Origin of the sequence: Candidatus Nitrospira allomarina, from assembly GCF_032050975.1 — a bacterium.
GTDB classification, from domain to species: Bacteria; Nitrospirota; Nitrospiria; order Nitrospirales; family UBA8639; genus Nitrospira_E; species Nitrospira_E allomarina.
The window spans coordinates 865,001-922,671 of the sequence record NZ_CP116967.1 but is presented as its reverse complement, the minus strand read 5'-3'; the positions used below and the strand labels follow the sequence as shown (position 1 = coordinate 922,671).

The following is a 57,671-nucleotide window of genomic DNA, read 5'->3' as shown; positions in this document are numbered from 1 at the left end:
AAAGCGGAAATCGAAAAAGAACGCGAGGCGCGTGCGAGCATCCAGGCTGAGCATAAAGAAACCGACGCCAATAACCGGACGCTCAATTTGCAGGTGCAATCCCTCTCGAAAGAACTCGCGGAACTGAAACGTATATCGGGCGATTCCATCAACGAGCATGCACGGAACATCGAACTTGTTCAGCAGAATACACTTTTAGCTGGCCAGGTTGAAGAGTTATCCGCTAAAGCCAGGCAGCTTGAAGAAAACTTACAACTAAAATGGCTCCTCTATGGGGGCGCTCTGGTGCTCATCGGTCTGTTAATCGGAGTAATCCTCAAAGCACGGCCCCGGCAGACGACAAGTTTTACCCGCTATTCGTAAGGAACAATCACAGAAAATCCCTGCCCAAGAGTCTGTGTTCTATTAGGTCCCTCTCTCGCCCACACTTGTTCAGGCCTATCGGGTCAATCCACGCCGTCCGATTATTTCAATGTCTCAAGGGTCGCACGGAGTTCTTGGACCTCCGTCTTAAATAAGGCGAGGTGTTCATCCCGGTGGGGTTGCGTATCCTTGAACTTCCATAGCCGTTTAAAGATAGCCCACAATTCCTTATTATGGGTCACCGCGAGAGCGTAGGCCGGTGTTTCCCGTTTGGCCTCGTCCACACAACACAAAGAATTGTCGAAGGCATGAAATTGATTGTGCAGATCGTCCAATGGCTGATCGGACCCTGTTCCCCCTTTCGCGGCTTCCGCACTGGCTTCCATCATAGTGGTCAGGTTCAGTACGGTTTCGAGATTGGTGGTCCCTTTAGCTTTTTGGGCAAATTCATCCGCACGAGGATAGAACACATAACTGCATCCGCTCAGCCCGGTTATCAGAGCTGCTATCGCGAAAATGGCGGCAATCTTTTGCATAAGTCCCTCCAGGGTAAATGTGGATAGGTCGGGTAAATTGTCTGATCTCTAGCCTGGAATAGATTGATTTTTAATTTGTGTGATGTGAATGTGAGCGCATCCGTCAATATAGAGTTATTTTACCTATCTCAATTCTCGAGCGGAATTGATTTCGTAAGACATTTTTTCTGTTTTTTGTCTCCCAAGATTCAAGGCGCAAACTTAACTTAGTTTTCAGGTCACGTTGGTCCATCTCCTTAAACTTCCATTTCGAATTCAACATCCTTATTATTTACTGTAAAATGGCATGAACTTTCTGGACGGAATTTTAAACCATTTGAGAACGAATGAGGGCTAATCTTTCCAGACGATTAAAGACGATTGTCGAGGACAATCATTTTGATGTAGCGGGGAGGCTCGCCATGCCACACACTTTGGCTTCACCCGGATCATTCATCGTGCAGATGCTTCCGCTATGCCCGGTGACGAGCGGGTGGTCGGGGTGATGAAGTCATACAGATTAATCGGAATTTCTTCTGCATTCCCGTTCCCGGCCATACCGTAGGAAGCATGGCCTTGCTCTACCAACATGGCACCCCAGAACCCGCCAAGCCGGGCCATATTCCATAGAAAATGGCATCTTTTGGTATGCCTAATATGGTGAAAAAGATGGTAATCCATTTTTAGCATTGCGATATGTATATGAAGTTGGTTAAAGATGTGCGATACGAGGTGAGATTCGGATACTAGATCTTTTACCGGGATGTGAAAAGAGGCCGTGAATGTCTGCGCTGATCTCTCTAAGCGAACCACCGCAGGTCATACTGAAATTTGTGAGAGCGGTGGATAGCGACCACTCTGCAAAAATAAATTCCTTAGGCGATTGGTTTATTAATACCGGAGCCGATCCGGCAGATCTTTTTCTCGCGATGTCTTGTGAATGCTTTTTGGAGAATCCAAAAGTAGCGGGACGATCATTAGGTAGACCGTTGTGATTCTTTATTTTGACGACCCATTTCTTACCAAATGATGGCATAGGAAAAGTACATGCATAACCAATAATGATTTATCACACAGGGAGGAGGTTATGAACATTCAAGGAAACTGGAAGTTGGTGGTTGCGGCAACAATGATGGCACTCATGGTCGGGTGCGCATTCAGTCCGCCAAGCAAAATGGTGAAACAAAATGACCATGCGCGTTTGGCGGACTGGTATCAGAAGGAAGCGACTGATCTTCATGCACGGGCAGAAGAAATGCGGCAAATTGAGAAAGAGTATGAGTTCTTGGGGACTCCGAAGGAAGGGCATGAATCAAGCCTTGTGGAGCACGCCAAGAATTTAAAGGATCATTACACTAAAGCTGCGGAAGTTGCGGAAACGATGGCGAAGGCTCATGCTAAGGAGGCAAAAAATCCGTAAGGACGGTAACGGGGATCTTTCAGGCTTTCATGGGGAAGCCGGATCACTAGATTGTGCATTTGGTCAATACTCATCCCGGGATGGGCCAATGAACCTCTATTCAAGTTGACGTCCAGAATCTTTCGATCCGTTTCCTGGCTGGGCGATAAAACTTTGGTTTTTATCCTCCGGTGATCATCTGTGATGGAATCGGAAACTTGGGGTGTAAATCTCTCACCCGCGATCCACCGAGGAACCGGATAAACCTTTTCCAGAACCTGGAATGTTTGCAATCAGTCCGGACGGTAAGGTCCAGTTGATCGATATTTCCAACACATCCTCTAAAAGTAAAAGGTCCGATCCCGACGAGTTGATCGAAACCTTGAAAGGGATTCAGGAAACTAAATATCCTATCCGGGGAACTTATGGATAACTTTGAAGTCTCGGTACTTTCATTTTTTATTCTTCTTCTATGCCTTCATTTTGGAAGTAATCGTTTGACGCTTTGGTCCTCGCTTTAGGTCGGGTTGGGGGTTTGTTCTCAGCCCAAATCCAACCCATGGCGATTAACGTGATCACAATGGTGAGACTGATGGTTATTGCCAATGACCATGTCATGTCAGTGCCTCACTTGATTGGATGTGTAAATATTATCTTTTGCCTTGGTGAGGTATATGAGCAATCATGATGCCACTTGGCAAAAGAACCCTTCCCCAACAATTCGGAGTTTAAGCGCTTGAATTCTTAGGAGAAATGAAAATGATGCAACCGATGGAAGGAGATCGACAAGTGGTTACATCGTGGACAGGTGTCTAAAAAGAATTTTCGTAATAACCAGTTTTATCTGTTTTTCCTTCTGTCCTATCACTTGATGGAAAAAAACCGTGCGATAGTTTCTATATGGGGTTGCCGCCTTGATCCCTGTGACGCCATTTTGGTCAGGGGTCTTTTGTGAACCTGTTCTTTCCGGGGCAGTACTTATCCTCATTTTCATCCATGCTATGCTTGGGATGCTCTGTCAGGGTGAGTCGAAGGTCCAAATGACAGAGAAAATCAATAAGTTCTGGGAAGGCGTCAGACTGTTTTGCCCACCCTTGAAGAACCCGCCACCGGAACCCGTAGAGTTGTCATGCCGGTATTCGATCCGGAAGATGGAATTGGTCCATTCATAGGGAAGCCGGTATTCCGAAGTGGCGGTGACCGCCCAGATGAATTGGTCAAAGCCGGTTATGAGACCATTCGGGTCCGAATAAAGCTCCGGTCGAAGCGCGACAAACCATGGTTTGGTGATTTGCCAGCGCGTATGGAGCGCCGCTCCCATATAGATTAATCGGGGATTGCCCGGAACCGAGGCATTCTTTTGGGTTCCCATCTGATACTGGCCCGCAATTGTAACCTCCTTGCCTTTCCATTCAACGATGGTGTCTGAAAAGAATCGCCAGAATTCCAGTGAGGTGTTCGATTGATCAGGCCCATAATAGATGGTTTCTTTTATCGTCCAGGAGCGACCGGGTGTGTATGTCGCCTGGGCTCCATAACTCGGCAAATCGTTGGCGTTTTGTAGATGGAAATATTCATTGATGACAAAGACCGCACCGGTCCACCGGTCGTTGATTGGATAGACCGCATTCGCCCCGAACATGAGGTACGGTGAATAGTCGCCCATCCAGGAGCGCGTATAGTTAAAATTATCCTTGGCGTACAGGGATTCATAACCGATGAGGCTGTTAAAGAGTCCGGCCTGAATCGTCAAGCCGTTGCCGACCGGAGCCAGGTAGGAGAGATTCGCGCGACCGAAGTGACGCCAGACATCGGACCCGGGAACATGAGGAAGGTTAGTCCCGAACCCGAAATCTTTGGAGTCCTGTCCGCCATGCCCTAATAGCTCCACACCCCATCGGGACTGCTCGGACGCACTCTTCCTAATATAAGCACCGCCCATGTTAAGTTCGAGCTCGTTGACTCTGGGCGTGGTGGCGCGATTGCGAAAAAGGTGGTTGTCGGGAGAACTAAAGTCATGTGAATATCCCACATCCACAAACCCGCCGTAGTGCCATTGTGGCGACTGGGCTTTCGGTACCTGGGCCGCAACATCCTGCGAAAGTTTCTTTTTCCGAAGCAGACGCTCAGGTTCTTCTGCAAGGGCTTGAGTCATCGTGATCGAACATGTCACCAATGTGATCATGCCCATCCACGAGGTAATCGATATCATGATCAAATTGTTCTCCGTCTTCAGTTGCTTCCAATCGGGCAAGCTGGTTTTGATGTTTCTCCCATCTTGGGATGACCGGATTGAGAGGAACTCGCATCTGCTGAGGTGTTCTGTCATGTAAAGTTATGTGTTTGACCATAGTGGTGATCTTTACCTATAGCAGCAGGACCGTTTCAGGATAAAGGCTCATGTGACCGGTGTCATCCAGAACTCTTTTGTACTGTATTTTTGTGGGGGGGAAAGGTCCTGGTTTGGAATCTGCCAACTATGGACAAGGTCCAGGTCGGTGCTTTAGGGCATTTTTCCAACGAAATAAATGAAATCGGTGGGGTCGCCTGCGCCACCGGATTTCATCGACAGGTTCGTGTTCGCGAACCCGGTTTGTCTGGGGTATGACCTGGATTCGAGGCAAGAATCGACTCCTTTAAATGCGCGAAAAAGAGTTGCGGGCTTCCTTCTCGGGCTAAGAAGTCAAACACGAAAGTCATATATTCTTAAGATCTGAACCTTATGGCCGAAAATAAGAGAAGACCTTGGTCGTCCGGGCTACGGACACCATGCTTAAACCTTTGTCAATCATGAGCACGCTCGTGGCATTTCCTTATCAACCTTGCTTCCCTTTGAGGATCCAATCTTATGGCTACGGAAAAATTTCGATTAGTGACCCGCAGTGATTTTGACGGACTGGTCTGTGCGGTTCTGCTGAAGAAAGTGGGGATTATTGAGGACATCAAGTTTGTCCACCCAAAAGATATGCAGGATGGCAAAGTGGCGATCTCCGACAAGGATATCACCACCAATCTTCCGTATGTTGAGGGTGTCCACCTCGCGTTTGATCACCACCTGAGTGAGACTATTCGAAATAAGGGTGAGCGAAGTAACCATATCATCGATCCGAAGGCCCCATCGGCCTCGCGGGTGGTTTATCGGTATTACGGTGGTGAAAAGACATTTCCGGCCGCATGGAATGAGATGATGGCCGCAGTCGATAAAGGCGATTCGGCCAAATATGATATCAACGAAATCCTCAACCCGAGCGGCTGGGCCTTAATGAATTTCATTATGGATGCGCGTACCGGACTAGGACGCTTTAAGGAATTTCGCATCTCCAATTACCAGTTGATGATGGAACTCATCGAAAAATGTATTAGCCTCAGTATCGATGAAATCATTGCCCTGCCGGACGTGCAAGAACGGGTGCAGCTCTTCCATAAACATGCCGAGTTGGCGAAAGAACAGATACAACGATGCTCGACCGTCCATGATAATCTGGTTGTGCTGGATCTGCGGGATGAGGAGACTATCTATGCCGTTAACCGGTTTATGATTTATGCCCTGTATCCGGACTGCAATCTGTCCATCCATGTGATGTGGGGATTGAAACAACAAAACACCGTGTTCGCAATTGGAGCGTCGATCGTCAACCGGAGCTCCACGGTCAATATCGGCGAACTCTGTCTGGCGTATGGCGGCGGTGGGCACCGGAATGCGGGCACCTGTCAGGTCGCGAATGAAGTGGCCGGTAAAACACTCAAAGAAATCATCGGGATGATCCGCATGCGAAGCATGAATCGGATAGAGGCAGGAAAGCCAGCCTGTGCGACGGTTTAACAGGCAATAGATCCAGAAGGTAATGGTGTAACCGGTACCGAGGCCACTTCTCCCGAGCGTTCCCTAGCGCCAAAGCTCCTTAGCGACATTATTCCAAAAAGCAAGACAAGGAAACCCACCTAGAGGTGATAATTTCTGGAATCTCAGCGGATTTTCCTTCTGGATATTTACCAATAGTGACCAATTTAATCACGGAAATGAATATATAAAAACAGACTAAGTCCCACAATATCTCCCCGACAAAAAATACGACATGCCGAAAAACCACCCCCAAAAACGCTTCTTCAATTTCATCAGCTGGCATTATTTGCACGGCCTCCTCATTCTCCTGAACTAGCACTCCTCCTTATCTATCCTGAGGAAGAATTAAAGGCATTTTAATTCTTTTTCTAGACTCGAAAATGTAATCCCCATATTTTTAATACGGAAAATGGCCGGTTTGAGGCCGAGGAGATCGGGAGCCCCGCCGGTGCCGGAACCACATTGATTCGATACTAGAAATCTTATCTCAATCGCGAAGCTTTCGTTCCCTGAGACAATGTCGGGCTGGTGGCCGGCATGCTGATGCAATTTAAATTTCGTAGTGGATTGTATGTCTTCTCCAAGAGGATTTCTTTAATTTCATCCACAAAAACTGTGCAACAAGGGATCGATTGGAACGATCCGGTCTTTCTTGCGAATTTGATCGCAGGTTCAATCTGTATGCATAGCGCTTTTATAGTTACGATGCTTCACCTCTAGGAAAGATTCGGAGAGCGATCTCTTGCATGAGAACCGTTCAAGCGAGAATGATATGGTTATCCAGCCGGCTCCCATCATTGTCAGCATATAAAACCCACTTGCCAGGAAGTGCTCAGTCCAAAATGACCAAACAAAAAATGCCGTTGCATATATACACATGAGGACTGTTCCGACAATATAGCCAGGCAGGGGAGCTTTTGGTGGAACCAGATATTTATGAGATTTTGGTGTTACGTCCCAACTCTGAACATTTCCGAGACCTTCGAGAGTGCTCTGGGTTTGGGCCCACATCATTCCAAGATTCACAATAAACCCAATCGGGATAAATGAAGAGAGCCGGAATTTCCGTACAGGAATTTTAGAATCGATGTTCCCTGTAACATAGTGTCCTTCAGCCAATCGTATACAAAGAGAGCAAATGAGTAGCAGTGAGAATTCCATATAGACGAACCATTGAAGACCATACTGAGCACCTATCAGGAATGCCGGAAGTGCACCTAGGGTGAAGGGCAGAGAAAGTGCCGGGCCAAAACTACCGAACAAGCGCACCAAAAAATCGAGACGAATTGAGAGAGGGAAATCACTTTTCCAGATATCCCCCGCATAATACTTTAATACTCTTAACCACCCTCTCTTCCAACGCATCTGTTGAACAATGAATCCGGTGATGGTTTCCGGAAGCTCCGATGGCACCTTGAACTGGTCAAGGTAAACAAGTTTCCACTTTTTGATATTGGCGCGGATACTGAACTCGACATCTTCAACTTCGGAAAGACAATTCCACCCACCTGCATCCTCAACCGCTGCTTTGCGAATGATCCCTGCGCTTCCGTGGAAATGAATCCATAGCCCGGCGCGAGCCCGTGCGGCCTGCTCGAACATCTGGTGTGTGTCCAGTTTTGTGGCTTGAAATTCCGTGAAACAGGACTTTCCTCGATTCATGTAAGACCATCGGGTTTGGACAATCCCGACCAGGGGGTCCGTGAAAAAATGAACGGTTCGCCGAAGAAAATCTGTCGGTATGAGAAAATCGGCATCAAATATGGCCAACATTTCCCCTTTTGCCAGGGGAAAGCCGTTCTTGAGGTTACCGGCCTTGAATCCTTCCCGTGTTGTTCGTCTAATTACATTGATATCCAGCTCTGCCTGCTGCTGACGCAAGCGGTCCACTTCCCGCTGAATAATTGTTGATGTCTCATCATCGGAATCGTCAAGGACTTGGATTTCAAGACGGTCACTTGGATAATCCAGTGCCACCGCATGGCGGATGACGCGCACAGCCAGTTGGCCCTCATTTCGAATAGGAAGCTGTATTGTGACACATGGGAGTGCGCTCTCTTCAAAACGGCACGGGGGTACAGGGTCCAATCCGTAATTTCGTGTGTACAATACGATCAGGGATAAATAATAGAGGGTCAGCCCCAATAGGAAGACTCCGCAGACAACCGGGACCAAAAAGGCCAACGTGGCTGCTATGCTAAGAATAAGTGACCCCCCTAATGATTCACCCCGTAAAGGGGGTGAAATGTCTGAGAATTAGGAATTCCTTCTGACAAAAAAACCTGCATTGAGCAGTGACAGATTTTTTAAATCGCCTGTTGTGAAAATGTTACTCCCGCTTTAGGTTCAGATCGATTTTCTATCCACACAAATGCCTTGTTTTAACTTGTAAGGCTAAAAAGGCAAATAAGTACCTACCAATTTCCTTCCTTTCGCTCATAAATTTTGAGAGGCATTAAGACCAATAAATGGAATAGGGCGATCCTACCGACTGGGTCCTTCCCCATTACTTTACGGCAATGGGTGACATTTATAGACAAAACCTCAATGGTTTTGATGAGCGCTCCTTCCGGGATTAACCGGTTCCCGGTCACTTGGCAGGGGCAGCTTGACTGCTAAAAGCACCAGTCTTGTAAGGGCCCGAGTAAATATAGAGCGCTGCATTGACAACTCGAATTCGCCTGCCAATATGCATTAAGGGTGTTATGTTTATGGGAAATCTCTTCACAGCTGAAATTCTGTGCTTCCTTATGTTGTGCCAATAATTTGACAATGGAACTTCCCTCATTCCTAGATCAACAAAATTAATGTTGTCTGGATCCATGCCATTGCAATTGAGGTTGCTGTCAATCACGATCAGTGCGGGTGGAATTCTCTTTTTCCTCGTGGAAAAGGAAGGGGTGTTCTCATTAATTTTTGGTCTAGGAACTCTCGTCGCAGGGATACTGGTTGCCTGGGTTCGACAGCCACGTTGGAAAAATGTGACCCTCATCTTGTTGAGTGTCTTTGCGTGTTTGGCCATTTCAGAAATTCTTTGTCTTCTCCTTAATCGGACAGAAGAGTCCTATTCTGGAGAGTACACGACCTCCTACTTTCGGAGTGACGGGGAAGATGGTGATTTAGGGTATGAACCAAATCCGGGAAATTTTACTGTTCAGAAATACCACCGAGAACATCTCGTGTATAGCCAATCATATGCCATTACCCCGCAGAGAATTCGGGAAACGCCCCAAAAAAAGCGTGCCGAAAGTTGTAATGTGGTCTTTTTTGGTGGGTCCTACACCTTTGGAGAAGGCGTAGGCGATCATGAAACCATGCCATATTTTTTTGCAAAAGGAGGAGACGGGAAATTCAACGTCTATAATTTAGGGTTTCATGGCTATGGACCCCATCAAATGTTGCGAGCGTTGGAAACTGAACGACTCAAGACGATTGTGGATGGTCGTGTGCATCTCGTGATTTATCAAGGGATCCAAAGCCATGTCGACCGCGTGGCAGGAAATACATTTTGGGATCACTATGGCCCTCGCTATACTCTCATGCCAGATGGATCAGTGAGGTACCAAGGTCCGTTCCATGGGAAATATTACAAAATTTTCTACGACCTTGTTTGTCATAGTGCACTGTATGGTTTTATTCAGGAACGTGTCATTCAAATGCATGCATTTGATCACAGAAATATTCCTCTCTATCTTGGTGTGGTCGAACAAAGCCGTCGGGCGATTGAAGGTAACCTTCACGCACCGTTTTATGTTCTGTTTTGGGATAAGGGAAGCGGGGATATTCTGGCCGATCAGATTGTTGAAAAATTTGAAGACCACCGGTTTCGACTCATTAACATTTCCCAGGTCATACCGGATATTCAAGTGAATCACGAATTGTATACCCTTTCCCCTTTTGATCCACATCCGAATGCCAGAGCCCATTACTTGATCGGGAAATATCTCGCCGAGGGTTTTAAGGATGCTCCCTGCGATTCCTTGACATTCAATCAAGCGAAGCCCACGCGGTAATCCTTTGGCCAATCTTCTGAAATTCACTCACTGCGATGAGGATTCTTCAATGCCGTCAACCGGTTTATGATTTATGCCCTGTATCCGGCCTGCAATCTGTCCATCCATGTGCTGTGGGGATTGAAACAACAAAACACCGTGTTCGCAATTGGAGCGTCGATCGTCAACCGGAGCTCAAGGGTCAATATCGGCGAACTCTGTCTGGCGTATGGCGACGGCGGACACCGGAATGCGGGCACCTGTCAGGTCGCGAATGAAGTGGCCGGTAAAACACTCAAAGAAATCATCGGGATGATACGTATCCGAAGCATGACCCAGGTAGATACAGGAAAGCCAGCCTGCGCGACGGTTTAACAGGCAATAGATCCAGAAGGTAATGGTATAACCGTTACCGAAATTGAGCAGACTATTTCTCGACCACGTTTTTGACAACCCCCCATCTTTAAAAAGATGCGGATGGTTTCCAACTTGCGGTCCTATTATAGTGATAGTCCATAGAGCCTGCTATTAGTCTTGTTTCATAGCTAAAGCCACGAAATCCCCTTCGAATTTCCCGACCTGAACTTCATTGCAACTCAGTGTTGCGGCGACGCTGATCCTCGCCAGATTTTTCCGTGTAAATGTTCGTAGAAACTTTTCCCAGGGCAGTGAGTCTTGAATGGTGGAAGAGGCCTCAAAGGTACTCACAATAGGACGCTCATAGGTTACCGTATTGCGCTGAATCACCAGACGACAAGCCACGTGTTTTTGTTGTAGCCGAACATACAGAATGGCCCAGGCTGCCAGGATGGCCACGGCCGAGGCGCTTCCACCAAACACGGTTTCCCGATGATTGATATTGGGAGCAAGAGGAGCTCGCAAGGTGACGCCATTCCAGTCTGCTTCAATGACTTCAACGCCCATGGCGCGTGAGAGTGGAATATGCTCGTGTAGATAATGCTCTAAGTCACATCGATTCATGGGAGAGCTCCTACCCATTGAGAGCCATGAAAAAAGATTGAAATCTAAAGGAAATCACGGGAAAATTGACGAACCGAGGGACCGGGTTTAGCCGTCCTGGTTTTGGCACCATAACTTTTCCCGAAGAACGCGAGGAATTTCGTCTGTTTGGTTCTCCAGAAGCTTCTTGAATATTTCTTTTTCCTTCGCCTGTCCTACCAATGCCATCGTCCCCATGGTTTTATTGTAATCGGTTCAATGCCACAGCTCGACCACGGAGAATGTCCTCCAGAATGTTTTATGGCCGGCGTTCGACGCCAAGATGACAGGAAAGGCTCTGGTAGCTTAAATATTCGGGATTGGCTTCCCGGCGGAATTGCTTCCTAATCTCGCTGCGGTCACTCTTTCACATTTTATTTCATCGGGCTGTTGCATGAGGCGCAACTTGGTCCCTCCTCGCCAATGTCCATAGTTGGCGGTTGAGGCGGAGTTGATCCGGGAGCCGGACCCGAGGCCTCTCCTCGCAAGAGTTTGACCCAACGTGAGTCGGGAAAACGAAGGACAAGTTTAGGGATGAGAAGGAGCAGCGCGACCATGGCAAATCCAAGAACAACTGTGAGCCATGTTCCTCCGGTGGCATAACTTCCGGCGTAGGTAAGCGCAAGAGTTGGTGGGATCATGCCCAGAAAGGTGACCAGTGCAAACATACGAAGAGACATGTTGGTGAGCCCGGCCCCATAGCTGATCAAGTCGAATGAAAAGATCGGCAGTAAACGGGACAGAAACACAAAAATCGCCAGGTGGTGGTCGGAACATTTCTCGCAGAAGGCGATGTTCATACGCAGGAGCCTGGTCAGTACTTCCCGTCCTACGGCTCGTCCAATGAGAAAACTAACGATGGCTCCTAATTCCGCTCCCAGCACCGCATAGGCGGCCCCAAGAAACGGTCCGAACGCCGCCCTTGCGGCAATGTCCAACGGCAGGCTAGGAATAGGGCTGATGATTACGGCGAGAGCCATCAATCCCATAAACAGGAATGGGGCCCAGGGTCCCGCCTGGGAAAGCCATTGCGTGATCCGGTCGGGATTGAATACTTCGCCGATGTCGATTTGCTGCATGAGCAAATACGCCGCTACCGGCAAGATGAGCAACGCTGCCGCTTTAACCCAGAATAAAGACGTCGGACGTCCAAGGGAAAAGCGGGAAAACGGGGATGGATTGAGCAAGCTCAGGAGGCCTTCCTGAATACGAGCCTTTTTGAATGACTGCTCTCAAGCATGTAAGTTCACTGTCCGTTCAGGATTGCACACCGGATATTCTCATGTTGTTAGATGAAGTTCCATTAAAAAAGGATTTTTTATCCACATATGGAAGATTATTTCAAATTCCGGGCCTGTTAAGATGGGGTCATGTCGGTCTTTTTAAAACTCCCATGATAGGCACTCCACATGATCGTGGGGGTTTGGACCGTGTTGTACCAAAAACTGAATCAATCTTGAGGAGGTGATAAACATGGCTCCAACAAAGCTTTCGTCGGGAAGCCTGCTACCTGAATTTACCCTTCCACTTATCAGTGGGGGGAAAGTCACATTGGGACAACCACAAAAAAAGGGGAACTGGCAGGTCGTGTTTATCTATCGGGGACTACATTGCCCGATATGCAAAACATACCTCAAGAAACTCGAGGACTTAAAAGGAAAATTTCCGGCTGTGGGAGCAGAAATCGTGGCCGTCTCAGGCGATCCGGAAAACAAAGCCAAGAAGATGGTTGAAGAAACCGGCTCAACGTTTCCGGTGGCCTACGGCCTGTCTATCGAGCAAATGAAGGAACTCGGCCTGTATATTTCCCTACCGCGCTCCAAGGAGGAGACGGACCAACCGTTCCCCGAGCCGGCCATGTTTGCCGTGAATCCGGAAGGCAAGGTCCAGTTGATCGACATGTCCAATACGCCGTTCAACAGGTCCGATCCCGAGGAATTAATCGATACCTTGAAATGGATTCAGGAGAATGACTATCCCATCCGCGGGACGTACGAATAGGGAATCCTAAAAACCGGGTTCTTGCGATTGGAGCGTCGATCGTTAACCGGAGTTCAACGGTCAATATCGGCGAGCTGTGTCTGGCGTATTGATTGGCGAGCGAGGTAATTGCCGTCCTCGTTATGATGACATATCTCACCATTATCTACTTGACGCCCTTTATCATTTGGAAATTGATTCAGGCAAGAGGAAAGTGGCTGGTCCATAATACGAAGACAACATTAAAGATAGTCTTCAAGAAGCTGAATCTTGCCGCCATCAGAAGTTACAGAATCAAGTTCGGCCTAACATTGAGAAGCACGAATAAAAAATGTTGGGCGTTAAATAGGATTTCGCCAAATATATGGAACTGGGCTGGGAACAATCTCAAAAATCTCTTCAGGAAAAACCTCAGATTCAACGTGACTTAAGCATTGATTATACACCAGAACCCTAATGGGTTGATTTTATAAGCGATTATTTCGTAAAAGCTGCATTGGATGAGAAGCCTCAAAACAAGGTAAAGTAATTTCCTATGTTAAAAGTACCCATTCAAGATTAAAATCATGGATTAAGAGAAGTTCTTGAAATAGACTAAAGTAAAGATGCCAAAAGTTCATACACCGGAAGATAGTTTACCTATAACGCCCTCGGTCGTGGCCTGGGCACGTGAACGTGCCCAATATTCAATAGAAGAAGCCCAACAACAGTTTAAGAAAATAGCTGAATGGGAAAGTGGATCTTCTAGCCCTTCTTATCCTCAACTTGAGCAGATGTCGGATAAATTTAAGTGTCCGATTGCCGTTTTTTTCTTTCCTGAACCTCCAGATGTTGAACCGATAGAAAAGTCTTTCCGCACCTTAACTAAACTAGAATTTGATCAAATCCCTCGTGAAATAAGAGTTCTTCTTCGTAAGGGAAGAGCAATGCAGCTAAATCTTGCAGAATTAAATGGTGGAACAAATCCTGCGATTAGGATGATTACACACCTGGAGTTTGAAGTTGATGGATCAATTGAAGAAATGGCCGCTAAGGTTCGAGAATATATGAGGGTGCCCCTTGACCAGCAATTCCAATGGCCTTCCATTGAGATTGCTTTGGAGAATTGGCGAGAAGCTTTTGCCAGTGCAGGTATTTTTGTATTTAAAGAGCCTTTCTATATGGATGAATACTCTGGATTTTGTCTCTTTGATGAGACTTTTCCGATTATATACGTCAATAATAGCACCACAAAAACAAAGCAGATTTTTACCTTGTTTCACGAGCTGGCTCATTTAATATTTCACACAAGCGGCGTTGATGCCCTCGATGATAGCTACATAGACACGCTGCCAGAAAACTCCCAGAAAATTGAAATTATTTGCAATCGTTTTGCCGGAAAATTACTTGTTCCAGATGATAGTTTTGACGAAGTTAGAGGCAACCTTCCACCGGATAGAGAAACTGCCTCTATATTGAGTAACAGGTATAACGTAAGCAGAGAAGTTATTTACAGGAAGTTTTTGGATAGAGACCTTATATCCATGAAAGAATATGAAAAGGCAGCGGATATCTGGAAAAGGCAGGGAAAACGTGAAGGCAAGGGTGGGAATTATTATTACAACCAGATGGCCTATCTTGGCCATCGCTACATTAATATTGCCTTCAAGCAGTATTACCAAAACAAGATCGACAAAGTTCAGCTAGCTGAATACCTCAATATGAAACCTAAAAACGTTAATACTTTTGAGGAAACGTATGCTCGGGTAACAAGCGGATGAGTTACGTTTTTGATACGAATGTTTTTATCACTCTATTCTCGAATTTTTATCGGGAGCGATTTCCTTCCCTTTGGGCACTTTTTGATGAAATGATTTCTGAAAATAGAATAACATCAACCAGAGAAGCACTTCGAGAAATTGAAGATCGGAATGTCGGCTTATACAAATGGGCACAAAATAATCAAGAAATTTACATTACACCTAACGCAAAAGAAGGAGCTTTCGTAACTGCAATCTATAAAGTCGCCCATTTTAGGCAAAACATTGAAAGACAAAAGATTCTGAAAGGTGGGAAAAACGCTGATCCTTTTATTATTGCTAGAGCAGCAGTTGCAGGTTACCCAGTAGTTACAACTGAAAACCATAAGCCGGATGCTGTAAAAGTTCCCAATATTTGTGAGAACTTTAAGATTCCATGCCTGAGTTTGGAGCAATTCATGGAAGCCGAAAATTGGCGATTTTAACTGTTATAAAAAATTATATTATTAGAGTTTTAAAATAATTTTGTGTCCCGATAAAAAATGGGATGTGCCTGCAATCTCTCCCCCTTGGCGAAATGGGAGAAGCGATGGCAAGGAGGTTCCCGACGAGGGTCCCCTCAGGGAGTGGTGGGCATGCCTTCCGGGCACGAGGGGAACCGCCCCTTAGATCAGCCTAAATTTTTCTTCGCTTTTAGATGCCAATTCGGAATCCCCCTCAATTTCCTTTCATTCCTCGTCCGCCGTTCACCTTTTATTCGGGGATCGAGTCAAGTCTGTCTTTACACTGTTTAGACTTCTTGCAAACCAAAGGACTGCGGCCCGCCATAAGGAATACCTACCTAACTAAACTAAATTACAACAACAGACGCGACCCCTTTTTTTGTTGTTTCACATATTTCCCTAATGATTGTACTCGCTCACACGAGGAATTTACAGCACACGCAACGGGGAATGTACCCTCGAGGATTGAATTCAACGGCTTAAACCGTATACATGACACGCAGCGCGGACAGATGGAGGGTACTGCTTTGCAAATGCTTTTCCAAATCCGAAATTTTCGTCCGCAAGAATTGCACTTCTTCATCGCGAATTGTGGGGTTGCGCTTTTGCAGGGTAAGGAGACGCTGTAACTCGTTATCTAATTCTTCATGCATCGAGGCGATGGCAGCATTGCGAAGCATGGGGAGCTGTTGCGCGGCTATTTCCTCAATGTGTTGCACCTGTTTTTTTAATGTCGCACGTGTGCTCTGGATCATTTGCTGTGCGACTTTCCGATTGATCTTTTCCAGTAAAGTTTCGTAGCTGTCAGGTGGTAGTTGCTGGGTATAGTTTTCCCCGTCCTGGTTGACCAGCAGGCGCAATGCGTGGCAAGGAAGGTAGCGCCCGGTCTCTAATCCGGCGGGTGCAGGGCAGTTCGATTGGAATATGGCTTCGATTAAAATACTGTGCGGTGGAAGATGTGGCAGGTGTAACGCGCAGACACTGGCTCGGCCTCGTTCTCCGTTCAAAATCAAGTCGATTGTCGAACGGACTAACGGGTGCTCCCAGCTCAGGAAATGCATGTCTTCTCGCGCAAGGGCCGTCTCGCGATTGGTCGTCACGGTGATGCCGTCTTCGGGTAACTCAGGAAATTGTGCCACCTGTAAATGAGCACCCGGTCGTACGATCCAACTGCTTGGCGAATGATCTTCAATTTCAACCCCAAAACAATCAAAGGCGTTTTCAAGGTATCGTAATAAGATGTTCTCCTGCTCATTGTGTTTGATTTCTTTAATCAACGGGTCAGCAATTTCCTGACGGCAACCACTGAGTTCGAGCAACCGGTTGCGACCAAGGGTGAGTTGCCGGGTCTTTTGCTCGTGCAGTTGCCTGCATTCCTTGATGAACCGGTCCTCATCGGGGTGTTCGCCGGCAAGGTAAGCAGCAAATTGTTCTTCCATTTCGGCCTTGATGTGTTGGCCGGTTACGCAACTATGCTCAAACGCATTGAGTGCATGATGGTACCAGCGGCTCAGTCGTGCGTCTCTTGAACCTGCCGCGACAGGCACGTGAATATTGATATCGTGCTGCTGCCCGATTCTATCCAGGCGGCCAATGCGCTGCTCCAGTAAATCGGGTTTATCGGGTAAGTCGAGCAGGACGATATTATGTAGAAATTGAAAGTTTCGGCCTTCGCCGCCAATCTCCGAGCAAATCAATATTTGCGCACCGTCTTCGGCATCGGCAAACCAGGCGGCAGCGCGGTCTCGTTCCAGGAGACTCATGTGTTCGTGAAAAACACCGGCTGGCAGGCCATGCCTTTGCAGCATTATTTTTGATAGGGAAACCGCGGTCTCGGCGGTCGCGCAAATCAGTAGCACTTTGTGCGGCGATAGTTCTCGTAGTTTATCGGAAAGCCAGTCAATGCGGGTCTCGTTTCTGTCGTCATCGAGTACAGCAGGAATGAAGTGACGCTGGGGAAACCCGCTGATTGACGCACGCGTGTTCCTGAACAACATGCGGCCAGTGCCGCGTTGATCAATCAACCGGTCGATGAGGTGTCGTCGAAGTATGCGTGCATCGTTATTAGCGGCATTGATGGCTGCTAGGTCGATGGCATCGCTATCATCAATGAGCGAACGTACATGTGCTAGATCATCTTCAGTCATGGTCTGATGATCGAGTAGGAGATTCACCAGCCCGGCAGTCGCGGCATGTTGTTTCTCCTCGGCTAGGTAGCTGTCGAGCGAGTGGAAGCGCGCCGGGTCGAGTAGTCGCAAACGGGCAAAATGTCCTGCCGTGCCAAATTGCTCGGGTGTGGCTGTTAATAACAAGACTGAATCTGACTGATTCGCTAACGTTTCGATTTGTCGATACTCCTGGCTGCTCTCGCCCGGTGTCCACTCCAGATGGTGCGCCTCATCGACGACCAATATATCCCAATGGCACATGGCCATTAACGGGGCGATATCATCGCGGCAGGCAAAGTGTAATCCGCATAACACGAGGGGAAATTGATCGAAAAGGTTTTCAAGAGGTGCCGATTCTTCTGGATTGTCGAATGCCTCGTCGATATGTGAAAAATACTGCTCATCGATTAAGGTGAAGCGTAAATTAAAGCGCCTGAGCAATTCCACCAGCCACTGATGCAGTAGTGGTTCCGGTACGATAACTAAAGCACGGTGTATTTTCCCGGTCAGTGTCAGACGGTGCAAAATTAAACCGGCTTCAATGGTTTTACCGAGTCCCACTTCATCGGCGAGTAGGACACGCGGGGCGGTTCTCGTTGATACTTCATGGGCAATATAAATTTGATGTGGAATCAGGCTGACACGTGGCCCGTGTAAGCCAAAGCTTGTTGATGCTTGTTGTGTGGCAAGGTGTTGCAACGTGGCCGCACGTAGCTCAAACCATCTGTTGTCGTCAACTTGCCCGGCAAACAGTTTGTCTTGAGGTACATTAAACGTGAGTGCATCGGACAGCTCACGTTCATGCATGGTGGCCGCCTCACCACTTTCCCGAATGCCGTGGTAGCGCACTGTGCCGCTGACATGTTCTATTTTGGTAATCGAAAGACGCCAACCATCCATACTGCTAATTGAATCACCAACATCAAATTCAACGCGTGTCAGAGGGGCAGTGGCTTTTGCATACGTGCGTGTTTCATCAGCGGCGGGAAATTCAATTTGAACCGTGCGAAAGGCGACAGATTGGACGATGCCCAACCCGAGTGCGGCATCGTTGTCACTCACCCAGCGTTGGCCAGGAGTAAAATTATCCATCATATTCACTCATCTTCTTTTAAGAGGTAGAGATTGCTTGGCTGCTAAACACGAAAATCGATTTTGGAGAGGTAAAGTTAGTCTGCGGCATTCCCAGCCATGGTAATTGTTCTGCGCAGGGTGAATTTCTTGCTCTCCTTAAAGGCGAATACCGCAAACGCATACATTTTTGACTTGTATTCCATTCCTACCTAAATTCAAGTCAGTGACGCCAATCTAATGGGCCTTCTCAATCCCCATCTTTTTGATGCGGGAGAGGAGGGTGGTGGGTTTGATGCCGAGGAGTTCCGCAGCCCCGCCGGTGCCGTAGATTTTCCAGCCTGTTTTGAGTAATGCGGCTTCGATGTTTCCTTTTTCCTGAAGGCGAATGTCCTCTTCGGTCAGAATCCGGCCGGCGCTGTCACCAGTTTTCTTGATGGGTGTTTTGAGTGAGGCCCCGCTGGCTTGGGGCACGGGTAGGTCGAACTTGACCGATCCACATCGTGAGGAAATTACGGCGCGCTCGATGATGTTCTGCAGTTCCCGCACGTTGCCCGGCCAATGATAGTTTTGTAGTTTCACCACTTCGGCCTGGGTTAATTCCCGTCCTGTGCAATTCAATTTTTTGCGGACATTGGCCATGAACATGCCGGCCAACAGCGGAATATCCTCCTTGCGATTGCGAAGTGGGGCGACTTCAATCGGAAAAACATTCAACCGGTAATACAGATCCTGGCGGAAACGTTTGGCTTCCACCTCTTGGGCCAACTTTCGGTTGGTGGCTGCGATAATGCGGACATTGACCTTTCTGGTGGTTTCCTCGCCTACCCGTTCGTATTCTCCCTCCTGTAAGACGCGTAAGAGTTTGCTTTGCATCTCCAGGGGGATTTCTCCTACTTCATCCAGAAAGAGCGTGCCGCCATCGGCCGCTTGGAACCGTCCGGCCCGGTCTTTCATGGCGCCGGTAAAGGAACCTTTGGCATGCCCGAAAAATTCGCTTTCATAGAGATCTTTGGGAATCGAGGCACAGTTGACCCGCACGAGCGGATGATCCTTGCGCTGACTGCGGCGGTGTATCTCCCGCGCGACCAATTCTTTTCCGGTTCCCGATTCTCCGGAGATGAGTGCGGTGGCATCGGTGGGAGCCACCAGTTCAATCTGTTGGACCAGGTTGGCGATGGCCGGACTCTGCCCGATGATATCACCAAAATTCTGTGCTTCCAGGACTTCTTCTTTTAAGAAGGTGTTTTCCAATTCCAATTGGGCTTTGAGTCGTTCGATTTCCTCAAAAGCCCGGGCGTTGGCAATGGCCACGGCCACATGATCGGCAATCATCCGGAACCAGACGGTGGCCTCATTCGTGACCGGTTCCCGTTCGAACACGGCCAATACGCCCAGGGTTTCCCCTTTATAGATGATGGGTTGTCCGTGAAAGCCCTGGATGCCTTCCTGCCTGGCCCAGTCCGGCCTGGCAATCCAGGCGAGATTGTGTTCCATCTCATTAATAACGAGTTGTTCGCCGGTCTTTCCAATCCGCCCCACTTTGCACACACCCAGCGGGAACCGGGCAAAGTACCCGTCGGTTTTCATCCATTCGGTTTTATCTCCCCCACCCGATCGGCCCGCACTGGCTACGAGGTGGAGGCACTGCCTCTGATCAGGGCATTCCTCCTTGAACCGGCAGGTGGAGCAGATATCGCCGGGTTTAAGCAACCAGATTCGCGCCAGGACCACTGTGGGTCGATCTGCCAGCCGTCGCACAATCAACCACAGTAAGTCGTTTAATGAACGTTGCTGGGCGATGTCCAGCAACAGGCATTTCAGGGAATCCAATGTGGGTTCTCGGCATTCCGCCTTTGTCGTCGTCATAGCTGAAAATTTAAACGAAATTTCGTTGATGTGCAATGAGTTTTCGTGTGGCACGATTTTTCGTTGTATTTAATAATGGTGTAAATATAAATTTTATAAATAAAACAATATGTTATGAAATTTTATCGATTGGCACGGTCATTGTAATACCACGAAAACATGAATGCGAACGTTTACCAAACTCACACAAGGAGAACCCAAACCATGCCACGATTACCTGCACTCAATCCAAAGACCGCCACCGGCCAGGCCCAACGTTTGTTGAAAGGCGTGGAAAGTAAGCTCGGCTTCGCGCCTAACATTATGCGGACCATGGCCAACTCGCCGGCGGTCCTTCAGGGGTATCTCGATTTTTCGGGAGCCCTCTCGAAAGGCCATCTTTCGGCGAAGTTTCGCGAACAAATTGCCCTGACCGTTTCCGAGGTCAATGACTGCCGGTATTGCCTCGCGGCCCACTCGGCTATTGGCCGAACCATGGGGCTCAGTGAGGAGGCTATCAGTGACAGCCGGCGCGGGGAATCACTCGACACCAAGGAGGCCACGGCCCTGGAGTTTACGCGGCAGATGGTGTCGAACCGGGGACAGGTTACGGACGAAGAGGTTGCCAAACTCCGCAAGGCCGGGTTTACGGACGGGGAGATCACAGAGATCCTGGCCAATATCGGGCTGACACTGTTTACCAATTATTTCAACCACGTGGCCGGGACAGAGGTGGACTTCCCTGCGGTTTCCGGGCTGGAAGCCAGGGTCTAAAACCGTCCAGGTCTAAATTCAGAACCACCATTACTCAATCATTCCTGTCATGAAAGGAGAAAAACCATGACCACACAAACTGCCCTTAACCTTCAAGACAGACTGGAGGACTTGTTTGCATACATCCGGGAAGGCCGCATTCTGGATGCCATCAATGAATTCTATGCGGACGATGCGGCGATGCAGGAAAACAATGAGTCCCCGACGGTGGGGCGCAGTGCCAATTTGGAACGGGAGAAACAATTTCTCAGCACGGTGAAAAAATGGCAACGGTTCGATGTCACGGCCAAAGGCGTGGGCAAGGATGTGACATTTTATGAAACCGTCATGGATTGGATCGCAAGGGATGGTACGCCGGTTCATGTTGAACAGGTGGTGGTCGCCAAATGGCAGGACGGCAAGATCATCCATGAGCGGTATTACCACACCTAATCCAAAATACTATTCACCTATTCAAAAAGGAGATTGATCATGGCATTTCCCAACCCAGGCATGGACTTTATTCCTGATCAGACGGCCCTAGTCGTTACCGACCCCCAGAATGATTTTTTAAGCCCAGGAGGCGTTGCGTGGAGCGTGGTCGGCGAAAGCGTGACCGAGAACAACACTGTTGAGCATCTAGACACACTTTTTCAAACCGCCAAACAGACGGGAATCCAGGTCTTTGTTTCACCTCACTACTACTACCCCTCGGATCATGGATGGGCGTTTGAAGGCACATTGGAAGCGGTGATGCACAGTATCAACATGTTCGATCGTGTCGATCCGTTAAGTTTGGAAAATTTTACAGACTCCGGTGCGGATTGGCTCGAGCGATTCAAGCCATACATTGCAGACGGTCAAACCATCGTTGTGAATCCGCATAAAGTTTACGGGCCGGAGACCAATGATCTGGTGCTGCAATTGCGCAAGCGGAAATTCAGCAAGGTTATTCTTGCCGGCATGTCCTCGAATCTCTGCGTGGAATCACACATGCGAGAATTGATGGAGCAAGGCTTTGAGGTTGCCGTGGTCAAGGATGCCACGGCAGGCGCCAAAGTTCCCGAAGGGGATGGGTACAAATCCGCGCTGGTTAACTACCGAATGATTGCCAATACTGTCTTAACGACGGAAGAGATCGTGAACCGTTTGCATGACTCAGTGGCAGCCGTATAGGGGCAACAATTTGTTTGATTCGAGCCCTTAATTTGAAAGGCGAAGACTCGCCGAACCAATAGAGTAAAGGAGAACATAAACATGAAACGCTTGAATAACACGATGGTTAAAGCATTTATCACCTTCTTGGGAGTGGTGCCGTTCAGTCTCCTTGGGCTGTTGGTTATGGGAGCGACGGCCTCCAAGTCCGGAAATCAGGAACCGGCGTCAGGTCACGCCGTGCCCAAGGCGGTCAACTACCCCACGCTTCATAAAACGGTTGAGGTCGACGGTCTGAATATTTTTTATCGTGAGGCAGGGCCTAAGAATGGGCCGGTTATTTTATTGCTTCATGGGTTTCCGACTTCCTCACATATGTTCCGGAATCTGATTCCACAATTGTCGGATCGGTTTCATGTGCTGGCTCCGGATTATCCGGGATTCGGAAATAGCTCTATGCCGACGGTGGACGAGTTCACCTACACGTTCGACAATCTGGCAATCGTCATAGAGAAATTTATCAAAAAAGTGGGCTTGAAATCCTACAGCCTCTATTTGATGGATTACGGGGCGCCGGTGGGATTTCGATTGGCGGTCAATCACCCCGAACGGATCGAATCTCTCATTATCCAGAATGGGAACGCCTATGAGGAGGGCTTGCGGGAATTTTGGAAACCGTTTCGGGCCTATTGGGAAGACCGCACGACCGAGAACGCCGTGGCTCTTGAGGCCTTTCTGAACCTGTCCGCGACCAAATGGCAATATACCCATGGGGTAAGAGATCCGGAAGCGATCAGTCCAGATAATTGGCTGGTGGATCAGTATCTTTTGGATCGAACGGGCAACAGGGACATTCAATTACAGTTGTTTTATAGCTACGGCTCAAACCTGCCCCATTATCCCCAATGGCAGGCGTATCTGCGCAAATATCAACCCGCAACGTTAATTGTGTGGGGAGAGCATGACAAAATCTTTCCGGCCGAGGGGGCTTATCCCTATAAACGCGATTTACAGAATCTCGAGTTTCACCTTTTAAACACGGGCCATTTTGCCCTTGAGGAGGACGGGATGGTTATCGCCGCCCATATCCGCCGATTTTTAGATACCAGAAAGGTGGCTCACAAGTGAACGATCGCCATGATTGAAAAGTTCGGGTCACGTAATATTTATTTCATCAAAGGAAACAGATCATGACAAAACTATTTGAGCCATTACACATAGGTTCCCTGACCTTACCCAATCGCATCATCATGGCACCGTTAACACGGATGCGATCACAGCAGCCAGGAAATGTTCCTCACGAGCTCAATGCCGAATATTATGCTCAGCGTGCGTCATCCGGTTTGATTGTTTCTGAAGCTACGCAAATCTCCCAACAGGGCCAAGGCTATCCTGGTACCCCTGGCATACATTCCCCTGAGCAGGTCCAAGGCTGGAAACTCGTGACCGATGCCGTGCATAAAGCCGGCGGCCGAATCTTTCTTCAACTCTGGCATGTGGGGCGTATTTCTCATCCCTCTCATCAACCTGATGGTGGGTTGCCGGTTGCGCCCTCTGCTCTTGCTGCGGAAAACAGCGGGACGTATACGGTCGATTGGCAGGAAACGCCGATTTTGGTTCCGCGCGCATTAGAAACAGATGAAATCCCGGGAATTGTTGGCGATTATAACGCAGGGGCTCAAAACGCCAAATCGGCGGGTTTTGATGGCGTAGAAGTCCATGGAGCCAATGGGTATTTACTCGATCAGTTCCTTCAGGATGGTTCCAACTTACGTACTGACCACTATGGAGGATCCATTGAGAATCGTGCCCGCTTGTTGTTGGAGGTTGTCGATTCCGTCATCGAAGTTTGGGGGAAAGATCGTGTCGGCGTGCGGTTATCACCCTTTAACGCGTTTAACGGCATGAAGGATAGCGATCCCATCAAGCTGTTCACTTATGTGCTTGGGGCGCTGGATACCCGAGGCGTGGCCTATGTCCATTTAATTGAACCACGTTCATCATTTGCGGGCATGCAGGACGAGAGTCTTGAAGACAAACCACAGACCTCCTCATTATTTCGTCCTGTCCTGAAGACCATCCTGATTTCTGCCGGAGGACATACTCCCGTTTCAGCCTCTGAATATGTAGAAAATAATTTGGCTGATGCTGTTGCGTTTGGAAGGCACTTTATTTCCAACCCTGACCTCCCGGAGCGTATCCGCCAATCCTCACCTCTCACCCCCTATGATCGTGCCACATTTTATGGCGGAGATATGAAGGGATATACCGACTATCTTCCACTGAAAGAACAGGCCGCCTAACGACCACTTGAGTTAGGAAAAGGAGACTAAGCCATGAAACCACCAATCAGTGATATCGCGTTCACCCCATCCGTAAAGGCCCTCCAAGAGAGGATGGGATCACGTAAACCTTTTGCTCAAATGGAAGAAGGAGACGGATGGTCGAGCACCATCACGCAAGAGCTTGCAGATTTTGTGAGGAAGCAGGATTCATTGTATCTGGCCACCGCCAACAAGGACGGAAGGCCGTACATCCAACATCGAGGAGGTCCCAAGGGCTTTCTCAAAGTACTGGACGACCGCACTCTGGCTTTTGTTGATTTCGCAGGCAATCGCCAATATATCTCATTAGGAAATTTAGCCGAAAATCATCAGTATTTTTTGTTCCTGATGGATTACGCGACCCAAACCCGAATCAAGGTGTGGGGAACCGCAGAGGTGATTGAGGATGATCCCGCCTTGCTTAAGAAACTTTCTGATTACCGGTACAAGGGAAAGCCCGAACGGGTTATTCGTTTTCATGTGGAAGCCTGGGATACCAATTGCCGACAACACATTCCTGTCAAATATTCACAAGAGGAGGTCGACCGGCTTATGTTGCCCCTTAAAGGCCGTATCACGGCCTTGGAAACTGGAATTGAGATATTAAGCAGACAATTGCGAGTGCCGGTGTGAACGAATGTCAGTCGATTAATGTTAATGGCCATGCTGAAATAGGAGACAAGGAAATGAAAACATCCGTACAATTCAAGGAACCAATATCCGAATCGACAGAAGTTTGTGATTATACACTTGGAACTGCAAGGGAACATCAAACGATGAATCATGAATCCGAAGAGTGGGAAGAGAGATTCCGGGCCCTCTTCGAAAGCAAAGTCACGGCCTATAAAAACGGGGAGCGTAAGGTGGACGTAATGTTTACGAAAAAAGAAGAAGATTTTCTTCGATCGATCGGGGCCACGCCTCAGGAAATTTTCGACTTTGTGGAGGACTGGTGTGATGCCGGAGAACCCGATCCGGAAACCGCTCTCGCCATCACCAGGATAAGGCGGGATTATTTTTTAAACGATCAACAGGGACAGTATTCGAAATTTGTGAAAATCACCGAATTGTTCCCGCCCCGGGAGGCCTCTCTGGCCGGATTGGAATGGTTTCCGCGCATTATCGAGAAAGCCAGAGCCAAGCTTTATGGAGAGTTGCCACCCGATCTGATGTATAGTTGCGGTGCGGATCGTCGATTTCTGAGAAAGGTCAACGTCAATCCCATTGAATTTCTCCAAATGGTCCGGGAGGCGGATGACGACGTGGACCGCATCGTGAAATTTGTGAAGGAACGATCAAAAACCTGACCCAAATGATTTTTTTGAAGGAGGTAGGTGATGCCAAGGATCGTGCGTTTTCATCAAACAGGCGGACCTGACGTTCTGAAGCTTGAAGAGTTACCTTTGGCCGAACCGGGCAAGGGAGAAGTTCGCCTGAAGGTGGAGGCTATTGGCCTTAACCGCGCCGAAGTCATGCTGAGAAAAGGCCAATATTTGGAGACTCCTCAACTGCCCTCTCGGATAGGGTATGAAGCGGCAGGAGTCATTGATGCCGTTGGTCCCGACATCACAGACCTTCGGATTGGGGACAGGGTCAGTACGATCCCGTCCTATCCCATGAGCCAATATGGTGTCTATGGTGAGAGTGCCATCGTCCCGGCATCTGCGGCCGCTCCTTATCCCGACAACCTCTCCGCCATTGAAGGTGCTGCCATCTGGATGCAATACATGACGGCGTATGGGGCACTCATAGAATACGGAAATCTGAAAACAGGCGACACGGTTTTGATAACCGCCGCCAGCAGCAGCGTGGGATTGGCGGCCATTCAAATCGTCAAAGCTACCGGAGGAATCGCGATTGCAACGACTCGTGGCGCAGATAAAAAAGCCTTTCTCCTTCAAGCGGGAGCGGATCAGGTGATTGTGACCGATGAGGAAGATCTGGTGGAAAGAGGGATGGCACTCACCTCTAGAAAAGGCGCGCGCCTGGTGTTTGATCCTGTTGCGGGTCCGTTGTTGGAAGAACTCGCCGCCGTCACCGCACCTGGAGGGATTATCTTTGAATATGGGGCATTGGCTCCACACCCAACCCCATTTCCTTTGTTCCCTGCCCTGGCAAAAGGGTTAACCATACGAGGGTATACGTTGTTTGAGATTGTCAAAAACCCGGAAATGCTGAAGCGCGGGAAAGACTATATTTACCAGGGATTAGAATCCGGCGCGTTAAAACCGATCATCGATCGCACGTTTCCCTTGGCCGAAATAGCGGAAGCGCATCGCTATATGGTCTCCAACCAGCAAAAAGGGAAAATTGTGGTGACAGTGTGAAATTTGGGATCACATTGGCAGGTTGATGCCTACAACGATGGAAGAATTGTGGGAAGCCCTTCGGCCATGTGACGTTGCTCGGTTGAACGGAGCCGGATTTTAAAGATCACGCGGCGGCTCTTTTCCCGGTTCACCCTGCTATTCCCATCGTAGATCAAGTCTTGCCTGCCACGGCCGGAAGCTGATGTCATGGCTTGGAAGCATTGATAGGCCGACGGCTCTTGCGCCTCAATGGCCTCTAGCCCCTTCACCATCACGGCCAGGGATCGCTCCTGGCTTAATTTTAAATTATAGGCATCGTCCCCGCGATCGTCGGTGTGACCCTGGATTGCGAGGGAATCGATTTTGTCGCGTAAAGGTCCGCATAAGACGGCCGCATAGAACGGCATCGCCTCCTGTAAAAACTGGACGGCGTCATGAGAAAGTATGCTTTGTCCGAACTCAAAGGTGAGTTTATTGTCGGGGACGACGATGAGAAGCGTGAGCGGATCGTGGGGATCGGAATCCAGGGTAAGTCCCAATCGCTCTAAGTGGTCCCGAAGGGCTGCCTGCACATTCTCTTTGTGTTCTTGCAATTGCGATCGGGCTTCGGAGGGGGTTTGGGTGATAAAGGCCGCAAAGAGCAGAATGAAGATCATGGCCAGTGAGGTCATGAGATCGATGATTCCTCCCGTCGTGAGAGAACTGGTGTTATCCGGATCCGTCGGGGAACTCATCCTGTCCGCCGGTGCCTGACTGGCCCCGGCCGTTTTGGCCAGGAGCCGATTTTATCGAAAAGGCTGATCATGGAAGGGCTCCGAGCGTATGAAGAGGTCTTCCAAAGGGCTGGGCGGTCTTCGAAAGGTTTTTCCGTCGGCATAGGATGCAGATTGGCTTCCTTGAGCCATTTGGTGAGGCTGTGAATGGCATCGTTCAAATCATTAAGGGGACCTTGAAGCCGGTCCGTCATGACACGTGAAAGGTCCGACACGGTTCGTCGGATTTCCGCATGTTGCTCCTGCTGCAATATCGTCAAAGTTTGTATGGCCGCTGTTAAATCGGCAGTTGAACCGGCAAGCCTGTTTGTCTCCCATTCGGCCGTGTGTGGGCGGCCTTCTCCGCCGGAGGCCGAATGGTCGGTTGAGGATCGGCCTTGCATGGCCGTGAGTTGCTCTAACATTTGCTCCATGGTTTTTCGAGGAAAGAGTTGATCAATGAGACCAAGAAAAACGTAATGATCGCTTATCAGCCGGGCCATGAGCGGTTTTTCAATGAACGTGAAGACATTGGCCACGATAAGTCCGACGATGGATGTCAGGAACTTGCCTGCCAGCCCGTTTATCAGCCCCTGAATGCCGACAATCTCACTTCCCTCGGCATGTAGCTTGCCAAGGCCGATAAACAAGGCGAGAAATGTCAGCAGTAACCCGAGACCCGTGATGAATGAAGGCAATTGACGATAGAACGGCAGATTCACATGTTTGGCAATGAGGGCTTCGTGAGTAAACACCTCTGCGGCGCGTTTTGTGCTGAATATCCGCGGGTCGACAAACCACGGGACTTGTTCAAGAATGAGTGTCATTCGGTATTGCGCCCATGGGTCGCGAAAGATGGGTTCCTGTTGCATTCCCGAGTCGAGCGTGTGGATGTCTTCACTGTCCAGCCGGCTCGAAGTGGATGCCGCCCGGTCCACATGGGTTGAGAACCCCTTTACCGGATGATGCGTGAAGCGGTTGCGATCGATTTCCTTTCGTTCGTTGGCAAGTGCCTCCAACATGGGGCGTATTCGATTGAACGCCAGACGAACCGAAGCCGTTTCCTTTCGCATTTTGAGAATGTGCCACAGAAAAAATACTACAATCCCGACAGATCCCAGCCAACTCAGCATGGGGCTGTGGGGGCCGCCCAGGAAGGTCACGTCACGGCTCAAAAACTCCCACAGGCCAAACGTCGTGGTCACCTTGCCCTCCGCGTTGTCATAGTGCCCTCGCTTTCTGCCTGGCATTGTTGTTGATTATCAAAAGCATATATAGCCCATCTCAAGTTTCGTGCCGTCACTAAAACAAGTAAAAATCTATAAAATTTCGGAAGATTTGTGAATGTTTGGGAACCTTGAGAGGGGCGTTGGGCAAAGAGTGCCTCCTGCATCGGCAAGTTGGTCCTCAAAAAAAACGCATCCACAATCATGACCTCCCGTAAATTCTGGCCCAATTCGCCTCCCCCTGGTCTCTGCCTGTCATTCTCAGCCGGTGCCAAAGGTTGCCAGACCGTTGGTTTTGTTGATGTTCAAGGGTTTCACTCATATTCATGGATTGGGAAACTCACAAATCTTTTAAATCCCTGATAGAGCCATTGGGTTTGACCCTTCATTTAAATGGCGTACAATACTTCCACGATTCCGGCCAAGCTTCTCTACTGAAGGCCATTTTGGCAGAAAATGAGGAAAGCAAAGGGAGAAAGATGGAGGCTGTGAGAACCACCACACCCACTATCCTTGTTGTGGATGACGAGGTGGACATTTGTCTGGCTTTGAGTGATCTGCTGGAAAGTGAAGGGTATCGGGTTGAGACCGTGGAGACCGGAAGCGAAGCGTTACGTCGGGTGTCCCCGGTTCATTCCTATAGTGCGGTTATCCTGGATTTAGGTCTGCCTGACCTTGATGGGCTAATTGTCCTTCAACGGCTGTATGGCCTAGATCCCACCCTTCCTGTGGTCATTCTTACGGCGCATGGCGATCAAAAGGAAAAAATCCTCACTCTGCAACATCATGCATTTGCACACTTGATCAAACCCTATGACCGGCAAGAGGTGGTTGAGATGGTGCATCGCGCGGTTGCGGCCAAGGATTTGACTTGGAAGGCCGCACAGGCGGAAGAGGCGCTCACCTCCAGTGAATCGAAACGACAGCTCGAACAGGAACGCACGCAAGCTTTGCTTTCCGAAAGTGAGCAACGGCTGACGTTGGCCTTGAAGGCGGGAAATATGGGGATATGGGATTGGCATATTCCGACCGGCCATCTTATCTGGTCGGAGGAAGTGGCCGGGCTCTTCGGGTTAGCGCACGGGATGCTTGATGAAACATTTGAGGCTTACGAAAACTGCATTCATCCTGATGATCGCTCGATGCTTAAAGAAATCATTGGAAAAACGTTGGAGAACGGGGTGCCTTATGAAGTCGAGCATCGAATCGTGTGGCCAACCGGGGAGGTCCGGTGGATCGCCTGCAAGGGGCAGGTTGTTAAAGATCAGGATGGTCTCCACCAACGAATGCTTGGCATCGTTCAAGATATCACCACCCGAAAACAGGCAGAGATCCATTTGCAGGACAGTCAACGGTTTTTGACCTCCATTGTGGATAATCTCCCGCATATGATTTTCGTGAAAGATGCCAAAGATCTCCGCTTTATCCGCTTTAATCAAGCCGGAGAAAAGCTCATTGGCTATTCCAAGGAAGCGATGATCGGGAAAACCGACTACGATTTGTTTCCCAAATCGGAAGCAGATTTTTATACCAGGAAGGATCGAGAAGTCTTACTAGGTCAAACCCTGATTGATATCCCGGATGAAGTCATTCACACCCGATTTCATGGGACACGGTATCTGCATACCAAAAAAATTCCGATCTTAGATGGTCAGGGAATCCCTCAATATCTTTTGGGAATTTCGGAGGATATTACTGAGCAGAAGCAGGCGGAATTGAAACGGACAGAACGTGAAACCTTATTACACCTTATTTTTGAAATGGGGCCGGGTTGCATTAAACGGGTTGCCGCCGATGGGACTCTGCTCCACATTAATCCTGCGGGGTTGGATTTAATTGAAGCGACAAATGCCGATGATGTGCTTGGACGTTCTGTCTTTGACCTCGTCGTGCCTGAGTATCTGGATGCCTTTAAGCGGATGCATCACGAGGTAATACAGGGGAAGAAACAGACCCTTCAATTTGAGGTTCAGAGCCTCAAAGGCACCAGAAGTTGGATAGAAACGTATGCGGTGCCATTCAAGAACCCCATCACGAATGAAATCGAACATTTGGCGGTCACACATGATATTACGGAACGGAAAAAGTCAGAGGAGCAGGCTCAGCAGTTGTCACGTCAGAACGAACTGATCCTGTCCTCGGCTGGTGACGGGATCTATGGATTGGATCTACAAGGTCGGACAACCTTTGTCAATCCGGCTGGGGCAAAAATGTTGGGGTATGCGCCCCAGGAGCTTATTGGATCCTTTATGCATGGAACCGTCCATCATTCCAAATCCGATGGTTCTCCTTATCCCAGTGAAGACTGCCCAATGTATGCGGTCTATTCTGACGGGGTTTTTCGGCAGGTAGAAGATGAAGTCTTGTGGCGCAAAAACGGCACCAGTTTCCCGGTGGATTATACCAGCACGCCCATTTGGCAGGATGGGAATCTGACCGGAGCCGTCGTCACCTTTCGAGATATTACCGAGCGCAAACAAACGGAAGAAGCCATTAATAAATCGAGAGAGGATTTTTTGACATTAGTCGATTCACTGGAGGGGATTGTATGGGAGTGTGAGTTCCCTTCTTATCGGCTTACCTTTGTGAGTCAACAGGCCGAGCGTTTGTTAGGGTACCCTGTAAATGAATGGTTAGAGAATTCCGATTTTTTCTGGGGTCGGCTTCATGAAGCTGATAAAAGCCGGGTGATGGATTTTTGCCGGGAAGCCACTCTCAGGAAAGAAAACCATGAATTAGAATACCGATTTTTTAAGAAGAACGGGGAGGTGATCTGGCTGAGGGACCTGGTGACCGTGGTGGTGGAACATGATCAGCCTGTGAAATTGCGTGGAGTCATCTTTAATATTACTCAGACGAAGCAGGCAGAGACGGTACTCCAGGAGAGTGAAGAACGTTTCAGACTCTTGAGTGAAGCGATTCCTCAGCAGGTATGGACGGCACGCCCAGATGGGACTTTAGATTATGTCAATCGACGGGTTCTCGAGTATTTCGGCTCATCCTTTGAGGAGATGATCGGTCATGGGTGGCAGCGGTTTCTGCATCCGGATGATCTGCCTGGATGTCTGGATTGCTGGGACCGGGCACGTGAAACCAACCAACCCTACGAAATCGAATTTCGCCTACTGCGGGGGTCAGACCATGCCTACCGATGGCATCTCGGGCGGGCTCTTCCTGTTTTTAATCCAGAGGGGCAGGTGGTGAAATGGTTTGGATCCAACACGGATATCACTCAATTGAAACAGTTGGAAAATCAGGTTCGCCAATCTCAAAAAATGGAGGCTATTGGGACCTTGGCAGGCGGTATTGCCCATGATTTCAATAACATTCTTATGGCGATCATTGGCTATACGGAACTTGCCAAACAGAGTGCCAGGGACAATGACAGGGCACAAAAGAATCTTGATGAGGTGTTGGTAGCCGGGCAGCGCGCCAAGGAATTGGTGCAACAAATTTTGACATTTAGTCGACAAACCGAGCAAATGCAGCAGCCGCTTGACCTTCAAGTGTTGGTCAAGGAGGTTGGCAAATTCCTTCGTGCCACGTTCCCGGCGACCATCGACATTCGTCAACATTTCACTGAGGCGACCTCGATCATATTAGGAGATCCCATCCAAATGCATCAGGTGTTGATGAACCTGTGTGCCAATGCCGAATATGCGATGCGGGGAAGCGGAGGTCTTCTTGAATTGAAGTTGGAGCGTGTGATTGGTGAACCTGATGGGATCGGCGCAGCTCCTGACCTAAAGGGAGGTGCCTATGTATGCCTGACTGTTCGAGATACTGGAACGGGTATGACTCCGGATGTCCTCCAACGCATCTTTGATCCCTTCTTTACCACGAAAAGGGTCGGTGAAGGGACGGGAATGGGCTTGGCCGTAGTCCATGGAATCGTCATCAGTTATGGGGGTGTAATTAAGGTGGAGAGTGAACCCGGACAGGGAACTATTTTTAGCATTTATTTTCCGGAGATGGAGGCGGCCCATTATCCAAAGGAAAATCTTCCATTGTCACAAGATGTGTTTATGGGCCGAGGGCATATTCTTTTTGTGGAAGATGAAGAGCCCCTTGCCAGGCTTGGGGAGGAGGCAATGAAGGGGTTGGGGTATGAGGTTATGGTGCGTACGAGTAGCGTTGAAGCTCTGGAAGCCTTTCGGGCCGATCCCTTTCGATTTGATGCGGTGGTGACCGATCAAACGATGCCGCATATCACCGGGGAAGCTCTGGCGCGTCAATTGTTAGAACTTAGACCCGACGTGCCTATTATCCTGTGTACGGGGTTTAGTCACAGTATGACATCGGAAAAGGCCAAAGCCATGGGGATACGGGCTTTTCTTTTAAAGCCGCTGTTGATCAAGGATCTCGCGTGGGCTCTTCGGGAGGTTCTTGATTCATGATCCTCTGAAAAAGACCACAAGGTCATTTGGACCATAGGAAGAAATCTTTCAACTTTTGTTTTGAAGGATATTGTAGTTTACAGAGGCCTCGTAATACCCAACATGACAGTTTTTTAAACTTCTATCACGCAACGAATCTCCAGTAAAAGAATCAACAAATCTTCAAAAGGCCTTCCTCTTATTTTATAAAATTTTCCAAAGACTTCTTGGTTGCGTAGCTCCCTCGTCCCTCACAGGCGGACCCCCTCCGCCCGGCCCACAGGGTGGGCGCTCTCGAAACTCGCCGAGCCCTGTCTGAGCTCAGCGAGTTAAATGCTCTTCCGTGGCTTGCGTCCGCCTAATTTGATGAGCCGGGTCGGGGCGTCATTGGGTTCGGGTCCTTTTGCCTACACAATAAAGGTTGCACTCCTCGACGCATGAGGCAAAACCTCGGCTGCCTGGCCGAAGCCCGGCATCTTTCGAACATTTAAATCAATCCCATTTGTGAAATTTCAGTTAACATCATTGTTTGCCCCAAACCAAACGCCAGATTTTTGAAATGTCTTTAACCCCGCAAAATGCGACCATTGGAGTTTCTCAAAGAACTCTCATAATAGCCGGGTGGTTCAGGATGTGCGTTGACTGACCCTCCGGATAACCTTGCCTGTTTCGATTAGAGAGAGGCCACTGCCTCACGGATTAACTGCGTCGCAGCTAAATAGGGGTCTTCCCCTCTGGTTGTCCATGTTTCAACCATGGATGGGGTAAAGGTTTGCCCTTCCCCAAAGGTGAGGGATATGGGATGACGTTGAGGTGTCTTGGCATCGGGGGGCCAGACCTGAAAACTTCCTTCGATTTTGACCGGGATAATGGGGATGTGTAATTCACAGGCAAGAACCCCGAGACCTTTCTTGAATGGAAGGAGCTGCCCATCAAGGCTCCGTTCCCCTTCCGGGAAAATCAGGAGACTTTTCCCGTTCCGGAGAAGGGCGACTGAGGCCTTGAGGACATTGACCAGAGGCGTCTCCGGTCCCACGGGAATCACATGACCCACGCGCGCGACCCATCGACGAAACGGTGATCGAAAAAACGGTTCCCAGCCAAGAGTGTAGAGTTGCGTAAAGGTGGATGGTGACACGGTCGCCAAAATAATAAAGGGATCAACAAAACTCAGGTGGTTGGCCGCCAGGATAAAAGGTCCCTCCTTGGGCACATGTGTGATGCCTTTGACGGTCAATGGGAAGGCTATACGGGAGAGGTTTCCGACAATAGCCATGCCTATCTGCCCGATGATTTTATTCCCTGGGGAAAGCCGAGCGAGGACTGTCTTTTTTAGGGCTGGAGGGAGTGGGGTTTGGAAGATCTGATGCCAGGATGAGGTGGTTTCTGTGTCCTCAACGGGAATTTGCTGAAGGGCCATGAGCTTGGTTATGACATCACGCACTGTAACGACTTCTCCCATGAACGTTTCCGGGACCGCTCCCAAACGGCTTTCGAGGGCTGCTTGAAATTCAACGCGTTTCAAGGAGTCGAATCCCAAGTCCAGATCCAGGTGGTCGTCCAATCGTAGGGCGCGGTCGGCTGAAACCAGCCCGACAAGCGTTTGGATAACCGCTTGGCCGATGGGTGTTTGGCGAATCTCCTGGTCGGTCTCAGGTTCTTGGCCCGGTGCGGGTTCAACGGCAGTCTGCTTAGATTGCGTCATGGCACGAACAAGATGACGCTGGATTTTCCCTAAGCGCGTGCGTGGGAGGGGATCTTTGATAAAGGTTACACCACTGATCCGTTTGTAGGAGGGAAGGGTTGCGGCGACACTATTCAGGGCATCTTTGATATAGGTCGCGGAATCATGAATTTGGTGTTCTCGTAAATAATCAAAATTTGGGACGACCACGGCATGAAGATGTTCGCCTTCCTCACCAGCGCGGGGGAGTCCAAGGATACAGAGTTCGGTAATCGCCGGATTCTGTTGGTACGCCTCTTCCAATTCTTCGGGAAGAATGTTTTTTCCTCCAGGTGTGACGATCAGTTCCTTGATCCTTCCGGTGAGAAAGAGGTATCCGTCTGAGTCTAGATAGCCCAGATCTCCGGTAAAAAACCAGCCATCACGAATAGCCTCTGCCGTTTCAGCCGGTGCTTGGTCATACCCCTTCATCACATTAGGCCCTCGTACCACCACTTCTCCTATTCCTTCTTCGTTCGGCTGATCGATTCGCACCTCAACACTGGTCAGGGGTGGACCGACGGAACCCGGTTTCAGTCGAGACAAGGAACTAAAGGCAATCACGGGCGCCGTTTCAGTGAGCCCGTATCCTTCCCGAATGGTAAATCCAAGGCTTCCTAAGTCTTTCGAGATTTGTGGATCGAGTTTGGCTCCCCCGCAGCACAGCAGTCGAAGCGAGGACCCAAAACCGCGGTGAACAGGGGTAAAGATACGTCGTCCTGGATTCCATCGGGTATGGGTTCTCACAAAATCTGACAGGCCAAGTAGAAGCGTGATTAGCGGACGGACGAACGCGGGACGCCGGCCGAGTTCTTCAAATATGGACCGACGAATCATGGAGAAAATTTGGGGAACTCCCACTGCGATCGTAATTCCGGTTTCATGGATACATTGCACCAGATCCGGTCCCTTGAGTGAAGATAAGAAGGTCATTCTGGCGCCCAGGAGAATGGGGACGAGGTAGGCGATCATAAAGGGATAGGCATGGTGCAGAGGGAGCATGACTAAAAAATTATCTTCCGGTCCCGCTAAATCTTTCCTCATAATGTCTTTGGCATTGGCCATAAAGTTGCGGTGAGTGAGTAGCACGCCTTTGGGTTTTTTGGTGGTGCCAGAGGTATAGAGCAACGAAGCCACATCGTCCGGATTCACTTGCCTATCGACGAACGGTTTCTGCTGTCCTTGTGATATGAGATCTTTCATGGGCAGGTGGGGGGATTTGGTAGGGGGGTCCATGTTCACGACGGTGATCGTGGTGGGAAGGCCTTGAATCAAGGGCACGGTTTTTGAGCTGACGAAGACGAGCCGACTATTGGAAGTGGTGAGGAAGGACAGCAGTTGCTCCTGTGGCATCTGAATATCCAGTGGGACGGCTGTGGCGCCGACGGTGAGGATGCTGAGATGAGCAATCACCCATTCCGGGCGATTTTCAGCCACGAGTGCGACACGGTGGCCCGGACCAAATCCGTGTTCATGGAGACTGCTCGCCAATCCCCGAATGAGCCGTGACACTTCCCCGTAGGTGTATTGTCGATAACCCTCTCCTTCTTTTATTTGCATGACCACATGATCGGAGGCGATGGCGGAGAGTGCGAAAAATGCCTCAGGAATAGAATCTGGAAGATTGGTGGGACCGATGGGAGGAACTTGCATCGTTTGGGTCTCCTGAGAGGAATGTCAAGAATCATCCGAAACCAAGTCTACCCGAAAGGGGACATTGATCCAAGAAAAGACTTGGGAAGCGGGAACCGAGCTTAAAAAAGGGTCAAGTTGGTGTGATGAGGCTTCCCCGGCATGAAAGGAAAAGGCTTTATTCACTGTCGGCAGGTGTCAAGACTTAACCAATATGGAAAATATTCCGAAAAAGACTGGAGCTTTCTGTTTAGTCCCATATTTGTAGTCATTCCCCAGATTGATGTTTTGATTTTAGCTGAAAAAGAGATTGTTCTATGCCGTTCTTTAAAGTTGAAGATACCCGGGATCTTCGGATCGGGACGTTTGTCAAACTCGAAGGGTCCTGGTTCAGCCATCCTTTTCCCACGAATACCTTTCAAATCAAATCCTCTGATGATCTGACGACCATTCAAGCTCTCCAAAATGTTGTCATTCTCCACGATCCTGAACGGTCGGCCTCGTTCGATGTTGAGGATGTTCCGGATGAAAACCGGCGGCCCCTGGATCATGATGAGAGCGTCAGTAGGGAGGAAGACACAGAGGCCATTTCCGATTCAACATTCGATCACCCGGACGACGACGGACCACTGATAAAGGAATCTTCCCTATCCATAATCCTGGACCGGCGACAGGATTACCATGAATTTCAGAATCATTTGCGTAAGATTGAAGGGGCATATCAAAAAACCCTTGGACAGGGGAATGAATTGTTCCGGCAACTGAGTGATCGCCGGCAGTCCGGACGTAAAACCGCGGATGCAATGATCACGAGTATTGTCACGGCCATACAACATCCCAAAATGGCGATGTCGTTAATCGATGTGGTCGGCAGTAACGGGGCCACGTGGGGCCTGTCTGAACATGCCCTCAACGTATGCACCCTTTCCCTACTCATCGGCCGGCAGTTGGGTTTGGAAGTTGAGGGATTACTTGAGCTTGGGCGTGGAGCGTTGTTCCACGATGTGGGTTATCGCGCGTTACCCATGAATGTACGATTTAGTGCGGTTGGAATGAAAATCCAATCGGATCCCGAGTTGGGGCCACGACATCCGGAGGTAGGGCGACAGCTGATGGCATCCTTTCCGGATACCAGTCCAGCAGTATTGGAAATGATTGAACGGCATCATGAACGACTGGATGGTTCGGGATTTCCAAAGGCCATGAGAGCAGACGCCCTTTCCTTGTCGACAAGGATCGTTATGGTTGCGGACCATTATGATGAACTTTGTAATGCTCCTGATCTACAATCGAGTCTCACCCCTCATGCGGCGTTGTCCCGACTCTTTCGCCACGTGGTTATGAAGGGAGAATTGTCCAGATTCTGCCCGGAAGTAGTGCAAGCCCTGGTGCAGGCCATTGGAGTCTATCCACCAGGGAGCCTGGTGGAATTATCTGATGGATTTCTCGGGGTCGTGGCACGGATCAATATTCATTACCCGACCCGACCGACAGTGTTATTGTATGCGCCTTGGATTTGCCGAAGTGATGGAATGTTGGTCAATTTGGCACAAGAGCCTGAGTTGGAAATCAAGCAAGCCCTCCATGTGAAGGATATACCCCTGCCTGCCCTTGCCTACTTGAGTCCACGTCGAATGGCCATGTTTGTGCATGCGACTGAGCCTACCACTGTGGCGTCCAACAGTAGGCGGCGTCAAAATTTTAAATCAAATCTTAAGCGGTAGTCCGGGTGGTTTTGAAAGGAGACGGTTGAGTTTCATGAATACTGTAATTTCGAAACGAACGGTAGGGCGATAATTGTTAATGGACTGACAAGGTTTGCCAAATTTCTTCATATTAGCCTCGAGCTAATTCAAGAAGAGAGCCTTGCTCAGACTCCTCAGAAAAAAACCTATCATTTGTTCTCCCCTTTATGGACTCGAAAAATTTGTAAAGGGGTGAACCAGATAAACGGAATATGTTAGGCCGGAGATCTTTCTAACCAATCTTTGGCTTCGGGATAAAATTGGCCCAAAATTTCCTGACTCATTCTTGAGAGTAGAAGAACGAGTTTGGCCTGGAGGTGATCCGTGATTGCGGTTGTGGGTTGTGGCGATCGAGCCAGTTTCCACACTTGGTGTAGAGCGTCTTTTTGTTGTTCAAGAACTTTTTCGGCGGCGCGTTGCCAAAAAACGGGAAACTCTCTTGGGTCCGTGTAATCTCCCCGTCCCCTCCCGCAATGGGTCACCGCTAAATAGCGTAACAACGCATCTCGCGTTTGCCGGTCAAGAAAGGCAGGGACCCAGGAAATCCCATTGGAATTGCCTGTTTCCTGACTTTTGGCATAGGTTCGTTCGGCGAATGCTCCAAGGATCGCTCCTCCAATGGTAAATGCGCCATGAGAGAGTCCTCCGGTGGCTAAGTCCGAAGCCAATCCGGCTGCCGCGCCACTGGCCAGTGCTCCCCAGAACGTCTCTTCTTCCCACGGTTTTTTTTCACCTGGCACGGTCACATCTTCAATCCTGGATTTGAGTGTGTGCGCGGCATCGCCGGTTAACCCATGTAACTCAATAAGATCTGCGGTGACGCCGGAGATGCGTTGTGCTAAACGTTGGTCCAGTGCCTGAATCGCATTTTTGATTTGCGGCCTTTTTGAGAACCCCGTCGGCTCTTGGGGAAGGCATTCTCCATCCATGGCGGTCTCGATCAAGAGTTGAGTGAGATGGGTCATTGATGTATCAAAAACCTGCCGATGGATGGCATACCAGGCCTTTCCTAATTTTTTCATCGTGGGGTGTTTTTCCGATGGCAGGACCTGAGTGACGTGATCCCATAACACACCTTCCTGAACCCAGCAACGCGTAAAGGCATCCAAGCTCATCACGTCTTTAATGACGCGTTGATTCACCCAGTGTTGTTTCCAAAGGGATTCCAATTGTCGCTGTTGTTGTGGGTCGATCAGACCGGTTTGATTCACTAACACAATGACGGGTTTATTCAGCCAGGTGAGGAGATCGAGTTCAGGTTGAAGATAGCCCGCCATGGATGGATCTTCTGTCGCATTGACGAGGTATAACACCACGTCAGCTTCATCCCTGACGTTTCGGATCGCTTGCTGACTGCACCAAAACGGTTTGTCTGCAATACGGTCCCAGACTTGAGACACCATCCACCCAATCGGGTTGGTGAGTCCTTGAAGACGATTCAAAAGCTTGTGGCTATTTCCAAAGCCTGGGGTATCCCACAAGTTGAGTCGGGAGCCATCAGAAGTCTCCAACAATACAAAGTGTTCATTTTGAAGCGTGACATGGGCCTGATCGAGCACCTGTCCGACGTCGCGACGCAACAGAGTGCGGGCCAAGGTGGTCTTTCCGATATTGGTATGGGAAATGAGTGAAAGCGTGATAGAAGAAGGGACCGTCATGTCATCTCACCTTTTTGAAGGCCACAGAGCAGCTTGGGCCTTCTCCAGAAGCTGGTCGCGGGATGTTTCTTTGGCATCAAAGGCCACGATTTGTAGATGGTAGTCGTTGGCAAGTCGTTGCCAGGTTTGTTGACGTTCTCTCATTTGTATCTGATCAGCAAGGTGCCGATAGGGCTCCTGGTCCAGAACAAGGAGTAAGTGATGTTGTCCATTAGAGGATTCAATTGAGGCTTGAACCATGTGAAAGAGTTCGCCGTGCACCTCCGCTTCCGGGGTTTGCGCCAAATTACAGAGAAGAACCACCGTTTGAGGTGAGGCGGTTGCCTGCAACCAGGTAACGCTTGTCTGCCCATAAGGAAGGGGGTCACTCCAATGCAAGGTCGCTTGATTGCCAATGAGATCCAGGAGGCATTGTCCCAAGCAATCTAAAGCCGCCGGAGAAGGTTGATAGCTATAGGGCACAATATCAATTTGGATGCCTTGTCCGCGTTCAGTACTCAGCAGTTGCAGATAGTACGGCTCATCGAGAGGGAGCGTGAAGGATTGCGCGGCTTTGTGTGCGAATCGTGCGGATAACCAGGCCAGGGTTACCCGAGGTATGACGATACTCACAAAGGCCGTCAGTGCCCACATGTGAATCCACTGAGCAGCAGAGCCCTGGGCTGGAGCTTGAAGATGTGCAAGGTCTTCGGCTGATGGAAAGGGAAAACCCAGAAGCCAGGCTGCTGGTCCCAAGAGTCCGTATAGGATCGTATGCACCTGTGCCGCTGATAAGAAGGTGCTTTCCCACGTGGCTTGATAATCTAGAACTAGTCCACGGACGTACATACTGAGGATGATGCCAAAGGCCAGACAGGCTGATCCAATATGCAGCAGATGACGAGCGCGACTGACAATGACGGGATGCCGGTGCCTCCACCACAGGTTCATAAATCGTTCGGAAGATTGAAGAATCCATTCTCTGACCGCACCTCCAGGTAAAGCAGTTTTTGGCCATGGTCCTTTCCCCAACCATTCCGTTACGGTGGCAAATCCTTTGGCCAGGTGACGGAGAAGCGGCCCGGTTAGGTCCTTTCCCAGCAGCGGCGGCAGAATGGTACCCGCATAAGTTCCCAAATTCCACAAAAGCAGAATCAAGAGTGGAAAGTTTAAGAGATTGATTCGTTGGGTCGTACCGAGCCCATTGATAAACAAGCCGACAACAAAGGCCGGTATCGTCACTATGGTATATGGAATTGTAGCCTGAGCGCCTCGAAACGATTCCGTGATCATAGGGTAAGAAGTGGAGAGAAAATTCCAGAGAGATTCCGCTCGATTGGTGAAAAATTGGATAGAGCTCTCTGCTGATGAGGGTGGTTCGTGGGGCAAACTTTTTTTTGCGTGTTGGCTGGCTCGCTGTCTGGTGGAGTGTGAGATGTATCGTCCTTGTGGGTCTGATTGTTCAAGCGCCTGGATTAACAAAATTTTTGATACCTGTTTCGAATTCATAACTATAGCCATTTTGGCATCTGAATCTGTGGTTTTTTCAGGATGGGGTCACAAGGCAAACAGCCTGCCAGGATTGACCTACAACCATGATTGATCTGACTGTTGTGTCTGTGTAGAAGGTGACGTGTTTTGTTGTGTGATAAATGGCTAATTGCATGTTGTGAGGTCAACCCAGGGAAAATGGGAGACGCAGTCTATCCTTAGTTTGTATGGCTCAGGTATGGAGGGAAACCGAACCGGCATGTTTTGACTCGGAAGAAGAAGCATCCGGTTGAGGCTCCTGGGAATTAGTGTTTACGGATTGGACAGCGGAAGCCTCAGAATCTAACAAGATACTGATCCAACGGGTCGAGGGGCTGCTTTCCAAGGCAATTTTCACCACCATGGTCATGGGAACAGAAAGCAACATTCCAACCGGTCCCCACACCCACCCCCAAAAGACCAAGGAGAGAAAGACAACAAGAGTGGAAAGGTTCAGCTTCCTCCCCATAAGTTTGGGTTCCACTACATTACCGAAGATCAAGTTGACGGCTACATACCCCGCGGCTACCAGGAACAGGTGTCCAATGCCAAATTGAATATAGCCCAATAGCATTGGCGGGACTGCTGCAATGATTGACCCGAGGTTTGGAATAAAGTTCAGCAAAAATGCCAGAAGTCCCCAGATAAGGGGAAAATCAATCCCTAAGGCCCACACCCACAACGCGACAATCACACCCGTTCCAAGGCTGACAACGGTTTTGATAGCTAAATAATTATTGACGGCGTCCGTTATTTTTTGGGCCTGGGAGAAAGTGCCTTTCGGATCTCCGAAGGCTGTTCCTACTTTCTTTTCGAAGCTGGACGCCTCAAATAAGATGAAAATGACGGTGAGGAAAATTAAAAAAGAATTTGTGAGCACGTTTCCCAACCCGGACAACATTTTGGCTACCAGCCTCATTGAAGCACCCGGATCGATAGATTTCAGTAATATGCCTTTATCAAGTTGGAAACCCAACTCCTGAATCCAATGGATCATGGGCTCGATTTCTTGGGTCAGGCGAGCTTGGTAACGTGGAATGGCTTCAGAGAAGTCATCCAGGGATGTCCCAATAATCAGAATAAACACAACCCCCACACTGAGAACTCCTAGGACGACACCAAACACCGCCAATGGCGAGGGTATACCTTTCTGTTGAAGCCAAAAGACTGGTGATGCACTAATAATGGCAAGAAATATTGAGACAATAAGAGGGACCAGAATGGGCTCTGCAGCCCGCATCCCAGCTACAACTATGATAAATGCTGCGGTGGTCAACAAGAATCGACCAGTTGGGGGATGGCTGGAGGGCGGTAGTTGGGATATCTGCTGGTTGTGCATAATGAAAAGATTTTATTGCGAAAACCGTTTCTCCTTTGGGTATGATACCCGTTTTTTCCTCTCCTGTCTTGGAGAGAAAAGGTGTCGGGGCAATGGATAGAAGTCAGCGGAGAAAAAGAAAATTCAAGAGTCTATAAACTCTTAAAGTGGTTGCTGCTGCGAGGACAAAGATGATGGGCTAGTAAACTATTCCTGAATGGCCTTCAGCCGTTGCTGTAGATACCCATTTCGGACGGCACCATACAAATCGAGCGTGCCTTCCTCAACGCCTTGAAATTTTTCCAGCGTGAGTGCACGGAGATTCACCGTTTCGCCGGCGACCATTCCAAGCCGCGAAAATGTGACGGTCATATCGTGTTGGACCAACCGCGGAGCGTCAGCAATTTCAATAAAAGGAAGGACTAGCCAATTAAAAGGGTCAAGGAAAGAGTCGCCGATGAATCCAATTCCATCTCGTAAGGTGAAGGGGCCAAGGAGCGGAATCATGAGGAACGGTCCAGGTGGGACGCCATAAGTTCCTAAGGTTTGCCCAAGATCCTCTTGCGGAGTCTCCAACTCGAACATAATTCCAGCCGGATCGAACAATCCCCCGACCCCAAGTGTTGAATTGATAAGGAATCGGCTCAGCTCAATGCCAGCTCCCTGAAACTTTGCTTGAAAAAGGTTGTTCAATAATCTCGGGACAAAGCGAATATTCTGAAACACATTTGAGAAGCTTTGCTGGACATCGGGAGGGATAAAGAAATTGTAAACTTTGGCAACCGGTTTCACCACGTATTTGTCCAACCGGTAATTAAATTCAAAAACGGCAGAATTAACAGGTTCAAATGGATCATAGTCCTTGTTCTGGGAATCGCCAGACTCGTCAAAAGGATCAAAAAATTCGTTATCATCCCCTTCCTCTTCGCCTTCAGCGTTGAGTCCCTCCTCAAATTCAGCGATCTGAATGTCAGGTCCGGTTTCCATTCCATCCTGGGTCTTCGTGGATTTGGACTTTCCCGCACACCCACCAAGTCCTACCGCGAGGCATAGAATTACCCAGATGGACAATCGCATCGTCTCTCCTCTCATGCCAAAGGCTTTTCTTTTAAGATTTATATCGGGCCCGTCCACTTCAATTTGATTGTTGGAACTCAAGATCGAATCAGTAATGTGGAATAACTTCAGCTATTTCCCCGATAAACCGCGCGGACTGTAACAAAATCCCATACCCAAGCCAAGAATCTCTTTCCTCGTCTCAACTTCTTTGAAGACCTGTGAGTGGTGACGAACTTCAGGCATTTTTCGACTTAAAGGGTAAAGACTTGGAGAAGGCTATTGAATGCTTTGTCAGTTTCCTTGCCAAAACATTACAGAAAAAAGCTAGTAAAACGCTGATACTGACCAATCTATTTCATGATGTTTTTCAGAGGTCGTAAACAGCTTCGACGTTTTCAATGAAGCTTTTCATCTATAAGGGATTATGTTCTTCATTTTTGGAAAGGAGTCAGCATTAACGATAATCAATGTGCAGCATTCGACAAAGCTTTTTCAGTGGCACTCCCTTTGCTGATTCATAAGAGGTGACCAATAAGGTTCACGGGGTACCAATGCCTCTTAACCACATGGTCAGATGATCTGAGAACGTTCAATTGAAGGGAGACCAGCTATGAGCCCATCTGTATCGGAGCAGAAACCTTCCTGGAATGGTTCCATTAAACGCGTGAAAAAGCAGGACCGTCGTCCTGTCTTGTCCGGCGGCAGCTCTCCTGAAGTGGACCGTTCGTCAGGAATGAGTGACAAGCAACTTCCCCTATACCTAAAGGAAATAGGGCAAGTGTCATTACTTGACCGGGAGGGCGAAGTTCGTTTGTGCAAGAAAATTGAGGAAGCCCGGCGAAGTATGTTGGAGATTCTATACTCACTCCCTATGACCTTGGACTATCTTCAAGAACAACGTATACGCTTGTTGAATGGCGAAATTCTGGCCAAACATATTGTTCAAAAGGAAAAAGAAGGTGATGTGGAGACTGAATCGGAGGAAGAACCTGACATTCCGGATATTCAAACCGAACAGCAAGAGGATGAAGAATTTCGCCAACGAGTAATTCAGCAGCTGAGCCAACTTTGTCAATGTGTTCAATTCATGATGGACAAGGAAAATGCATCCGGATGTAAGCAAGGCGCTTCGGTCTCCATGCAAGCCCGAAAAAAAATATGGCAAAGTCTTGAAGGAGTGAATTGGCATCCTGGATTTACCAAACAGGTGGAAAGCCGCATACGGGCAACGGAACGCCAACTTACTGAAGTATTGAAACGATTAGGAATATCCTCTCAAGATATTTTAAATGGAGATGAGCGAACACGTAAGGCGGGTCGCAATTATTTACCCGCCACAACCCCTGGAGTGGAGGTAATCTCAGGTTCCCATCGCTCCACCCTGGAGGCTGGAGAACACCTCGTATATTTGGAGCAAGAAGTTTTGCGCCTGTGCTTTTCAGAATTCCTCGCACGGGTTCAGCGCTTAGATCAAGCTAAAATTCGCCTGCACTTCGCCAAGGAAGCGATGTTGGAGGCAAACTTACGCCTGGTGGTTAGTGTTGCCAAGCGTTATGTGAATCGAGGCCTCGATTTACTGGACCTCATACAGGAAGGCAATATCGGCCTGATGCGTGCAGTGGACCGTTTTGAGTATCAACGAGGCTATAAATTTAGCACCTATGCGACGTGGTGGATTCGGCAGGCGGTAACGAGGGCATTGGCCGATCAATCAAGAACTGTGCGGATCCCGGTGCACGTGTGTGATGTGCTGACTCGGGTGCGACGAACGCTGGACCGTTTAGCGGTGCAATTGGGGCGTGAACCGAAGTTGGAGGAGCTCAGCGGCGCGGTGGATATCCCATTGGATAAATTGTCCACGATGTTGGAAGCGACAAAAGGGACTCTGTCACTCGAAACTCCCATGGGCGATGAAGATGGTTCGCCGCTCTCTGATCTCTTGCAAGATCCTACAGCCGTTTCTCCATGCTATTCAGCGGAACGGGTGGATCTCCAGGAAAAAGTGACTTCCTTGTTAAGGACTTTAACGCCTCGGGAGGCACATATTATTCGGCGACGCTTTGGCATTGGAGAGCTTGAAGATGCTACTCTTGAAGAGATCGGTCTTGAATTCTCTGTGACCCGAGAACGCATTCGACAAATTGAGGAACGAGCCTTGGCCAAATTGCGTGAACCCCAACGGAATGTGGTCTTGCGTAATTTTTTTCAACCATCTGGTCCAGTCGTAGATTAGGAGGACTGATACTTTTCGTGAATGTGGGATGTCAAATCAAGGAGGCGACTGATTCCCGAATTGAACAATATGAAAGCCTCTTAAGGGAAAAGAGGATCCCCAGAGGGAGGTGAAGAATCCGTCATTGGAGAATTGAAAAAACCAAGACTACTTTGGAAATTAGCGCCGGTTGTCTGGGCATTGATGAAGGTCGTTCCATTGAGATTGGCCTTCTGAAAATCACTCTCATGCAAGTCAGTGTCGCGAAAATCAGCCCAAGAGCAGTCCGATGAAAAAAAATTCCCCCCCCGAATATGTGCACGAACGAAGGTAGCGCCGCGAAGCGTGGCATGTTGGAAGTCGGTTCCTTGAAGTTCCGCTTGTTGGAAATCCGCCCATATAAGATCGGCTTGTGAAAAATTCGCCCAGGCTAATTGGGCGCCTGTGAAACGGACACTTCGCAGATTCGCTCCTTGAAAATTGGCGCCACGCAGGTTCGCTCCCTCAAAATTCGCCCCAGGGAGGTAGGCTTCTTGAAAATTGGCATTTCGAAGATCCTGGTGTCGGAAATCGGCCTCACGCAGGTCAATTTGAAAAAAATCTTGAGAACTTGGTGGAGTGGAATGGGTAGATTGGGCGTCTTCAGATTGTCCATTTTCCCTGATTCCAGCTTGCAGGGATCGTCTCCAGTTCCTATGCGTGTGGAGAAGAAGTGCCCGGTCCTCTTCAACCTCGTTGAGAGGAGGCTTTAAGGGACTATCTTCAATCGCTGCCATGGAGAAATACCACGAAAAGACAACAGAATAAAAATGCGTTAAAAGGGAACAATGGTCTATAGGGCATGATTAAACCTTAGCGAAAATGACACCAAGGGTCCAGTCCAAAATGAGGGTCTAAAGGCATCAAGAAAACCTAATTATGGTATACATTTACTGCGGCCCTGTGGCCGTGAAACACGAATCAAAGGATAACTCAAAGCTTTTTAATTATGGACATTGCAAGAACGAGACATCTGGTGAAGTGATATGGAATTGATGTTAATTCTCTTATGGATGGTCGTCGTGCTTCTGAGCTATCAATTTTGGGTATTAGGGAAAACACATGGTTCATTTCTCCAGATACTGAAAGAACTTTCTGGTCGTATTCGAGGGCGCTTAGAAGTGGTGGACGTCAGAGAGCTGAAGACCATTCAAGCTAAATTTTTTCGTCTGGAGCAGCAGGTCTATTTTAGGAAGGTTTTAGGGGTCAAAGCCGGGGCATACTTCCAGCAATTTCATAAATGTTTTCATAAAGGAGAACCTTCTGTTGATGGACTTGCATCCTTTGAAGATTCAGTTTTTCACCTGGGCAGAACCGACCCTCGACCCAGGTCGATCATTTGGAAAGGCCTTCGTTTTACGCTTAGCGATTCGATTTGGTTTCAAACGGGAGTAGTTCCGAACGAAGATGTAGAGGATGATCAAGTCCAGTCCATGGTGCAGGGGCCATTTTGTCGGGGGTGTCTGAAGCGATTGGTGGGGAGGATTCCGGCTCAGATTTCATATGTTCCCGCCCAGTGCCACAATTGTGGATTATCCTAGAGAGCATACATGAGGTCGATTATCCAAAAATGTCTCTTCGCGATCTTAATCGTATGATGTATAACATGCTTGATCAAAAAGTGAGAGTGAGTCGAAATGTTCATTGCTAAGCCTTAATGATGGGTGAAAAGGATTCAGATGCTGTCGAGTGATTTTCTGCTACCAGGCAGAACTTGTGCGGGTGTAGTTGGGATGCTATAAACGACCACTATGCGCCCTTGTCCTTCCTGTTTACAAGAAAATCCCGATACAGCGAACTTTTGTTTGCAGTGTGGACAAGCGCTTGGTTCACCTTCCTTAGAAACTGCGGCAGAGGCCAATCCTGAGGGACTCGGGACCAGGATTCCTCCCACTCAATCCCAATTATGGGAAACGTTCATCGGTCCAAGTAAATCCATTCAATTCTCAGTCAAGGCCGGGTGGGTGTGGCGCTCGGCATTTTTGTATTACAAGGAAAAATTTGAAAATATTGAGACCCCTCAAGGTCCACGATTCGTCCTAAGTTGGAACTGGCCTGCCGCGTTGTTTGATTCGTTTCTTTGGTTTTTATATCGCAAAATGTACCTATTTGCGTTGTTATACGCTGTGGCCCCGGCTCTCGCTATATTTATGACTGGGGATGTGATGGTGGGAATTGTATCGAGAATATTGGCAGGAGCCAGCGCGAATTACTTGTATTACTGGCATGTGAAAGACAAGGTACAGAGAATTATGGCAATGCCCAGTCTTGATGATACGAGTCGTGCTCACTTGATTCAGGAAGAGGGTGGAGTGCAACCTTACGTCCTCTGGTTAGGGGTGGTGCTGCATGTATTGATGCTTGGCCTATTGGCTGCGGCTATTGTTCAGGGGCCTCCGGTGCAGGAACCTCTTGGGGGAACGGAAGGACGTCCTTCTCAAAAATTTTTTTAAGTGAGAGAATTGGGATACTTGCTGGCTGGAGGGATCTGGGCTTCGTTTGAGGCGGTCTGCCAATTGAACCACGCTTGAAACCATTCATAATCAGATTGATAGGCGGTGGATTTGGCGTCCCCTTGTTGGCCCTTTTCGGTCAGGAGTGTGTAGGTCCTGGGCCAATTTTTTGTCCACCAGGACTTAAGGGCTTCAGGTGTGGAGGGCTGATCGTCTGACTGAAAAATGTTTGCGGCATCAACAAGCTGGGCGATGAGCTTCCAAGCTCGATCTTTTCCCAAACCCAAATTTCGAAAATGTTCCCGTAATAAAAAGACTACCCACAATTCCGCACTGTGTTTTTTGTTGTGTTTAAATGGTTGTGTTTGACGAAGTGGAATCGGGTCAAAGTTTTTAATGATTGAGGTATAATCGGGGCCCCCATACTCGCCGACCACTTCTGCAATACCCTCTAGCATGTTAGCCAATTCGACCTCAACTTCTGATCGAGGGGAGTCAGGGGGCCTATCAAGCGGACTAGGTGTCGTGAGCATATCGATGACAGGCTTGAGTTCTCTGAGGCGACCAACTGCAGCCTTGAGGATACGTTCCGACTCCAACCAATAGTCGGAATCATTTTTTGCAGTTCGTTCTTGTCCTGCGGGGGGAAGGACCGCGGGAATCCAATGCCTGATGAGGGTAAATAGGATATAGTCAAGATCACCGCCTTCCTGAGCTGCCCGGTCCAACGCGTTTTGCGGCCCAAGACCTTGGCGGAAAAACTGTTCTGTTCGATCTGCGACGCCGTGTCGGCCAGCCAAAGCGGTCCACCAGTGTGCGAATTGTTCCCATTTATGCTCGTCAGAGGCCATATGGTTTCGAAAAAAGGTAAAAAATTCCCGGTTATGGTACGATTCGGTGCGAAGCAATGCAAGCAAGAATAGGTCACCTAACAATGTTGAAGAGGCAACCACGAAAGGGAGCGAGGGAGGAGAACTAGATGGCTCAGTTGGTGTTAATTCGTCATGGTGAATCTCAGTGGAATCTGGAAAACCGTTTTACGGGTTGGGTCGATGTCCCATTAACTCCTAAGGGGGAGCAAGAAGCTCGCGATGCGGGTAAGAAACTGCAGGCGTTTCGATTTGATTGTGCATTTACCTCAGTGTTAGTGCGTGCCAAGGAAACCCTACGATTGGTTCTGGAGGAAATTGGACAGACGACGATTCCCATCGAGGAAAACAAAGCGCTGAATGAGCGGATGTATGGAGAACTGCAGGGGCTTAATAAAACAGAAACGGCACAAAAATATGGCGACCACCAGGTCAAAATTTGGCGGAGGAGCTTTGATGTGCCTCCCCCCGGTGGTGAAAGCTTGAAGGATACTGCCGAACGAGTTCTTCCCTATTATGAAAATCGAATCCGGCCGGCCCTATTGGCAGATAAGACGGTCTTAGTCGTGGCCCATGGCAATAGTTTGCGGTCCTTGGTTATGCAATTAGAGCATTTGTCCAAGGAAGCTGTGCTTGAATTGAATATTCCGACGGGTGCACCATTATGGTATGAATTGGACGCATCAGGGGAGGTAACCGGTCATCGGTATTTGTAAGTGAGCCATAGCGCCTTGCCAATGTCTCTCAAGCGCAATTTTAAAGAATCGTTTCGCAAAGAAAATTGCCTTTTTCCTGCTTGGTTGAACCATGGTGGTCATTTTTCTTTTCTTTATTGCAGGGTTGTGGATGGCCGATGGTGTGGCCTTGTTAGTTGCGCCGGAACGGATGATTGCCACACTGCGACAGTCGCTGATTGTGGCTCCAGGGTTTATAAAATGGGGTGGCGTTGCAGCCTTATTAGGCCTTGTTTTGTTATTCGGAACCAGAGGATTGCCCTACCAACCTCTTTGGATGGTCGTGGGCCTGAGTATGGTCGCAAAGGGCGTTTTCTTGTATGCCGGACCAGATCGCTGGCGGTTGCGGATCGTTAAATGGTGTTTGGAACGGGATGTGGTCGATTATCGCATCTGGGGGCTGGGTTTATGTGCCCTTTCTGTCTTGCTATTAGATGCGTTGGGCTGGGGAAAAGGACTGTAGGGGAGTGAAATGGCGGGGACAATCTGATCCAGCATTGCCAAAAGCACAATGACAATGAGGGTATATGACGGATTTTGACCGTGAGAAATTGTGCGAAACCTGGCAGGTTCATCAATCTACCGGTTGGCCAGACGGGTTGGGAAGTCATGAAGGGCAACTCATGACATTAGATACGGTCATTGGTGGATGTTTGACCTATTACTTTGAGGAGCATCACCTTGATGAACCACGAATTGAAATCTTACGGGATTGCCTTGCTGATCTGGAAAGTATTGTCCCGGAATTATCTGAATCAACCCGTGATTATTTCAGTCGATTGCGATATCTTGGCGTGACCCTTCTTCAAGATTTTTCCTAAACAATTTTCGAACGGATCCTTCTTCCCGGGCATTTTTCGTTGCCCACCGAAATGAGCCTCTTTTTGCGCCATTTAGGATTACTGGAATTCAGGAAGTTGGTTTTTTTGATTGGTTTGACGGTGGAAAAAATGCTGTGGTACCGTGGTTTCTGGTTTCTACCTATTGCCTTTCACAGTTAGGTGCAGACAATGAGTCAACAAAATGACCTGAAAACGATTCTGAATAAACTTCATTATTCTGACGACGCCAAGGTGGTGGAGCAGATTTCAGCCCAGACCAAACTGGTCATGGCCCGTATGAAGGGTATTCGTCGCAAGGTGGTAGTAATGAGCGGTAAAGGCGGGGTGGGGAAAAGTATGACCACCGTGAATCTGGCGTTGGCCTTCGCGCGAATGGGTCAACGGGTCGGATTACTGGATGTGGATATTAATGGGCCCTGTGTTCCTCAAATGCTGGGGATGCGTGGGAAGGGATTATTGGATACCTCGGAAGGGGCGGTGCCGCCGACTGGTCCCTTAAATATCAAAGTCGCGTCGATGGATTTTCTCCTACAAGAAAACGCCCCGGTGCGGTGGAAAGGTCCCATGGACCTCAGCCCGGTTTGGTTGGGCATGACCGAGATGAATGTAATTCGGGAGTTTCTCTCCGACATGGTGTGGGGGGAATTGGACTATTTGCTGGCCGACCTTCCCCCCGGGGCGGCAGCCGACAAGCCACCCCTCTTGGCGGGACTTATTCCTGATTTAGCGGGGGCGGTGGTGGTGACGACCCCATCCGAGGTGGCTTCGAATGTCGTCCAAAAATCCATTGCTTATGCCCAGGAACTGGGTATTGAGATTTTGGGGGTGGTCGAGAATATGAGCCAGTACCGCTGTCCCTCCTGCGGAGAAGAAAGCCCCTTATTTGAGGGGGATACCGATTCCATGTGTGAGGCATTGGGTTTGCCCCTTTTAGGACGTATCCCCTTTGATCGGAATTTTGCCCGCACCTTTGATAAGGGGGAACCGATCCTGGAAGGAGACAATCCCACTTCGGCGAAATATCAGGATATTGCCAAAAAAGTTCATACATTGTTGGATTATCAACATGTTTTAGACGGGAAAGTGTAACGGCTCGAAGCGATCGTTGGCCTTCGCCGACGTTCAGAAGGGAAGCGATATGAAATTTGTCTGTCTCAAATGCGAAACCTATATGACTTTTGAAAAAGTCGAAAAACCGGCTGAAGGCTCTCTTGGGGTCTTTTTTGAATGCCCCTCTTGCCAATCGCGCTTTTCGATGGTGACCAATCCCGGCGAAACCCAGATGGTCTCTTCTTTAGGCGTCCAGTTGGGGGGGAGAACCGAAGCGTCCAAACCCTTGGAAATGACCCGTGGCGGGCTAGAGGACAACGTTTCGGCAGGCATGGGACAGATGGCCGCCTATTTGAATGAAAAAATTCAGAGTGGCCAACCGGCTGCGGTTCCAGCGGCCTCGGGGGCCCCAGCTACTGCCAGTGAACCAGGGACCACTTCGGAAGGCGGAGGATGTCCGTTTTCGGCCATGGTTGCTCAAATGGGTTTGGGCTCAACCGGTACCGCAGGAGCTCAAGCCCCTCAGGCTGTGGACCAATTGCTTTGGACTTCGGATGCTCAGGAAAAACTGGCCAAACTCCCGTCTTTTGTGCAGCCGATGGTCAAAAGCAGCGTAGAGACCTATGCCCGGAAGAACGGTTTTACCACCGTGACCCTTCAGGTGATGGATGATTCAAAGAACGCCTCTACGGAAGGGATCAAGTGGACCCCGGAGGCGCAACAACGGTTGGATAATATTCCCGACTTTATCCGCCCCATGGCGCGACGGGAAATTGAACGCCTGGTCAAAGAACGGGGTCAGTCGGAAATCACGGCCCAGGTGATGGAGGAGGCCAAAGAAAAATTTATGAAGTTTATGTAGTCCAAATTCTCATACGGTTTTATGAAAAAGGCGGGACTCACTGAATCCCGCCTTTTTCTATTTCTCTACCTTCTACCCCCAACAATGGTTGCGGCTTTCCCGACATTTTCTCCTGGTCAATATAGTTTGCGCGGAGACGAAACCTTGCTATGAGAAATCCTTCCAATTCGCATAAGGTTTTGTTCGGTAAATCTTTTCGGCTTTCATGGGAAAGTCAATTCCCGCCTGTTCAAGGAGTTGGGCTGTCTTGCTAAGCGGCAACCCCACCACTGAAGGATAATCCCCTTCGATTTTTTCGATGAGGTGCGCGCCCTCTCCTTGAATAGAATAGGCGCCCGCTTTTCCCAGGCTATCCTGAGTCTTCAGATAGGCCTGCATGTCGGTATTTGAAAAGTTCTTGACCCAGACTTTGACGGTTTCTACATATGTTTCCCTTAGCTCCTTAGCCTTTGCTATCAAAGCCAAACCGGTATGGACGAGATGGCATCGGCCGCGCAAGCCGGTCAGCATGTGGTGGGCATCTTCTAGGTCTGCCGGTTTGCCAAGGATCTGACCATCCAATTCAATAACGGTATCGCTGCCGATGACGAGGCTGTCGGGATAGTGACTCGCCACGGATTTGGCTTTTTCAAGTGCAAGGCGTCGTACATGATTAACGGGTGTTTCCTGGCCAAGAACTTCTTCATTGATTGCAGGCGAAATGATTTCAAAGGAAAGCCCCAAGAGGGTCAGCAGTTCTTTTCGACGAGGCGACGAGGAGGCCAGGATGAGGTGAGGATCGGGCATTTAAGACGTGGTGATGGTGGCCGGTGTTTCCATGGTCTGATTGTCCAGCGCACGATCTTGGTACTGGTTGACCAAATTGATCACATCTGTCGTGGAATGGGTACGAACGAGTTGAGCGCGCATTGCCGCAGCATAGGGAAAGCCCGAACAATACCAGCCTAAGTGTTTGCGCATTCGTACGAAACGATCAGGCCCATGGACTCGTTCAAACAAGGAGGCATGTTGGATCATGATCCTGAATTTTTCTTCCAGGCTTGGAACATGCTGCGGTGAAATACAGAATTGTCCCGTCTGCAACATTTCTCGAATTTGTTGAATCCCCTGAAAGACCCATGGATTGCCGAGTGAGCCACGGCCAATCAACACGCCGTTAACGCCTGATTCCCGAATGCGGGCAGCGGATTCTCCCAGACTGTGAATATCGCCATTGCCCAGGACAAGAATGCCGTGCGGCTGGATTCGGTTTGCGGCTAGGGCGATCGCTTCCCAATCGGATTGTCCCCGGTACATTTGCGATAGCGTGCGGCCGTGGATGGAGATGACCTCTGGGCGTCCCTGAATAAGACAAGCGCTCCATTCTTCGATCATGTTCCGGTCGAAGCCAATGCGGGTTTTGACGGATAAGGGAATGGCTTTGCGAATTGGGGAGTGGTAAAGCTCGCTTTGGAGCTGGCCAATGGCTTCTAATGCTTTGGGCTTCATCCCGATTTGAGTCAGAGGCTGGCCGGCGGTCCAATCCTGAATGCCTTTTCGTGCCATCTCTATCAGTTCCAGCGCCAAATTTGGAGTGCGAATTAATCCGGCGCCACTTCCCGAGGAAGCGACGTTTTTCGAGGGGCACCCCATATTGATATCCAACCCATCAAACCCCAACTCACAGACCACATGGGCCGCTTGGTAAAATAAAGCAGGTTCCTTCCCATAGATTTGGGCAATGACGGGACGTTCCGCTTCCGAGTATCGCAGGCTGTCGAGGGCCTTGAGTCTACCGGAACAGATGTCATGGACGTTGGTGAATTCCGTAAAGACGACATCAGGTTTTCCATGAATTGCCACTATATGGCGGAAAGCCGAATCAGTGACGCCATCCATAGGGGCCAATCCCATAATTGGTTGAGAGAGGGCCCGCCATAGTGTGGATTGAGGGTAGTGATTCATGGGATATGCAGTGAAATCGGGTGCTTGAGTTTCGGGTTTATTTTACCGAAAACGTCTAGGTGTTCCTTTAAATCTTTCACCTTTAATCCTGACACAGCGGATCGACAATTGACAGGAAGCTTCTGGAAAAGCCCAGTTGGCACATAATTTGTTTTTATCGTTGATGAATTTGGGGGTATTACATGTCATTACGTAAAAATATAACCTTGGAAGCGCCGTCTGATACGAAATATTCTACAAAAAAAATTGTGTTGGAGGATGAGATTGTACGCGAAATCAAATCTCTTTGGACAGGACCTCAGACGGATGTGCGAACGGCCCTATTAAAAGAAATGGTCGGCAGTGTCGTCGGGCTTCGTGATTTGGATACGGATGTCCTAGATGTCAAAATCCTTCATCGAGCTTTAAAAGAGCTTCGCCACTCCTTTCGGGTATTTCGGCAATATCGCGAGGTGAAAAAAGTCAGTATTTTTGGTTCAGCCCGGACCCCAGGAGAAGATCCCAACTATAAGCTGGCTTCTCAACTTGGGAAACTCCTCAGTCAACGTGGCTTTATGGTGATCACGGGGGGTGGGCCCGGGATCATGCTGGCCGGGAATGAGGGGGCTGGTCGGGAGAATAGTTTTGGGGTGAATATCATGCTGCCTTTTGAGCAAGCCCCGAATGCGATAATTGCGGATGATAAAAAACTTGTACATCTCAAGTATTTTTTTACGCGAAAATTATTGCTGGTGAAGGAAAGCCACGCCGTCGCCCTTTTCCCTGGAGGATTTGGAACGTTAGATGAGGCATTTGAGGTGTTAACGCTGATTCAAACGGGGAAAACGCACCCCATTCCCGTCGTATGCATTGAATCCCCAGGTGGAGATTACTGGAAACAATTGATGGAGTTTTTTGAACAGCAACTCTTGTCCCGTGGATTTATTAATCGATCCGATTTAGCACTTTTCAAAGTCGTGTATTCTGCAGAGGAAGCGGTTAGGGAAATTCAGCAATTTTTCCGGGTGTATCATTCTCTACGAATTGTGAAAGATTCGATGGTTATTCGTATTCATCAACACCTCTCCCAATCGGAGATGGCCCAGTTGAATCAGAAATTTTCGGACATCTTGACCGATGGGCAGTTTCAGCAAGTCGAGGCGTTGCCAGAGGAGTGGGATGAACCCCACATTTCCCACCTGCCACGTCTGATGTTTCATTTTAATTGGAAGGAGTTGGGTCGTCTTCGGCAATGCATTGATTGGCTCAATGCCCGAATATTAGCCATATAGGCATTTTGGAAAATGCATTGAAGATTTGTCCGGATTTATGAAAGCTGATAAGCTCAGCCCGAGAGGCGAGATAATAATGACAAAAACAATGATAAAATTTGATGAATTGCCCAACCAGAATCCACCTGACGTGGTGTTGTATCACGCCGATTGTATGGATGGATTTGGCGCAGCGTGGGCTCTCTGGAAACGATTTCCGCAAGCTCGCTATGTTGCGGTTAAGCATGGGAATCCGCCTCCGGATGGATTGCAAAACCAACACGTGGTGATGGTTGACTTTAGCTATCACCGCGAAACCATATTGGAGCTGGCAGATCAAGTGGCCAGTCTTTATATTTTAGATCATCATATTACCGCCCAGGATTCTCTAAAGGATTTGCCTTTTGCATATTTCGATATGAACCGAAGTGGCGCTGTTCTGGCATGGGAATGGGTCCACATGGAACCGGTTCCCTGGCTCCTTCACTATGTGCAGGATAAGGATTTGTGGCATTGGCAACTTCCCGGTAGTCGTGAAATTAGTGCGGCGCTGGCGTCATACCCTTTTGGATTTGAACGTTGGGAATCCCTTCAATTTGAAACATTAAAGGTTGAAGGGACAGGTATTTTACGATCCGAAAAGGCATTGGTCGAAAAGATGGCAAACGAATTCATCATGGTGTCGTTCGCGGGACATATGGTTCCTGCTGTTCATTCAGCCGTTTTAACCAGCCAAATAGGGGAGCATCTTTCTGAGAAGCATCCATTTTGTCTCATTTGGCATCAAAAAGATGGCCGCCGGTATTTTTCCCTTCGGTCAAAAGCCGGAGGGATTTCCGTGGCTGAAATTGCAGCAAAATATGGTGGAGGAGGACATACCCATGCTGCCGGGTTCTCTATCTCTTTAGACGGGGATTCTCAGAATTTTCCTAATCCCGTTTTCGGACTACCAGACTTTTCTCCCGCCTCTTCTCGGATCTGATTATTTAAAGAGAATCTTCTTGAGGTGCGTCCATGATTCCACTTCGGGATGACAATCCTACTGAAATTACACCTGTGGTGACGGTGGCGTTAATTGTCTCCTGCTGTATGGTGTTCCTGTATGAGATCTCTCTCTCAATGCCAAGCAGTGAAGCATTTGTTTATATGTTCGGGGCAATTCCCGCTGTCGTATTGGGGCATGCCCAGTTACCACCAGAGCTGGTGATCCTACCGGCCTATGGAACACTTTTCTCAAGTATGTTTCTCCATGGGGGCTGGATGCATTTAATAGGGAATATGCTTTATCTGTGGATTTTTGGAAATAATATCGAAGATGTGATGGGCCATGCGAAGTTTGTTTTATTCTATTTAATTTGTGGGGTATTGGCTGCCTTCAGCCATGCGTTAGTTGATCCCGAATCAACGATACCCATGGTTGGTGCTAGCGGGGCGATTTCAGGTATTTTAGGGGCTT

The 57,671-nt window shown here is 48.9% G+C and carries 50 protein-coding genes and 1 pseudogene (2 of these 51 running past the window's edge); 30 read left to right on the top strand and 21 right to left on the bottom strand.

The annotated features are described in order from the left end of the window. Positions 1–363: the 3' portion of a TIGR04211 family SH3 domain-containing protein gene (locus tag PP769_RS03970; protein WP_312645472.1), read on the top strand. 327 nt of this gene lie to the left of the window's left edge; 363 of the gene's 690 nt are visible here — the last part of the coding sequence; its start codon lies beyond the left edge, outside the window; its stop codon occupies positions 361–363. Positions 364–464: 101 nt separating this feature from the next. Here the strand turns inward: PP769_RS03970 and PP769_RS03965 are convergent, their stop codons facing one another. Further along, complete coding sequence (locus PP769_RS03965; protein ID WP_312645470.1) at positions 465–899, bottom strand: hypothetical protein; 435 nt, start codon at positions 897–899, stop codon at positions 465–467. 432 nt (positions 900–1,331) lie between these two features. Beyond that, positions 1,332–1,499 carry a hypothetical protein gene (locus PP769_RS03960; RefSeq protein ID WP_312645467.1) on the bottom strand — a complete coding sequence of 56 codons (168 nt, stop codon included), beginning with the start codon at positions 1,497–1,499 and terminating at the stop codon, positions 1,332–1,334. Between the two features lie 161 nt (positions 1,500–1,660). Between PP769_RS03960 and PP769_RS03955 the strand changes: the two genes are divergently transcribed. Beyond that, positions 1,661–1,873: a hypothetical protein gene (locus tag PP769_RS03955; protein WP_312645464.1), complete on the top strand. Its 213-nt coding sequence runs from the start codon at positions 1,661–1,663 to the stop codon at positions 1,871–1,873. A 92-nt stretch (positions 1,874–1,965) separates the two neighbouring features. Next, positions 1,966–2,298, top strand: a complete 333-nt coding sequence (locus PP769_RS03950; protein WP_312645462.1) for a hypothetical protein — start codon at positions 1,966–1,968, stop codon at positions 2,296–2,298. A gap of 438 nt (positions 2,299–2,736) precedes the next feature. Here PP769_RS03950 and PP769_RS03945 read toward each other — a convergent pair whose 3' ends face one another. Both PP769_RS03945 and PP769_RS03940 read right to left on the bottom strand, forming a co-directional pair. Further along, complete coding sequence (locus PP769_RS03945) at positions 2,737–2,895, bottom strand: hypothetical protein (protein WP_312645459.1); 159 nt, start codon at positions 2,893–2,895, stop codon at positions 2,737–2,739. A 400-nt stretch (positions 2,896–3,295) separates the two neighbouring features. Next, a complete protein-coding gene (locus PP769_RS03940) occupies positions 3,296–4,489 on the bottom strand; it encodes an outer membrane beta-barrel protein (RefSeq protein WP_312645457.1) in 1,194 nt (397 codons plus the stop codon). Between the two features lie 636 nt (positions 4,490–5,125). On the opposite strand from PP769_RS03940, the gene PP769_RS03935 reads away from it, so the two are divergent. After that, positions 5,126–6,100: an exopolyphosphatase gene (locus tag PP769_RS03935; RefSeq protein ID WP_312645456.1), complete on the top strand. Its 975-nt coding sequence runs from the start codon at positions 5,126–5,128 to the stop codon at positions 6,098–6,100. Positions 6,101–6,188: 88 nt separating this feature from the next. On the opposite strand, the gene PP769_RS03930 is transcribed toward PP769_RS03935, so the two are convergent. Together PP769_RS03930 and PP769_RS03925 are read right to left on the bottom strand one after the other, a co-directional pair. Then, a complete protein-coding gene (locus tag PP769_RS03930) occupies positions 6,189–6,404 on the bottom strand; it encodes a hypothetical protein (protein ID WP_312645454.1) in 216 nt (71 codons plus the stop codon). A gap of 389 nt (positions 6,405–6,793) precedes the next feature. Beyond that, positions 6,794–8,305, bottom strand: coding sequence for a glycosyltransferase (locus PP769_RS03925; protein ID WP_312645453.1), 1,512 nt, complete (start codon positions 8,303–8,305; stop codon positions 6,794–6,796). Positions 8,306–8,943: 638 nt separating this feature from the next. On the opposite strand from PP769_RS03925, the gene PP769_RS03920 reads away from it, so the two are divergent. Together PP769_RS03920 and PP769_RS03915 are read left to right on the top strand one after the other, a co-directional pair. Next, positions 8,944–10,134, top strand: coding sequence for an SGNH/GDSL hydrolase family protein (locus PP769_RS03920; protein ID WP_312645452.1), 1,191 nt, complete (start codon positions 8,944–8,946; stop codon positions 10,132–10,134). Positions 10,135–10,185: 51 nt separating this feature from the next. Beyond that, positions 10,186–10,488 (top strand): annotated as a pseudogene (locus PP769_RS03915) (hypothetical protein); the annotation flags it as partial. A 153-nt stretch (positions 10,489–10,641) separates the two neighbouring features. Here the strand turns inward: PP769_RS03915 and PP769_RS03910 are convergent. Both PP769_RS03910 and PP769_RS03905 read right to left on the bottom strand, forming a co-directional pair. Further along, positions 10,642–11,094, bottom strand: coding sequence for a YiiD C-terminal domain-containing protein (locus PP769_RS03910; RefSeq protein WP_312645445.1), 453 nt, complete (start codon positions 11,092–11,094; stop codon positions 10,642–10,644). A gap of 392 nt (positions 11,095–11,486) precedes the next feature. Further along, positions 11,487–12,299: a TVP38/TMEM64 family protein gene (locus PP769_RS03905; protein ID WP_312645435.1), complete on the bottom strand. Its 813-nt coding sequence runs from the start codon at positions 12,297–12,299 to the stop codon at positions 11,487–11,489. Between the two features lie 286 nt (positions 12,300–12,585). Here PP769_RS03905 and PP769_RS03900 point away from each other — a divergent pair, with 286 nt between their 5' ends. The 3 genes from PP769_RS03900 (at position 12,586) to PP769_RS03890 (ending at position 15,316) form a co-directional block, all read left to right on the top strand. Continuing rightward, positions 12,586–13,113: a peroxiredoxin-like family protein gene (locus PP769_RS03900; protein WP_312645426.1), complete on the top strand. Its 528-nt coding sequence runs from the start codon at positions 12,586–12,588 to the stop codon at positions 13,111–13,113. A 584-nt stretch (positions 13,114–13,697) separates the two neighbouring features. Next, positions 13,698–14,852 (top strand): ImmA/IrrE family metallo-endopeptidase, encoded by a 1,155-nt coding sequence (locus tag PP769_RS03895; RefSeq protein WP_312645424.1) that lies wholly within the window; start codon positions 13,698–13,700, stop codon positions 14,850–14,852. Beyond that, positions 14,849–15,316, top strand: a complete 468-nt coding sequence (locus PP769_RS03890) for a PIN domain-containing protein (protein WP_312645417.1) — start codon at positions 14,849–14,851, stop codon at positions 15,314–15,316. Before PP769_RS03895 ends, PP769_RS03890 begins: the two co-directional genes overlap by 4 nt. A gap of 497 nt (positions 15,317–15,813) precedes the next feature. On the opposite strand, the gene PP769_RS03885 is transcribed toward PP769_RS03890, so the two are convergent. Both PP769_RS03885 and PP769_RS03880 read right to left on the bottom strand, forming a co-directional pair. Continuing rightward, complete coding sequence (locus tag PP769_RS03885; RefSeq protein WP_312645414.1) at positions 15,814–18,597, bottom strand: helicase-related protein; 2,784 nt, start codon at positions 18,595–18,597, stop codon at positions 15,814–15,816. 213 nt (positions 18,598–18,810) lie between these two features. After that, entirely contained in the window at positions 18,811–20,442 is a 1,632-nt protein-coding gene (locus PP769_RS03880) for a sigma-54-dependent Fis family transcriptional regulator (RefSeq protein ID WP_312645412.1), read from the bottom strand. Positions 20,443–20,646: 204 nt separating this feature from the next. Here PP769_RS03880 and PP769_RS03875 point away from each other — a divergent pair, with 204 nt between their 5' ends. From PP769_RS03875 to PP769_RS03840, 8 genes are all read left to right on the top strand, one after another. After that, on the top strand, positions 20,647–21,195 hold the full coding sequence (locus PP769_RS03875; protein ID WP_312645409.1) for a carboxymuconolactone decarboxylase family protein: 549 nt from the start codon (positions 20,647–20,649) through the stop codon (positions 21,193–21,195). Positions 21,196–21,261: 66 nt separating this feature from the next. Beyond that, positions 21,262–21,627, top strand: coding sequence for a SnoaL-like domain-containing protein (locus PP769_RS03870; RefSeq protein WP_312645407.1), 366 nt, complete (start codon positions 21,262–21,264; stop codon positions 21,625–21,627). Between the two features lie 39 nt (positions 21,628–21,666). Then, positions 21,667–22,350: a cysteine hydrolase family protein gene (locus tag PP769_RS03865; RefSeq protein WP_312645405.1), complete on the top strand. Its 684-nt coding sequence runs from the start codon at positions 21,667–21,669 to the stop codon at positions 22,348–22,350. A gap of 165 nt (positions 22,351–22,515) precedes the next feature. Next, entirely contained in the window at positions 22,516–23,457 is a 942-nt protein-coding gene (locus tag PP769_RS03860) for an alpha/beta fold hydrolase (RefSeq protein WP_376753417.1), read from the top strand. A gap of 62 nt (positions 23,458–23,519) precedes the next feature. Continuing rightward, positions 23,520–24,632 (top strand): alkene reductase, encoded by a 1,113-nt coding sequence (locus PP769_RS03855; RefSeq protein WP_312645396.1) that lies wholly within the window; start codon positions 23,520–23,522, stop codon positions 24,630–24,632. 33 nt (positions 24,633–24,665) lie between these two features. Further along, a complete protein-coding gene (locus PP769_RS03850) occupies positions 24,666–25,286 on the top strand; it encodes a pyridoxamine 5'-phosphate oxidase family protein (protein ID WP_312645394.1) in 621 nt (206 codons plus the stop codon). A gap of 53 nt (positions 25,287–25,339) precedes the next feature. After that, positions 25,340–25,960 carry a DUF5069 domain-containing protein gene (locus PP769_RS03845; protein WP_312645392.1) on the top strand — a complete coding sequence of 207 codons (621 nt, stop codon included), beginning with the start codon at positions 25,340–25,342 and terminating at the stop codon, positions 25,958–25,960. Between the two features lie 30 nt (positions 25,961–25,990). Further along, on the top strand, positions 25,991–26,980 hold the full coding sequence (locus tag PP769_RS03840) for a zinc-dependent alcohol dehydrogenase family protein (protein ID WP_312645390.1): 990 nt from the start codon (positions 25,991–25,993) through the stop codon (positions 26,978–26,980). A 29-nt stretch (positions 26,981–27,009) separates the two neighbouring features. Here PP769_RS03840 and PP769_RS03835 read toward each other — a convergent pair whose 3' ends face one another. Together PP769_RS03835 and PP769_RS03830 are read right to left on the bottom strand one after the other, a co-directional pair. Continuing rightward, on the bottom strand, positions 27,010–27,696 hold the full coding sequence (locus tag PP769_RS03835; protein WP_312645388.1) for an OmpA family protein: 687 nt from the start codon (positions 27,694–27,696) through the stop codon (positions 27,010–27,012). Then, entirely contained in the window at positions 27,693–28,919 is a 1,227-nt protein-coding gene (locus PP769_RS03830; protein ID WP_312645386.1) for an anti-phage protein ZorA-like protein, read from the bottom strand. The genes PP769_RS03835 and PP769_RS03830 overlap by 4 nt, the downstream gene beginning before the upstream one ends. 509 nt (positions 28,920–29,428) lie before the next feature. On the opposite strand from PP769_RS03830, the gene PP769_RS03825 reads away from it, so the two are divergent. Further along, a complete protein-coding gene (locus PP769_RS03825) occupies positions 29,429–33,337 on the top strand; it encodes a PAS domain S-box protein (RefSeq protein WP_312645384.1) in 3,909 nt (1,302 codons plus the stop codon). 652 nt (positions 33,338–33,989) lie between these two features. Here the strand turns inward: PP769_RS03825 and PP769_RS03820 are convergent. Continuing rightward, positions 33,990–36,692, bottom strand: a complete 2,703-nt coding sequence (locus tag PP769_RS03820; RefSeq protein ID WP_312645382.1) for an AMP-binding protein — start codon at positions 36,690–36,692, stop codon at positions 33,990–33,992. Between the two features lie 296 nt (positions 36,693–36,988). On the opposite strand from PP769_RS03820, the gene PP769_RS03815 reads away from it, so the two are divergent. Continuing rightward, on the top strand, positions 36,989–38,395 hold the full coding sequence (locus PP769_RS03815; protein WP_312645380.1) for a cyclic di-GMP phosphodiesterase: 1,407 nt from the start codon (positions 36,989–36,991) through the stop codon (positions 38,393–38,395). A 236-nt stretch (positions 38,396–38,631) separates the two neighbouring features. Here PP769_RS03815 and PP769_RS03810 read toward each other — a convergent pair whose 3' ends face one another. From PP769_RS03810 to PP769_RS03795, 4 genes are all read right to left on the bottom strand, one after another. After that, positions 38,632–40,074, bottom strand: a complete 1,443-nt coding sequence (locus PP769_RS03810) for a DUF3482 domain-containing protein (protein ID WP_312645378.1) — start codon at positions 40,072–40,074, stop codon at positions 38,632–38,634. A gap of 6 nt (positions 40,075–40,080) precedes the next feature. Next, positions 40,081–41,562 (bottom strand): DUF2868 domain-containing protein, encoded by a 1,482-nt coding sequence (locus tag PP769_RS03805; RefSeq protein WP_312645376.1) that lies wholly within the window; start codon positions 41,560–41,562, stop codon positions 40,081–40,083. A gap of 214 nt (positions 41,563–41,776) precedes the next feature. Further along, complete coding sequence (locus tag PP769_RS03800; RefSeq protein WP_312645373.1) at positions 41,777–42,922, bottom strand: AI-2E family transporter; 1,146 nt, start codon at positions 42,920–42,922, stop codon at positions 41,777–41,779. A gap of 186 nt (positions 42,923–43,108) precedes the next feature. After that, entirely contained in the window at positions 43,109–43,978 is an 870-nt protein-coding gene (locus PP769_RS03795) for an MlaA family lipoprotein (RefSeq protein WP_312645371.1), read from the bottom strand. 592 nt (positions 43,979–44,570) lie between these two features. Here PP769_RS03795 and PP769_RS03790 point away from each other — a divergent pair. After that, on the top strand, positions 44,571–46,193 hold the full coding sequence (locus tag PP769_RS03790; protein WP_312645369.1) for a sigma-70 family RNA polymerase sigma factor: 1,623 nt from the start codon (positions 44,571–44,573) through the stop codon (positions 46,191–46,193). 80 nt (positions 46,194–46,273) lie between these two features. On the opposite strand, the gene PP769_RS03785 is transcribed toward PP769_RS03790, so the two are convergent. Further along, positions 46,274–46,948: a pentapeptide repeat-containing protein gene (locus tag PP769_RS03785; RefSeq protein WP_312645367.1), complete on the bottom strand. Its 675-nt coding sequence runs from the start codon at positions 46,946–46,948 to the stop codon at positions 46,274–46,276. A gap of 249 nt (positions 46,949–47,197) precedes the next feature. Between PP769_RS03785 and PP769_RS03780 the strand changes: the two genes are divergently transcribed. Together PP769_RS03780 and PP769_RS03775 are read left to right on the top strand one after the other, a co-directional pair. Further along, complete coding sequence (locus PP769_RS03780) at positions 47,198–47,752, top strand: hypothetical protein (protein ID WP_312645365.1); 555 nt, start codon at positions 47,198–47,200, stop codon at positions 47,750–47,752. 210 nt (positions 47,753–47,962) lie between these two features. Beyond that, complete coding sequence (locus PP769_RS03775) at positions 47,963–48,664, top strand: DUF2628 domain-containing protein (protein WP_312645362.1); 702 nt, start codon at positions 47,963–47,965, stop codon at positions 48,662–48,664. Here the strand turns inward: PP769_RS03775 and PP769_RS03770 are convergent. Beyond that, complete coding sequence (locus tag PP769_RS03770) at positions 48,661–49,581, bottom strand: hypothetical protein (protein ID WP_312645360.1); 921 nt, start codon at positions 49,579–49,581, stop codon at positions 48,661–48,663. The genes PP769_RS03775 and PP769_RS03770 overlap by 4 nt on opposite strands. Positions 49,582–49,643: 62 nt before the next feature. On the opposite strand from PP769_RS03770, the gene PP769_RS03765 reads away from it, so the two are divergent. The 5 genes from PP769_RS03765 (at position 49,644) to PP769_RS03745 (ending at position 53,021) form a co-directional block, all read left to right on the top strand. Next, positions 49,644–50,249 (top strand): 2,3-bisphosphoglycerate-dependent phosphoglycerate mutase, encoded by a 606-nt coding sequence (locus PP769_RS03765; RefSeq protein WP_312645358.1) that lies wholly within the window; start codon positions 49,644–49,646, stop codon positions 50,247–50,249. Positions 50,250–50,340: 91 nt separating this feature from the next. Next, positions 50,341–50,730 (top strand): hypothetical protein, encoded by a 390-nt coding sequence (locus PP769_RS03760; RefSeq protein ID WP_312645356.1) that lies wholly within the window; start codon positions 50,341–50,343, stop codon positions 50,728–50,730. Between the two features lie 64 nt (positions 50,731–50,794). Then, entirely contained in the window at positions 50,795–51,088 is a 294-nt protein-coding gene (locus PP769_RS03755; protein ID WP_312645354.1) for a hypothetical protein, read from the top strand. A gap of 189 nt (positions 51,089–51,277) precedes the next feature. Further along, entirely contained in the window at positions 51,278–52,198 is a 921-nt protein-coding gene (locus tag PP769_RS03750) for an Mrp/NBP35 family ATP-binding protein (protein WP_312645352.1), read from the top strand. A 49-nt stretch (positions 52,199–52,247) separates the two neighbouring features. Then, on the top strand, positions 52,248–53,021 hold the full coding sequence (locus PP769_RS03745; RefSeq protein ID WP_312645349.1) for a PCP reductase family protein: 774 nt from the start codon (positions 52,248–52,250) through the stop codon (positions 53,019–53,021). A gap of 147 nt (positions 53,022–53,168) precedes the next feature. On the opposite strand, the gene PP769_RS03740 is transcribed toward PP769_RS03745, so the two are convergent. Then, a complete protein-coding gene (locus PP769_RS03740; protein WP_312645347.1) occupies positions 53,169–53,807 on the bottom strand; it encodes a Maf family protein in 639 nt (212 codons plus the stop codon). Continuing rightward, positions 53,808–54,965, bottom strand: coding sequence for a tRNA dihydrouridine synthase (locus PP769_RS03735; protein WP_312645345.1), 1,158 nt, complete (start codon positions 54,963–54,965; stop codon positions 53,808–53,810). Between the two features lie 182 nt (positions 54,966–55,147). Between PP769_RS03735 and PP769_RS03730 the strand changes: the two genes are divergently transcribed. The 3 genes from PP769_RS03730 to PP769_RS03720 form a co-directional block, all read left to right on the top strand. Further along, entirely contained in the window at positions 55,148–56,236 is a 1,089-nt protein-coding gene (locus PP769_RS03730; RefSeq protein ID WP_312645343.1) for an LOG family protein, read from the top strand. Between the two features lie 76 nt (positions 56,237–56,312). Continuing rightward, positions 56,313–57,197, top strand: coding sequence for a DHHA1 domain-containing protein (locus PP769_RS03725; RefSeq protein ID WP_312645341.1), 885 nt, complete (start codon positions 56,313–56,315; stop codon positions 57,195–57,197). A 32-nt stretch (positions 57,198–57,229) separates the two neighbouring features. Then, positions 57,230–57,671: the 5' portion of a rhomboid family intramembrane serine protease gene (locus tag PP769_RS03720; protein ID WP_312645339.1), read on the top strand. It continues 275 nt past the right edge of the window; the window shows 442 of its 717 coding nt (coding positions 1–442); the start codon lies at positions 57,230–57,232; its stop codon lies beyond the right edge, outside the window.

Coding starts and splice junctions, on each gene's coding strand:
- PP769_RS03965 (WP_312645470.1), bottom strand. CDS start 899: ATGCAAAAGATTGCCGCCATTTTCGCGATAGCAGCTCTGATAACCGGG.
- PP769_RS03960 (WP_312645467.1), bottom strand. CDS start 1,499: ATGGCCCGGCTTGGCGGGTTCTGGGGTGCCATGTTGGTAGAGCAAGGC.
- PP769_RS03955 (WP_312645464.1), top strand. CDS start 1,661: ATGTCTGCGCTGATCTCTCTAAGCGAACCACCGCAGGTCATACTGAAA.
- PP769_RS03950 (WP_312645462.1), top strand. CDS start 1,966: ATGAACATTCAAGGAAACTGGAAGTTGGTGGTTGCGGCAACAATGATG.
- PP769_RS03945 (WP_312645459.1), bottom strand. CDS start 2,895: ATGACATGGTCATTGGCAATAACCATCAGTCTCACCATTGTGATCACG.
- PP769_RS03940 (WP_312645457.1), bottom strand. CDS start 4,489: ATGATATCGATTACCTCGTGGATGGGCATGATCACATTGGTGACATGT.
- PP769_RS03935 (WP_312645456.1), top strand. CDS start 5,126: ATGGCTACGGAAAAATTTCGATTAGTGACCCGCAGTGATTTTGACGGA.
- PP769_RS03930 (WP_312645454.1), bottom strand. CDS start 6,404: ATGCCAGCTGATGAAATTGAAGAAGCGTTTTTGGGGGTGGTTTTTCGG.
- PP769_RS03920 (WP_312645452.1), top strand. CDS start 8,944: ATGCCATTGCAATTGAGGTTGCTGTCAATCACGATCAGTGCGGGTGGA.
- PP769_RS03910 (WP_312645445.1), bottom strand. CDS start 11,094: ATGAATCGATGTGACTTAGAGCATTATCTACACGAGCATATTCCACTC.
- PP769_RS03900 (WP_312645426.1), top strand. CDS start 12,586: ATGGCTCCAACAAAGCTTTCGTCGGGAAGCCTGCTACCTGAATTTACC.
- PP769_RS03895 (WP_312645424.1), top strand. CDS start 13,698: ATGCCAAAAGTTCATACACCGGAAGATAGTTTACCTATAACGCCCTCG.
- PP769_RS03890 (WP_312645417.1), top strand. CDS start 14,849: ATGAGTTACGTTTTTGATACGAATGTTTTTATCACTCTATTCTCGAAT.
- PP769_RS03885 (WP_312645414.1), bottom strand. CDS start 18,597: ATGATGGATAATTTTACTCCTGGCCAACGCTGGGTGAGTGACAACGAT.
- PP769_RS03880 (WP_312645412.1), bottom strand. CDS start 20,442: ATGACGACGACAAAGGCGGAATGCCGAGAACCCACATTGGATTCCCTG.
- PP769_RS03875 (WP_312645409.1), top strand. CDS start 20,647: ATGCCACGATTACCTGCACTCAATCCAAAGACCGCCACCGGCCAGGCC.
- PP769_RS03870 (WP_312645407.1), top strand. CDS start 21,262: ATGACCACACAAACTGCCCTTAACCTTCAAGACAGACTGGAGGACTTG.
- PP769_RS03865 (WP_312645405.1), top strand. CDS start 21,667: ATGGCATTTCCCAACCCAGGCATGGACTTTATTCCTGATCAGACGGCC.
- PP769_RS03860 (WP_376753417.1), top strand. CDS start 22,516: ATGGGAGCGACGGCCTCCAAGTCCGGAAATCAGGAACCGGCGTCAGGT.
- PP769_RS03855 (WP_312645396.1), top strand. CDS start 23,520: ATGACAAAACTATTTGAGCCATTACACATAGGTTCCCTGACCTTACCC.
- PP769_RS03850 (WP_312645394.1), top strand. CDS start 24,666: ATGAAACCACCAATCAGTGATATCGCGTTCACCCCATCCGTAAAGGCC.
- PP769_RS03845 (WP_312645392.1), top strand. CDS start 25,340: ATGAAAACATCCGTACAATTCAAGGAACCAATATCCGAATCGACAGAA.
- PP769_RS03840 (WP_312645390.1), top strand. CDS start 25,991: ATGCCAAGGATCGTGCGTTTTCATCAAACAGGCGGACCTGACGTTCTG.
- PP769_RS03835 (WP_312645388.1), bottom strand. CDS start 27,696: ATGAGTTCCCCGACGGATCCGGATAACACCAGTTCTCTCACGACGGGA.
- PP769_RS03820 (WP_312645382.1), bottom strand. CDS start 36,692: ATGCAAGTTCCTCCCATCGGTCCCACCAATCTTCCAGATTCTATTCCT.
- PP769_RS03815 (WP_312645380.1), top strand. CDS start 36,989: ATGCCGTTCTTTAAAGTTGAAGATACCCGGGATCTTCGGATCGGGACG.
- PP769_RS03810 (WP_312645378.1), bottom strand. CDS start 40,074: ATGACGGTCCCTTCTTCTATCACGCTTTCACTCATTTCCCATACCAAT.
- PP769_RS03805 (WP_312645376.1), bottom strand. CDS start 41,562: ATGAATTCGAAACAGGTATCAAAAATTTTGTTAATCCAGGCGCTTGAA.
- PP769_RS03800 (WP_312645373.1), bottom strand. CDS start 42,922: ATGCACAACCAGCAGATATCCCAACTACCGCCCTCCAGCCATCCCCCA.
- PP769_RS03795 (WP_312645371.1), bottom strand. CDS start 43,978: ATGCGATTGTCCATCTGGGTAATTCTATGCCTCGCGGTAGGACTTGGT.
- PP769_RS03790 (WP_312645369.1), top strand. CDS start 44,571: ATGAGCCCATCTGTATCGGAGCAGAAACCTTCCTGGAATGGTTCCATT.
- PP769_RS03785 (WP_312645367.1), bottom strand. CDS start 46,948: ATGGCAGCGATTGAAGATAGTCCCTTAAAGCCTCCTCTCAACGAGGTT.
- PP769_RS03780 (WP_312645365.1), top strand. CDS start 47,198: ATGGAATTGATGTTAATTCTCTTATGGATGGTCGTCGTGCTTCTGAGC.
- PP769_RS03775 (WP_312645362.1), top strand. CDS start 47,963: ATGCGCCCTTGTCCTTCCTGTTTACAAGAAAATCCCGATACAGCGAAC.
- PP769_RS03765 (WP_312645358.1), top strand. CDS start 49,644: ATGGCTCAGTTGGTGTTAATTCGTCATGGTGAATCTCAGTGGAATCTG.
- PP769_RS03760 (WP_312645356.1), top strand. CDS start 50,341: ATGGTGGTCATTTTTCTTTTCTTTATTGCAGGGTTGTGGATGGCCGAT.
- PP769_RS03755 (WP_312645354.1), top strand. CDS start 50,795: ATGACGGATTTTGACCGTGAGAAATTGTGCGAAACCTGGCAGGTTCAT.
- PP769_RS03750 (WP_312645352.1), top strand. CDS start 51,278: ATGAGTCAACAAAATGACCTGAAAACGATTCTGAATAAACTTCATTAT.
- PP769_RS03745 (WP_312645349.1), top strand. CDS start 52,248: ATGAAATTTGTCTGTCTCAAATGCGAAACCTATATGACTTTTGAAAAA.
- PP769_RS03740 (WP_312645347.1), bottom strand. CDS start 53,807: ATGCCCGATCCTCACCTCATCCTGGCCTCCTCGTCGCCTCGTCGAAAA.
- PP769_RS03735 (WP_312645345.1), bottom strand. CDS start 54,965: ATGAATCACTACCCTCAATCCACACTATGGCGGGCCCTCTCTCAACCA.
- PP769_RS03730 (WP_312645343.1), top strand. CDS start 55,148: ATGTCATTACGTAAAAATATAACCTTGGAAGCGCCGTCTGATACGAAA.
- PP769_RS03725 (WP_312645341.1), top strand. CDS start 56,313: ATGACAAAAACAATGATAAAATTTGATGAATTGCCCAACCAGAATCCA.